The sequence below is a fragment of the Streptomyces sp. Ag82_O1-12 genome (genome assembly GCF_900182715.1).
GTDB lineage: Bacteria > Actinomycetota > Actinomycetes > Streptomycetales > Streptomycetaceae > Streptomyces > Streptomyces massasporeus.
The window spans coordinates 7,035,568-7,092,153 of sequence record NZ_FXUW01000001.1; the positions used below are offsets into that span (position 1 = coordinate 7,035,568).

The 56,586-nt window shown below is 70.1% G+C and carries 48 protein-coding genes and 4 pseudogenes (1 of these 52 only partly in view); 32 read left to right on the forward strand and 20 right to left on the reverse strand.

The features are described from left to right. The 3 genes in view from QOL88_RS32070 to QOL88_RS32080 are tightly spaced (at most 46 nt apart) and all read right to left on the reverse strand, a layout consistent with a single transcriptional unit that may run on beyond the window. Positions 1-87 carry the 5' end (the start) of an NADPH-dependent F420 reductase gene (locus QOL88_RS32070; RefSeq protein WP_097221751.1) on the reverse strand. The gene continues 564 nt to the left of window position 1, outside the view, so only the first 87 of its 651 coding nucleotides appear in the window; it begins with the start codon at positions 85-87; its stop codon lies beyond the left edge, outside the window. A 43-nt stretch (positions 88-130) separates the two neighbouring features. Next, complete coding sequence (locus QOL88_RS32075; RefSeq protein WP_179879017.1) at positions 131-1,135, reverse strand: SMP-30/gluconolactonase/LRE family protein; 1,005 nt, start codon at positions 1,133-1,135, stop codon at positions 131-133. Positions 1,136-1,181: 46 nt separating this feature from the next. After that, positions 1,182-1,961: an MBL fold metallo-hydrolase gene (locus QOL88_RS32080; RefSeq protein ID WP_097221752.1), complete on the reverse strand. Its 780-nt coding sequence runs from the start codon at positions 1,959-1,961 to the stop codon at positions 1,182-1,184. Positions 1,962-2,089: 128 nt separating this feature from the next. Between QOL88_RS32080 and QOL88_RS32085 the strand changes: the two genes are divergently transcribed. From QOL88_RS32085 to QOL88_RS32115, 7 genes are all read left to right on the forward strand, one after another. Next, positions 2,090-2,992 (forward strand): AraC family transcriptional regulator, encoded by a 903-nt coding sequence (locus QOL88_RS32085; protein WP_097221753.1) that lies wholly within the window; start codon positions 2,090-2,092, stop codon positions 2,990-2,992. Between the two features lie 83 nt (positions 2,993-3,075). Then, positions 3,076-3,570: a MarR family winged helix-turn-helix transcriptional regulator gene (locus QOL88_RS32090; protein WP_097223270.1), complete on the forward strand. Its 495-nt coding sequence runs from the start codon at positions 3,076-3,078 to the stop codon at positions 3,568-3,570. 368 nt (positions 3,571-3,938) lie between these two features. Beyond that, entirely contained in the window at positions 3,939-4,550 is a 612-nt protein-coding gene (locus tag QOL88_RS32095) for a DsbA family protein (protein WP_097223271.1), read from the forward strand. Positions 4,551-4,585: 35 nt separating this feature from the next. After that, the gene (locus QOL88_RS32100; protein WP_097221754.1) at positions 4,586-5,392 is read left to right on the forward strand and encodes an MBL fold metallo-hydrolase; all 807 of its coding nucleotides are present in this window, start codon (positions 4,586-4,588) and stop codon (positions 5,390-5,392) included. Between the two features lie 2 nt (positions 5,393-5,394). Beyond that, a complete protein-coding gene (locus QOL88_RS32105; RefSeq protein ID WP_218892923.1) occupies positions 5,395-5,805 on the forward strand; it encodes a nuclear transport factor 2 family protein in 411 nt (136 codons plus the stop codon). Between the two features lie 26 nt (positions 5,806-5,831). Further along, positions 5,832-6,533, forward strand: coding sequence for an alpha/beta fold hydrolase (locus QOL88_RS32110; RefSeq protein WP_097221756.1), 702 nt, complete (start codon positions 5,832-5,834; stop codon positions 6,531-6,533). 229 nt (positions 6,534-6,762) lie between these two features. Beyond that, positions 6,763-8,034 (forward strand): aldehyde dehydrogenase family protein, encoded by a 1,272-nt coding sequence (locus QOL88_RS32115; RefSeq protein WP_097221757.1) that lies wholly within the window; start codon positions 6,763-6,765, stop codon positions 8,032-8,034. A gap of 74 nt (positions 8,035-8,108) precedes the next feature. On the opposite strand, the gene QOL88_RS32120 is transcribed toward QOL88_RS32115, so the two are convergent. Together QOL88_RS32120 and QOL88_RS32125 are read right to left on the reverse strand one after the other, a co-directional pair. Beyond that, on the reverse strand, positions 8,109-9,779 hold the full coding sequence (locus tag QOL88_RS32120) for an FUSC family protein (protein ID WP_097221758.1): 1,671 nt from the start codon (positions 9,777-9,779) through the stop codon (positions 8,109-8,111). Positions 9,780-10,026: 247 nt separating this feature from the next. Next, positions 10,027-11,091 (reverse strand): Glu/Leu/Phe/Val dehydrogenase dimerization domain-containing protein, encoded by a 1,065-nt coding sequence (locus QOL88_RS32125; protein WP_097221759.1) that lies wholly within the window; start codon positions 11,089-11,091, stop codon positions 10,027-10,029. Positions 11,092-11,163: 72 nt separating this feature from the next. On the opposite strand from QOL88_RS32125, the gene QOL88_RS32130 reads away from it, so the two are divergent. Continuing rightward, positions 11,164-11,664 carry a winged helix-turn-helix transcriptional regulator gene (locus QOL88_RS32130; protein ID WP_218892924.1) on the forward strand — a complete coding sequence of 167 codons (501 nt, stop codon included), beginning with the start codon at positions 11,164-11,166 and terminating at the stop codon, positions 11,662-11,664. Between the two features lie 143 nt (positions 11,665-11,807). Here the strand turns inward: QOL88_RS32130 and QOL88_RS39000 are convergent, their stop codons facing one another. Together QOL88_RS39000 and QOL88_RS32135 are read right to left on the reverse strand one after the other, a co-directional pair. Beyond that, the gene (locus tag QOL88_RS39000; RefSeq protein ID WP_373559357.1) at positions 11,808-11,855 is read right to left on the reverse strand and encodes a hypothetical protein; all 48 of its coding nucleotides are present in this window, start codon (positions 11,853-11,855) and stop codon (positions 11,808-11,810) included. Next, entirely contained in the window at positions 11,852-12,166 is a 315-nt protein-coding gene (locus QOL88_RS32135; RefSeq protein ID WP_097221760.1) for a hypothetical protein, read from the reverse strand. Before QOL88_RS32135 ends, QOL88_RS39000 begins: the two co-directional genes overlap by 4 nt. 155 nt (positions 12,167-12,321) lie before the next feature. Between QOL88_RS32135 and QOL88_RS32140 the strand changes: the two genes are divergently transcribed. The 6 genes from QOL88_RS32140 to QOL88_RS32165 all read left to right on the forward strand — a co-directional run bounded on the left by QOL88_RS32140 (position 12,322) and on the right by QOL88_RS32165 (position 17,824). Beyond that, on the forward strand, positions 12,322-12,849 hold the full coding sequence (locus QOL88_RS32140; RefSeq protein ID WP_097221761.1) for a MarR family winged helix-turn-helix transcriptional regulator: 528 nt from the start codon (positions 12,322-12,324) through the stop codon (positions 12,847-12,849). 162 nt (positions 12,850-13,011) lie between these two features. Continuing rightward, positions 13,012-13,440, forward strand: a complete 429-nt coding sequence (locus QOL88_RS32145) for a nuclear transport factor 2 family protein (protein ID WP_097221762.1) — start codon at positions 13,012-13,014, stop codon at positions 13,438-13,440. A gap of 101 nt (positions 13,441-13,541) precedes the next feature. Then, positions 13,542-14,354 carry an alpha/beta fold hydrolase gene (locus tag QOL88_RS32150; RefSeq protein ID WP_097221763.1) on the forward strand — a complete coding sequence of 271 codons (813 nt, stop codon included), beginning with the start codon at positions 13,542-13,544 and terminating at the stop codon, positions 14,352-14,354. A 214-nt stretch (positions 14,355-14,568) separates the two neighbouring features. Then, positions 14,569-15,003, forward strand: coding sequence for a hotdog fold thioesterase (locus tag QOL88_RS32155; RefSeq protein ID WP_097221764.1), 435 nt, complete (start codon positions 14,569-14,571; stop codon positions 15,001-15,003). 1,347 nt (positions 15,004-16,350) lie between these two features. Then, positions 16,351-16,752 carry a tautomerase family protein gene (locus QOL88_RS32160; protein ID WP_097223273.1) on the forward strand — a complete coding sequence of 134 codons (402 nt, stop codon included), beginning with the start codon at positions 16,351-16,353 and terminating at the stop codon, positions 16,750-16,752. Positions 16,753-16,903: 151 nt separating this feature from the next. Next, the gene (locus tag QOL88_RS32165; RefSeq protein ID WP_097221765.1) at positions 16,904-17,824 is read left to right on the forward strand and encodes an alpha/beta hydrolase; all 921 of its coding nucleotides are present in this window, start codon (positions 16,904-16,906) and stop codon (positions 17,822-17,824) included. A 438-nt stretch (positions 17,825-18,262) separates the two neighbouring features. On the opposite strand, the gene QOL88_RS32170 is transcribed toward QOL88_RS32165, so the two are convergent. The 3 genes and pseudogenes from QOL88_RS32170 to QOL88_RS32180 all read right to left on the reverse strand — a co-directional run. After that, positions 18,263-19,387, reverse strand: a complete 1,125-nt coding sequence (locus QOL88_RS32170; protein ID WP_097221767.1) for a DnaB-like helicase N-terminal domain-containing protein — start codon at positions 19,385-19,387, stop codon at positions 18,263-18,265. After that, positions 19,387-20,658 (reverse strand): annotated as a pseudogene (locus QOL88_RS32175) (DNA cytosine methyltransferase). The gene QOL88_RS32170 and the pseudogene QOL88_RS32175 overlap by 1 nt, the downstream one beginning before the upstream one ends. Next, a pseudogene (locus tag QOL88_RS32180) lies at positions 20,655-21,086 on the reverse strand (TraM recognition domain-containing protein); the annotation flags it as partial. The pseudogenes QOL88_RS32175 and QOL88_RS32180, both read right to left, overlap by 4 nt. Before the next feature lie 24 nt (positions 21,087-21,110). Here QOL88_RS32180 and pcaDC point away from each other — a divergent pair. From pcaDC to QOL88_RS32195, 3 genes are read left to right on the forward strand one after another with little or no spacing between them, the layout of a single operon-like run. Then, positions 21,111-22,418: a bifunctional 3-oxoadipate enol-lactonase/4-carboxymuconolactone decarboxylase PcaDC gene (gene pcaDC / locus QOL88_RS32185; RefSeq protein ID WP_097221768.1), complete on the forward strand. Its 1,308-nt coding sequence runs from the start codon at positions 21,111-21,113 to the stop codon at positions 22,416-22,418. A gap of 34 nt (positions 22,419-22,452) precedes the next feature. Beyond that, positions 22,453-23,088: an MBL fold metallo-hydrolase gene (locus tag QOL88_RS32190; protein ID WP_097223274.1), complete on the forward strand. Its 636-nt coding sequence runs from the start codon at positions 22,453-22,455 to the stop codon at positions 23,086-23,088. A gap of 43 nt (positions 23,089-23,131) precedes the next feature. Further along, positions 23,132-23,911 (forward strand): exodeoxyribonuclease III, encoded by a 780-nt coding sequence (locus QOL88_RS32195; protein WP_030855038.1) that lies wholly within the window; start codon positions 23,132-23,134, stop codon positions 23,909-23,911. Here QOL88_RS32195 and QOL88_RS32200 read toward each other — a convergent pair. Then, a complete protein-coding gene (locus QOL88_RS32200) occupies positions 23,908-25,692 on the reverse strand; it encodes an SGNH/GDSL hydrolase family protein (protein WP_097221769.1) in 1,785 nt (594 codons plus the stop codon). The two genes, QOL88_RS32195 and QOL88_RS32200, sit on opposite strands and share 4 nt — an antisense overlap. Before the next feature lie 221 nt (positions 25,693-25,913). Between QOL88_RS32200 and QOL88_RS32205 the strand changes: the two genes are divergently transcribed. Together QOL88_RS32205 and QOL88_RS32210 are read left to right on the forward strand one after the other, a co-directional pair. Continuing rightward, positions 25,914-26,321: a DUF6278 family protein gene (locus tag QOL88_RS32205; RefSeq protein ID WP_097221770.1), complete on the forward strand. Its 408-nt coding sequence runs from the start codon at positions 25,914-25,916 to the stop codon at positions 26,319-26,321. A gap of 140 nt (positions 26,322-26,461) precedes the next feature. Then, positions 26,462-27,205: an amino acid ABC transporter ATP-binding protein gene (locus QOL88_RS32210; protein WP_283445915.1), complete on the forward strand. Its 744-nt coding sequence runs from the start codon at positions 26,462-26,464 to the stop codon at positions 27,203-27,205. Between the two features lie 224 nt (positions 27,206-27,429). On the opposite strand, the gene QOL88_RS32215 is transcribed toward QOL88_RS32210, so the two are convergent. After that, positions 27,430-28,998, reverse strand: coding sequence for a CocE/NonD family hydrolase (locus tag QOL88_RS32215; RefSeq protein ID WP_097221771.1), 1,569 nt, complete (start codon positions 28,996-28,998; stop codon positions 27,430-27,432). Positions 28,999-29,113: 115 nt separating this feature from the next. Continuing rightward, a complete protein-coding gene (locus QOL88_RS32220) occupies positions 29,114-29,878 on the reverse strand; it encodes a hypothetical protein (protein ID WP_179879018.1) in 765 nt (254 codons plus the stop codon). A gap of 103 nt (positions 29,879-29,981) precedes the next feature. On the opposite strand from QOL88_RS32220, the gene ggt reads away from it, so the two are divergent. After that, positions 29,982-31,790, forward strand: coding sequence for a gamma-glutamyltransferase (ggt, locus tag QOL88_RS32225; protein ID WP_097221773.1), 1,809 nt, complete (start codon positions 29,982-29,984; stop codon positions 31,788-31,790). A 106-nt stretch (positions 31,791-31,896) separates the two neighbouring features. Here ggt and QOL88_RS32230 read toward each other — a convergent pair whose 3' ends face one another. Together QOL88_RS32230 and map are read right to left on the reverse strand one after the other, a co-directional pair. After that, positions 31,897-34,431: an ATP-dependent Clp protease ATP-binding subunit gene (locus QOL88_RS32230; protein ID WP_097221774.1), complete on the reverse strand. Its 2,535-nt coding sequence runs from the start codon at positions 34,429-34,431 to the stop codon at positions 31,897-31,899. Positions 34,432-34,610: 179 nt separating this feature from the next. Beyond that, positions 34,611-35,378, reverse strand: a complete 768-nt coding sequence (gene map / locus QOL88_RS32235; RefSeq protein ID WP_097221775.1) for a type I methionyl aminopeptidase — start codon at positions 35,376-35,378, stop codon at positions 34,611-34,613. Positions 35,379-35,410: 32 nt separating this feature from the next. Here map and QOL88_RS32240 point away from each other — a divergent pair, with 32 nt between their 5' ends. From QOL88_RS32240 to QOL88_RS32280, 9 genes are all read left to right on the forward strand, one after another. Further along, the gene (locus QOL88_RS32240; protein ID WP_030855017.1) at positions 35,411-35,662 is read left to right on the forward strand and encodes a helix-turn-helix domain-containing protein; all 252 of its coding nucleotides are present in this window, start codon (positions 35,411-35,413) and stop codon (positions 35,660-35,662) included. A 98-nt stretch (positions 35,663-35,760) separates the two neighbouring features. Further along, entirely contained in the window at positions 35,761-37,947 is a 2,187-nt protein-coding gene (locus QOL88_RS32245) for a hypothetical protein (protein ID WP_097221776.1), read from the forward strand. A 170-nt stretch (positions 37,948-38,117) separates the two neighbouring features. Beyond that, the gene (locus QOL88_RS32250; protein WP_097221777.1) at positions 38,118-38,960 is read left to right on the forward strand and encodes a nitrilase-related carbon-nitrogen hydrolase; all 843 of its coding nucleotides are present in this window, start codon (positions 38,118-38,120) and stop codon (positions 38,958-38,960) included. Then, on the forward strand, positions 38,957-40,243 hold the full coding sequence (locus QOL88_RS32255) for an aspartate aminotransferase family protein (RefSeq protein ID WP_097221778.1): 1,287 nt from the start codon (positions 38,957-38,959) through the stop codon (positions 40,241-40,243). The genes QOL88_RS32250 and QOL88_RS32255 overlap by 4 nt, the downstream gene beginning before the upstream one ends. A 28-nt stretch (positions 40,244-40,271) precedes the next feature. Further along, the gene (locus QOL88_RS32260) at positions 40,272-41,837 is read left to right on the forward strand and encodes a PucR family transcriptional regulator (RefSeq protein ID WP_097221779.1); all 1,566 of its coding nucleotides are present in this window, start codon (positions 40,272-40,274) and stop codon (positions 41,835-41,837) included. A gap of 155 nt (positions 41,838-41,992) precedes the next feature. After that, positions 41,993-42,835, forward strand: coding sequence for a nitrilase-related carbon-nitrogen hydrolase (locus QOL88_RS32265; RefSeq protein WP_031109741.1), 843 nt, complete (start codon positions 41,993-41,995; stop codon positions 42,833-42,835). A gap of 121 nt (positions 42,836-42,956) precedes the next feature. Continuing rightward, on the forward strand, positions 42,957-44,360 hold the full coding sequence (hydA, locus tag QOL88_RS32270) for a dihydropyrimidinase (protein WP_097221780.1): 1,404 nt from the start codon (positions 42,957-42,959) through the stop codon (positions 44,358-44,360). 11 nt (positions 44,361-44,371) lie between these two features. Then, positions 44,372-45,394, forward strand: coding sequence for a TIGR03842 family LLM class F420-dependent oxidoreductase (locus QOL88_RS32275; RefSeq protein WP_097221781.1), 1,023 nt, complete (start codon positions 44,372-44,374; stop codon positions 45,392-45,394). Between the two features lie 147 nt (positions 45,395-45,541). Further along, positions 45,542-47,062: an NCS1 family nucleobase:cation symporter-1 gene (locus QOL88_RS32280; RefSeq protein WP_097221782.1), complete on the forward strand. Its 1,521-nt coding sequence runs from the start codon at positions 45,542-45,544 to the stop codon at positions 47,060-47,062. A gap of 24 nt (positions 47,063-47,086) precedes the next feature. Here the strand turns inward: QOL88_RS32280 and QOL88_RS32285 are convergent, their stop codons facing one another. After that, the gene (locus QOL88_RS32285; RefSeq protein ID WP_097221783.1) at positions 47,087-47,755 is read right to left on the reverse strand and encodes a hypothetical protein; all 669 of its coding nucleotides are present in this window, start codon (positions 47,753-47,755) and stop codon (positions 47,087-47,089) included. A 424-nt stretch (positions 47,756-48,179) separates the two neighbouring features. Continuing rightward, entirely contained in the window at positions 48,180-48,374 is a 195-nt protein-coding gene (locus QOL88_RS32290) for a hypothetical protein (RefSeq protein ID WP_143668907.1), read from the reverse strand. 346 nt (positions 48,375-48,720) lie between these two features. On the opposite strand from QOL88_RS32290, the gene QOL88_RS32295 reads away from it, so the two are divergent. Both QOL88_RS32295 and QOL88_RS32300 read left to right on the forward strand, forming a co-directional pair. Further along, entirely contained in the window at positions 48,721-49,656 is a 936-nt protein-coding gene (locus tag QOL88_RS32295) for an AraC-like ligand-binding domain-containing protein (protein ID WP_257027956.1), read from the forward strand. 256 nt (positions 49,657-49,912) lie between these two features. After that, positions 49,913-50,113, forward strand: a pseudogene (locus QOL88_RS32300) (2-oxoacid:acceptor oxidoreductase subunit alpha); the annotation flags it as partial. 188 nt (positions 50,114-50,301) lie between these two features. On the opposite strand, the gene QOL88_RS32305 reads toward QOL88_RS32300, so the two are convergent. From QOL88_RS32305 to QOL88_RS32315, 3 genes are all read right to left on the reverse strand, one after another. After that, a complete protein-coding gene (locus tag QOL88_RS32305; RefSeq protein WP_097221785.1) occupies positions 50,302-51,924 on the reverse strand; it encodes a glycoside hydrolase family 43 protein in 1,623 nt (540 codons plus the stop codon). Between the two features lie 433 nt (positions 51,925-52,357). Next, a complete protein-coding gene (locus QOL88_RS32310) occupies positions 52,358-53,794 on the reverse strand; it encodes a non-reducing end alpha-L-arabinofuranosidase family hydrolase (RefSeq protein ID WP_218892925.1) in 1,437 nt (478 codons plus the stop codon). Between the two features lie 633 nt (positions 53,795-54,427). Further along, on the reverse strand, positions 54,428-55,861 hold the full coding sequence (locus tag QOL88_RS32315) for a non-reducing end alpha-L-arabinofuranosidase family hydrolase (RefSeq protein WP_097221787.1): 1,434 nt from the start codon (positions 55,859-55,861) through the stop codon (positions 54,428-54,430). Positions 55,862-56,296: 435 nt separating this feature from the next. Between QOL88_RS32315 and QOL88_RS32320 the strand changes: the two are divergent. Next, positions 56,297-56,512 (forward strand): annotated as a pseudogene (locus QOL88_RS32320) (transcriptional regulator); the annotation flags it as partial. Positions 56,513-56,586 lie beyond the last annotated feature (74 nt).

The following is a 56,586-nucleotide window of genomic DNA, read 5'->3' on the forward strand; positions in this document are numbered from 1 at the left end:
GGTGACGGTGACCGTGTGTCCGCCCGCCAGGGCGCGGGTGGCGATGCCGCGGGCCATGTTGCCGGCACCGACGATGGTGATCTGCATGAGAGTGGTGTCCTTTCTTGTCCTGCGCTGTGCCCGGTGTCTGTCAGACGTGGACCCGCACCACGTTGAACGGGAGCTTCGGGTCGGCGATCTGGAACTGGAAGTTGACGATCAGCAGGTCGTGGCCGTCGACGGCGGCCGTGGAGGGGCTGTGCATGCCGTGGCCGTGGATCGTGCGCACGAGCTCGGCCTTGGTGTAGTCGTGGCTCAGCTTCAGGACGCTGATCTGGCCCTCGGGGTGGTCGAGTTCGGTGACGGCGGTCAGGGTGTGCCCTCGCAGCAGCAGACCGTCGCCTGAGACGCCCCTGGCGCCACCGAGGTTGATCGGGACGACCCGGTGGGTGTTGAGGTCGATGCGGTAGAAGGCGTAGTCGTTGTAGTCGGCGAGCAGGACGTAGCGACCGTTGCCGGTGACCACCAGGCCGTTGCCGTTGAAACCGTCGTCGTAGACCATCGGGGAGTTGCTGAGGTCCACGCCCGCCTGCAGCGGCTGCTGGACCTTCTCGTTCTTCAGCTCGGCGGCGGTGATGTGCCACAGCGCGGGGTGGACCGAGTCGGAGATGTAGGCGTCGCCGTTGGGGGCGAGGGCCACGTCGTTGAGGAAGGTGTCGGTGCGGCCGGTGTCGAACACGTGCAGCAGGGCGCGGGTGCGGGTGTCGTAGACGAAGACCTTGCCGGTGGCGCCGCCGGCGACGATGAGCCGCCCCGCCCGGTCGGTCTTCATCCCGGCGACGGAGACGCGCCCGTCCTGGCCGCCGGGCAGGAACACCTGGGTCGCGCTCTGATGGACGTCGCCGCGGTAGATGGTGCCGTCGCTGGTGCTGCCGACGTAGAAGAAAGGCGTGCCGCTCTGGCGGGCGATGCCCTCGGGATAGGTCTTGTCGCCGGGGATCGTGTAGCTGGTGGGCAGGTGACCTCGGTGGTGCGGGAGGGGCGTGTGAGGCAGGTCGCCGCCGGGGGCGGCGAGGGCCTGGGCAGCGCCGCCCAGGACGAGAAGCGAGGCCACCGTGACGGCTGCGGCACGGGTACGGCGAAGACGGACTGACATGGCAAGTCTTCCTGAATGGGCGAGAGTTGAGGAGGGAGTCGGAGGCTCAGTGACCGGCGCCGAACAGGGACCGGTTGGCGATGTCGATGATGAACGGGCCGACATGGGAGGGGTAGCGGTCCACGATCGCCTTCTTGTACGCCTCGCCGTCGTCGCCGAGCAGTTCGCGGGCGTCGGCGAGGTACTGGCGGATCCCGGCGTAGACCTCCGGCCCGGCGGGCAGGCCGTGGCCGGCGAGGATCGTGTCGTAGCCGGTCTCGGCGGCCAGGGTGTCGACGGCCTGCTGCCAGCCGGTGATGTCGTTGTTGCCCAGGTAGAGGTGGACGTCGTTGTAGACGAGGTCCTGGGCGATCAGGACGCCCTGTTCGGGCAGCTTGACGAGGAGTTCGTCGGCGGCCTCTCCGCCGGAGACGGCCTCGAAGACGAACCGGACGCCGTCGATGACCTCGGTGCCCGGGGTGATGTCCACACTGGAGGGCAGGTCGGTGGCCGGGACGGCCAGGCCGCTCGGCAGCTGGGCGGCGGGGCGTGCGGCGATCTGTTCACGCACCTGGGGCAGTACGTGGACGGGGACGCCGAAGCGGTCGGCGCCGTTGTAGTGGTCGGGGTGGGCGTGGGTGATGATCAGGCGGTCCAGCGGCTTGCCGAGCCCCTTGGCGTAGGCGACGGCCTCGTCGGCGTAGGCGGGGTTCAGCTGGGCGTCGATCACGACGATCCGGGCCGGGGTCTCGATCAGCTGCGTGGTGGCGTGGAAGGTGTCCGCCGGGGACATGTAGCTGTGGATGCGGACCGCGCCCTTGTCGAGGACCGTGACCGTGCCGTTCATGGGGAGACTCCTTGCGGTGGAGGCGGCCTTGCGTCGCCTTGACGACCTCCACTCTCGCCGCGAAACCGCAGGCAGACGAGATACGCTGAAGACCCTGCATGGTAAATCGAGGACAACTGGAGACTGTGATGGTTCCCCCGGGCCTGGACGGCGGTGATCCCTCCCGGGGAGGTGCGATCCCCCGGCTCGACTTCAATCCGCCCGAGGAGCGGGTTCCGGGCTTCGAGATCGTCGATCTCGCCACCCTGCACGAACGGCGCCGGCGGCGGGGAAGTCGGCTCGACGCGGTGCATCGGGTGGACTTCCACACCCTCACCCTGATTACCGAGGGCAGCGGGGCACACGCGATCGACTTCGTCACGCATCCCTGCCGCCCAGGGACGCTAATGTGGATCCGGCCCGGGCAGGTGCAGCGTTTCGTCGACCCCGGAACCACCAACGGCACGCACCTCCTCTTCACGCCCGCCTTTCCGCCGCACTTCAGCAGCGCCGAGAAGCTGGTGAACGAGTGGTACGGCCCCGCGTGCTGGCAACTCGGCGCCGACCCCTCGTACGCCGTCCTGTCCGCTTTGCTGGGCCAGCTGCGCGCTGAATACGACCGCACCGGGCAGGCCGTGTCGGCGGAGATCCTCCAACTCCTGCTGGCCACCGTGCTGTTGCAGATCGACCGGCTGCCGCACCCCGACGGCGGCACCGACCCGCACGCCGGCGGCGAGGTGTATGCCCGCTTCCGCGCCGAGCTGGAGCGCTCGTACGCCACCACCCGCCGCGCCGCCGACTACGCCCACCGCCTCGGCTACACCGTCAAGACCCTCACCCGCGCCTGCACGGCCGCGACCGGACAACCCGTCAAGCACGTCATCGACGGCCGGGTCGCTCTGGAGGCCAGGCGGCTGCTGGCGCACACCGACGAGCCGGTGGCGACCATCGCGCGCCGCCTCGGTTTCCCCGAGCCCACCAACTTCGGCAAGTTCTTCACCCGCCACACCGGTGCGACCCCCGGCGCGTTCCGGCTCGCCCAGGGCCGGTAGCCAAGTCGGCAGACCCGCCGCTCAGCCGGTGCGGCATGATCGGTGGGCGGATGGAAGCAGGAATGGGAAGGGGCGTCAGGACCGTGGACGAGCATGCGGAGATTTCGACGTCGAGCGACGCCGCGAACAACGCGCTGATCCTGGCCTTCGGGCGCTTGCAGGGGGCCGCGAACCGGCTGGAGTACATCCTGGGGCGGGCTCTGGAGGTGGACTGCGGTATCAGCCATCTGATGTTCGAGGTGCTGCTCATCCTGGGCAGGGCGGGGGAGCCGGGGCTGTCGATGCGGGCCGTCGCCCAGGAGCAGGTCCTCACGACAGGTGGCGCCACGCGTCTGGTGGACCGTATGGAGGCGGCCGGCCTGGTCGAACGCGTCGAGGATCCCGGTGACCGGCGCGGGAGGCTGGTGCGCCTGACGCCGCTTGGCGAGGAGACCACGGTCTCCGCGTCCCGGATCCATGTCGAGAACATCAGGCGCTACTTCCTGGCGCCCCTCCCGACGGAGGACCGGGACCGGTTCGCCGAAGACCTTCGCATCCTGAGCCACACGGCACGGGACACACTGCCCAGGCTTCCCTGAGGGTTGTGGGCCGTCCCGGAGGCCCCTCCCCGCATGCGTCGCTGCACCGGCGACGACCTCCAAGCCGCGCAGCACCTCATCGACCTGAGCCCCCGCGTCATGGCGCACGCCAGCCTGGCTGCGGGCCTGCTCCCAGCGATCTCCCCCGCGCGGACAGCGCGCCCCAAGGCGAGATGCGTCCGAATGATCGCAAGGTTTGCCACTCCTTGACTCCGCGTCCGTGCTGCATTCATGAGCTGCGCCGACACGTGGATATCAGGATGAATCGCCTGACAGCCGAACACCGGAATATCTGACTAGTCAGATACTGTTGTCCTCGGTGAACCGCTCGCACCCGGCGAGCACCCCACCCGATGCCGAGGTTCTCGATGCAGCTCGTCTACGCCTTCGACGCCTACTGCGGCTGGTCGCACGGGTTCTCCCCCACCCTGCGCGAGGTCGTCTCCCGCCACCCGGATATACCGGTGGAGGTCGTCTCCGGCGGTTTGTTCACCGGCTCGCGCCGGGTCCCGATCCGCGAGTTCGGCTACGTCCAGGGCGCCAACGCCCAGATCGCCGAGCTGACCGGCGCCGAGTTCGGTGAGGGGTACAACCGGCTGATCGCCGACGGCTCGTTCGTGATGGATTCCGAAGACGCGGCGCGGGGCGTAGCCGCCCTGCGCCGGGTGGCCCCCGGCCGGGCGGCCGAGCTGGCCGGTGCCCTGCAGCGGGCCTTCTACGTCGACGGCCTCAGCCTGTCCGAGTCCGCCACGTACCGGAAGGTCGCCGAAGAGGCCGGCCTTGACGCCGACGCTGTCGTTTCCGCCTTTGAGTCCCCCGAGGCGTACGACACGGCGGCGGACGACTTCCGGCGCTGTGCCGAGCTGGGCGTCACCGGCTTCCCCACCCTGCTCGGCGTCGACGGCGACCGCGTCGCCGTCCTGGCTCACGGTCGCGCCACCGCCGACGAGGTCGACAGGCGACTCGCCGCTCTTTCCTGACTGTGCCATCCCCACCCCCGCAAGGAGCACCAAGCATGAGCACCCTCGATTTCAAAATCTTCGATCTGGACTTCCCGGCCGGCAGCAGGAACAAGACGGCCACCCTTGTCACCGGGGAGAGCGAGGCGCTGCTGGTCGACGCCGCCTTCACCCGCGCCGACGGCCACCGCCTGGCCGCGGAGATCCTCGACTCGGGCAAGACTCTGACCACCGTCTTCGTCTCCCACGCCGACCCTGACTTCTACTTCGGCGCCGAGGTGATTGCCGACGCCTTCCCCGACGCGAAGTTCGTCGCGACCCCGATCGTCATCGAGCACATCCAGCACTCCTACCAGGGCAAGCTCAAGGCATGGGAGGCCCTCGGCCCGAACCTGCCCACGCGCCTGGTCGACCTCGAGCCCCTGACCGGCGACCTCACCCTTGAAGGACATCGCTTCGAACTCAAGGGCGGCCCTGCCGGGCTGCCCGACCGCCACTACCTGTGGCAGGCCGAGCACCGCGCCATCCTCGGCGGCGTCCTGCTCTTCCAGCAGGAGCACGTCTGGGTCGCCGACACCCCCACCCCCGACGACCGCGCCGCCTGGATCAAGCTGCTGGACGAGATGGCCTCCCTCCAGCCGGAGCTGGTCGTCCCCGGCCACCGCCTGCCCAACGCCCCGGCCAACGCCTCCGCGATCTCCGCCACCCGCGACTACCTCCTCGCCTTCGAGGAGGAGCTCGGCAAGGCCGCCGACGGCGCCGCGCTGACCGAGGCTCTCATCGCCCGCTACCCGGACAACGGCATGCTCATCGCCGCCCAGATCGGCGCCAAGGTCGCCAAGGGCGAAATGAAGTGGGGCTGACCATGACCGACTTCGCCGCGTCCACCGCCCCCGCCGACGTCGTACGCCGCCAGTACCTGGCCTCCGCGGCCGGTGACCTGGAGACCCTGCGCGCCACCCTCGCCCCCGACGTCGAGTGGACCGAGATGGCCGGCTTCCCCCTGGCCGGCACCTACCGCACCCCCGACGGGGTCACCACCAACGTGATGGAGCAGCTGGGCAAGGAGTGGGACGGCTGGACCGCCCACGACGACACCTACGTCGTCGACGGCGAGAACGTCGTCGTCCTCGCCCGCTACACGGCGGCCAACAAGGCCACCGGCAAGAACATCGACGTCCGGGTCGCCCACCATTTCGTCGTGCGAGGCGGCCTGATCGTCCGTTTCGAACAGTTCGTGGACACCGCGCTGGTCCGCGACGCCATGACCGACTGACCCTCCGCTAATTGAGGACAGCTCAGATGAACCCCACTGTCGTTCTCGTGCACGGAGCGATGCACACCCCGTGGATCTTCGAACCCCTGCGTGAGAGGCTCAGCGCCCGCGGCATCGCCTCCCGAGCCATCCAACTGCCCAGCAGCAGTCCAGACAGCGCGGCCGCCCAGGGGCTGGCCGAGGACGTCGAGGTGGTGCGCGCCGCCGTCGCGGCTGCCGACGGACCTGTGGTGCTCGCCGCGCACTCCTACGGCGGAGTGCCGGCGACCTGGGCCGCCGCAGAGTCGGACCAGGTGACGGAGCTCGTCTACATCGCCGCCTTCGCCCTCGAAGCGGGCACCTCGATGATGGAGTGGATGGGCGGCGACTTCCCGCCCACCTGGAACCACTCGCCCGACGGCCTGGCCGTCAAGGCCGGAGACGCCGAGGAGTCCATCTTCAGCGGAGTCGACCCCGCCCTGACCGCCGAGGCCGTCAAACGCCTCAACTGGCAGGGCATGCGCGCCTTTACCGAGAAGCTGGGCGCCGCGCCCGCCCAGGTGCCCCTGACGTACGTCGTGGCCACCGAGGACCCGGCACTGCCGCCCGCGGTACAGGAACAGTGGGCCGCGCGTGCTGCCCACAGTGTTCGTGTTCCCTCCGGGCACTCTCCGCACCTGTCCCATGCCGACGAGGTAGCCGACGTTCTCGCCAAGGCCGTCGCGCGGGCCTCGTCCAACAGGTCCTAGTCATCCACACGGCTGGCTCCTGGCGTTCACCGCCAGGGCCAGCCTTTCGTCATGAGACCGGCCTTGATCCCTGGGTCAGGGCCGGTGGACTTCTCAGCGTCGACATCGCCACGAGCCGTTTCCCGCGTCCCCCGGCACTGCCGGGGCACAGACGCCGAACTGGATTGTTGAACGATGCTACGATTCCTGCTTCGGGTTGCTGCGGCATTCGAACAGTGAGAGGAAGCCCGTGACAAGCGACGAGGACCACCGAGCCCCCGCCTCCTTGGATGTCGTGCGTGCCTGTGCCATCCGAGCCAAGCAGGGCGGCACCGCTCTCATGGGCGCCTCGGACGCCGAGATCGACTCGGCGCTGCGTGGCATGGCGGAGCGTCTGGACTCGGCGCAGTCGGCTCTCATGGCCGCCAACGAGAAGGACCTCGCTGCTGCCGTCGCCGCGGGCATGTCGCCCGCGCTGCAGGATCGCCTGCGACTGACCTCGACGCGGTTGGAGGCAATGGCGGCCGAGCTGCGCACGCTGGCGGACACCGCGCACGAGCCGAGGGACAGGGTCGCTGAGGTGCGCCCGGACGGCCTCACCCTGCTGGAGCGCAGGCGTCCGGTCGGGGTCATCGGCGCCAACTTCGAGGCTCGTCCCAACGTCACGCTGGACATCGCCTCCCAGCTCCTCAAGTCCCGCAACGCGGGTGTGCTCCGCACCGGATCGGCTGCGCTCGGCTCGTCCCGCGCCCTGGTGGATCAAGTGATCGCACCGGCGCTCGCCGAGGCGCGGCTGGATCCGGACGCCATCCAACTGGTGCCCAGCGAAGACCGCTCGGCGGCTTACGCGCTGGTGGCCCTGCCCGAGCTGATCCCGCTGGTCATCCTGCGCGGGAGCGGCGACAGCACGCGCGACCTCGGCCAGGAAGGCGCACGTCACGGTGTGCGGACCCTCGCCCATGCCGACGGCGGGGGAGTCCTGTACGTGGACTCGGCCGCCGCCGAAGCAACAGCGCACCGGCTGATCACCGACAGCCTCGACCGCCTGGGCGTGTGCAACCGCCTCAATCTGCTGCTCATCGACCGGCCTGTGTACGAGGAGCGGCTGCCCGGCATTCTTCAGCTCCTGCACCGTCTGGGCATCACCGCTTCTCTTCCCCCGCACACCCATCCGCGCGGATTCGAATGGGCACTCGACTCGGAGCGTGCGGCAACCGTGACGATCGACGCCGCCGACGGTCCGTCGGACGCGGCGCGGATCGCGAACGAGGAGACGTCCGGGCTGGCCGCCGCCATCGTGACCGACGACCCGGCCGCCGCTGCCCGGTTCATCGATGCTTATGGCGGCTCCGGGGTCTTCTGGAATTCCCCCACGCGACTTCTCGACGGCTTCAAGCTGCTGCGACTGCCGGAGACCGGTATCAACATCGACCGGGTTCCCGGTCCGCGTGGGCCGGTGAGCTTCCGCGATCTGTACTTGCGGCAGTACGTGGTCGTGCCCAGCGCGGAGAATCTCGGCTAGAACCCCGACTGCCGGAACACCGGCCGCTCGAAGGGCGACAGGCCCCCGAGGGTTCATCGGGTTGGCTTCCCCGGTCATGCCAGCGCGTCCTGCCCAGTGGTGCCCGCGTCCTGGTTCGGGGACGCCGGCCTCTGACGTCGTAGCGCCTCGGCCAGCGTCCGGTGTCCGGACTGCTCGGCGTGCACGACTCTGTCGCCGGGCAGGGCGCGCTGCCACCACTCGCCGGCTGCGGTGTCGGCCGAGGCACGCAGTTCGACCAACGCGGCGCCGAGGCGACGTCGGGAGGCGTTCAGCGCGCTGGGCACGGGATCCGGCTCGGCGACGAGAGCCGCCGTGTGCGCATGGGCGTGCTCGACGGCGGTGAGCGCGTGCTCGAGGCGGTCGCCTGCGCGCCGATTGGTGACCGCGATGGCTGCGACGAAGCCGACGAGCGTGCCGACGAGAGTGTCCGTGATCCGTCCGGTGATCAGTTGGACGGAGTCCTGGGGCCGGGCGAACTCGGTGATGAGCAGGGCCATCGGGGTGACGCAGACGGTGTGGAGCCAGTAGTTGGGGCCGATCAGTGCCGCGGCGGCGAAGCAGAAGGCGAGGAAGCACAGCACGAGGGCCGCCGGATGCAGGTGGGCGAGCGGAACGATCGCGGCGAAGGCGAGGACGCCGATGAGGTTGCCGACGACCCGCTCACCTGCTCGTCGCCGGGTGAGCGCGAGATTGGCCTGGTACAGGGAGGCGGCGGTGACGAGGGCCCAGTACGGGCGCCCGATCCCGAGACCGAGGGAGGCGTATCCGGCGAGCGCGCATCCGATCCCAGTGCGCACCGCGAGGGGGGCGAGCAGATTGTGCCGGCTCCACCACGCCGCCCGGGGCGACGCGGTCGTCTCGGCGTCGAGGCCGAGGAGTTCCTCGCCTTCCGGCAGCGGGTGGCCGACCTGCGGGATCGGGCCCGAGCCGCGCAGGTTGCGCGCCCACGCCTGCAGACGCTCCGGGTCGGCATCCCCAGGGGCGGTGACGGCGACCTCGGCGCGCGCGACGAGCCGTATGAGGGAGCGGCGTGTGAGGTCGCTTCGGGCGTCGGCGGCCGGCAGGCATTGCCAGGCGGCCTGCACAGCCGCGGCAGCGGCGGCGTGGGCCTTGACCCGGAGCTCGGCCGTTCCGCTCACGGCGACGTACGCGGCGACCGTGTCGAGGGCGTGGGCGGTGGCGCGACGCTCGGGTCCGTGGGGGCGCAGCAGGCCGGGTGCCATGCAGACCAGCCAGGCCCAGACACCCCCCAGCAGGGCCAGCCCGATATGGCCGGGGACCTGAGCGGGAGTCTGAGGCAAGAACAGAGCGGTCGAGCTGATGAACGTGAGGACCACACTCGCGGGCGGTCCGATGCGGGTGGCGTCGCAGACGGCCTTCTGCAGGGCGGCCATGAGAGCGCCGACACCGACGAGGACAGCTGCGTTGGTGGTGAGCGCCGCTGCGAGCAGCGCGACGGCGAGGCCACCGACCATGCCGAGCACCACCCAGGCCAGGGCCCGGTACCGGGCGGCGTACGGGCGGTTGTGGCAGTACAGCGCGGACATGGCACCGGCTATCGGGTACATCGCCAGGTCGAGCCTGCCCAGCACGAGCATGGACAGAGCGGGCAGGGCGGTAGCGGCGAGCACGCTCAGCGCGGGCTTGAACCAGATGTCGGAAGGCCGGGCGCATCGCAGCACCCCGGCGTGGGCCACACGGCGCAGGGCCGCACGCGTACTCATCGATTCTCTCCGTGAAATGCGCCGTCGCCCGTAAGAGGGGCGATCGGCGCTTGGGGATGTCGTGCCGCGCGGTGAAATGCGAGCCGCGAGGGGGGCGAACGCAGCCGGCCGTGAGCCTGCGCGCCGGGGCAAGCACCGAGGTCGGAAGAACAGTCCTCAGATGCCGGCGCGCGAGCACGACCCGGCGGGCGAGGGCGCGCGGCAGAGAGGCGTCCCTCGACCGGCGGGCCGGTCGTCGAACAGAGCGTTATCGCCCGGCGGCGGCCAGAGCGCGCTCCGCGATCCGGTTGGCGGTTGCCAGGGTGGTCGTCGCCTCTTCGGTACTCCGCCGCAGGATCTCGGCGGTCGTCGACTGAATCGACCTCAGCCGGTCCCGGGACTGCTCGGGGCTCAGGTGGTGCAGTTCGACGCCGGTCCCGTACATCACTCCGCCGGCGTTGGCCACGAAGTCGGGGGCCCAGGCGATTCCTGCCTTGGCGAGATCGGCGGCCACCTCGTCGGTGGCCAGCTGATTGTTGGCCGAGCCGACCACGGCGCGGCAGCGCAGCGCAGCCGCCAGCTCACTGGTGAACACTCCGCCCAGTGCGCACGGCGCCAGGATCTCCGTCTCCAGCGTGTAGGCGCCGTCGAGTTCCACCCACCGCGCTCCAGCCGTCTCCGCGGCTGCGCGACGGGTGATGTCGATGTCGGTTGCCCTGACCTGGGCCCCTGCGGCCACCAGGCGTCGGGTGAGTTCCTCGCCCACGGCTCCGAAGCCGACGACCACGACGTCCCGGCCGTGCAGATCGGCGGCACCCCACAGATGCTCGGCAGTGGCCAGCATCGCGTGCTCCACGCCTGCGGCCGTGCCGAACGTTGTCGCACCCAGTCCGTTCTCGGTGGTCGAGTAGCCGCCGACGTACGGCGTGCGGCGACGGATGCGGAGCATGTCGGCGGTGCTGCTGCCGACGTCCGGCGCCACGTGGTACGCGCCGTCGAGTTCGTGCACCACTTCGGCCAGGTCCATCAGCAGGCCGTTGCGCAGCCCCTCGTCCAGCTGCTGCGGGCCGCCGGGAAGCAGCGGTACGACAGCTTTGCCGCCGCCCGTGCCGTTGCCGACGGCGGCGGCCTTGTACGTCATGCCGCGGCTCAGTCGAAGGCAGTCGACGAAGGCGTCGGCCGGGGACGCGTAGCGGGTTATGCGGACGCCGCCCACCGCGGGTCCAAGACGGGTCGAGTGGACGGCGATCATCACGGGGAGGCCGGTCCGGCGGCCTGACCGGACCACCACCTGCTCGTGATCGAGAGTTGCTTCCAGGGCTGCAGCTGACATGGGGAACCTCCAGAGGTGGGCGGGATGGCTGACTTAAGGTACCTTAAGTCAGGCTCCTCGTAGAGTGGAGTGGTGACGTCATCCCTGATTGGCCTGCTGGCCGACCGCGACAGCTGGCGGTCCGAGCGCTGTTCCGCCGCTCGTGCCCTGGAGGTGCTCGGCACCCCGGCGAACCTGCTGGTGCTGCGCGAGGCGTTCTACGGCACGACGTACTTCCAGGACTTCGTGCGGGAAACCCCGCTCAGCGAGCCCGCGATGTCCAAGCGGCTCAAAGAACTCGTGGACGTCGGGCTCCTGACCCGGGTGCCTTACCAGGAAGCCGGCCAGCGCACACGGCACCGCTACGAACTCACCCCGCCCGGCGAAGAGCTCATGGTCGCCTTCTTCGCCCTCATGGAGTGGGGCGACCGGCATGCCGCCCCTGACGGAGGTCCGGTCCGTCTGCGGCACCGGGATTGCGGGGCACCTGTCCACCCCCGGCTTTCCTGCGCCGAGGGCCACATCCTGCCGCCGGGCGAGGTCGAAGTGGTCGCGGCACCCACCCTGCTGAGCGCCGTGGCAGCCGACGACTGATCGATGCCCCGAGCACCCCTGCCCGCCTGGCGCACGAGCGTCCCGTCCTGGCGGATCAGTTCGAGCGCGACGACGGAAGCGTTCAGTCCGTCGACTGTCTCGACGTCGCGGCCGGTCGGCTCCTTCCGCCGATCGAGGCGGTATCAGGCGCTGTTCGGATGGATGTGCAGCCGACGGGCGCAGGCGCTCACGGAGTACCGGCATTCCGAGTACGCCCGTACCGTCTCGGCCGGATGCGGGTGCCGCCGTGCCACCCCATCGTCGGTTGGAGGACAGCCTCGAACCGGTGCTTGCCGGCGTTGAGGCTGGACATCAGCCGGTCACGTTCGAATTCGGCGTGGTGCATGCAGGCGACTCGGTCACTTGTCTTGTTCAGGAGCTCCATCAGACGCTTGCTGTCAGCACGCTGTCCAAGCCCGGTGACACAGATGACGCTGAAAGCATCGTCGAGCTGAAAGCCGAGTCCGGTGGCAGTGGTGTCGTTGCGAGGCGCTTTGCCCATCAGTTGGTCGAGCGACTCCCGCTCGAGGGTGAGCAGGACGGCCTGACCTCCTCCGTGCCAGGCAGGCTCCAGCGGAGTCGATCACCTCGCGGTCGGACTACGTGGTTGCGCGCACATGCACCTATCCTGGAAGGCGGCATCCGGGAGGGACCACTATGACCGACAAAGCGTCCGCGACTGCCGCCACCACAGCGAGGGCGGGCGACGGGCAGGCTCGACCGAAGGCGCCGTTCGCCGCGACCCTCGCCGAGATGGACGGTCGGTGCAACTGCACAGCCAGCCGACGGGCGACCCGGTACCTGACTGCCGCCTACGACAAGGCGCTGACCCCGGTCGGGCTACGGACGACGCAGTTCAACATTCTGCACCGACTGGCACTGGGAGGCCGCACAACGATCACGGCACTCTCCCAGCGGATCGCGATGGATCGCACGACCCTCGCGACGAATCTCAAGCCGCTGGAGCGTGATGGCTTGCTCGTCGTCCGGTCTTCGGACACCGACCGACGCGCTCGCGCAGTCGAGATCACGGAGGCAGGTCTGGAACGTCTGGAGGCGGCGGTGCCCCTGTGGAAGGCCGCTCAAGATCAGTTCGAGAGCACGTTCGGCGCATCCGAGGCCGCTGAACTGCGAGCGGCGCTGCGGGCGGTGCTGGAGACGGGCTTCGACCCCTGGGCTGAGTGACGTCTCGGCGCATGCGTGCGGCGCTGTCGCGGCGCCACCCGGGTACATCGACTTCACACGACTGCAGGGGCTGGCGGCGAAGCCGATACGCGCATATGCTCCCTTCCGTTCAAGCGAGCAATGTCCCCTTTCCCTCAATGAAACCGACTGCCGGAGAACGAGATGCAGAACGACAAGATCCTCGCGGCGCTCAAGACTGCCTTCACCGGTTACGAGACGAACAACCGCAGTCCGTTGGTCGCGCTGCTGGCGGACGATTTCCAGTTCGAGATGTCGGACTCGCTGCCGTACGGCGGGGCCTACATCGGCGCGGCCGAGTTCACGGCGTTCTGGAAGGAGGTCGGCAAAGAGTGGCAGTACTTCCGGTACGAGGCCCACGAGATCATCGACGCCGGCGACACGATCGTCGTCCCGGTCCGCACGGATGCCCTGTCGATCCGCGGCATCCGCATGTGCAATGAGCACCTGTTCCTGTTCAAGATCCGGGACGGCAAGGTGATCTTCGGCCGGCTCTACGCGGACACTGCGCGCGGCCGGGACGTGATGGCGGGCCTGGAGCCGCGCCGATACCCGCGGGCGACGCTCGCCTGAGCGGGCGATCTCGCTCCTCCCCAACCTGACGACTCGTCTCCCATCGTCAGCGATACAGAGTCACCGTCGGGAGCCATCACGGTCGTTCAAGGAGAATCGCCATGACCGAACCCTCAGCCGGCATCATGTTCGCGGAAGAGGCACCTTTGATCGCCCGTCGCACAGGCCAGGGCTCTACGGCGTTCGTCGTGCTTCCCGGATTCCTGGACGACGCGACTGTCTGGACCGTGTTCGCCGATCTGATCGCCGGGGCCGGCATAGATGTGGTGCAGTTCGAGCCCGCCGGAGTCGGTGGTCGTGTCAACGCATCCGGCCCGTTCACCCTGCGGCGCATGGCCGAGGACGCCGGCGCGGTCGTCGACTCGCTCGGCAAACCCTGTGTCGTCCTCGGCCAGAGCATGGGAGCCCAGGTTGCCGAGCTGGTGGCCGCGCCGCGCGGTGACGCCGTGCAAGGGCTGATCCTCCTCACGCCTGTGCCTCTCGCCGGCACCCGTCTTCCCGACCCGGACATCGCACCGTTCCGGGCACTCGGTGGGAATCCCGAAGCCCAACGCGCGGTCCGCTCACAGTTGACGATGGCCCCGTCAGCCCAAACGGTCGACCTGCAGGTCTCAGCGGGGGCCCGGATCCCGCCCGCGGTTGTCTCCGCGCTCGCCGACGCGTGGAACGACGGCGACCCCGCCGGAGAGGCGCCGAGTCGCTTCCAAGGGCCGGTGCTCATCGTCCGTGGGGCGGGAGACGGCTTCGTCACCGATGACCTTCTCCAGCGAGTCACCCCGCGATTCAACGAACCGGCGACGGCCGTTATCGATCGCGCCGGGCACTGGCCGCACACCGAGCAGCCGAAGGCCCTCGCCGAGACCGTGCTGCCCTTCGTCATCCAGGCGGCCGCCAGGGCGACGTCGCGCCTTTGACCCCGGCCAAGGTTCCACCGGCGCAGTCACGCCCTACCGCCTTACACCTTGTAGCCACAGTGAAGCCGTCGCGGGAAGGCTGTCGGCTCCCGCCGATACGCGTGGCGTCAGGTCCCTCAAACACCTTGGGTCAAACCACCCACGGCGCATGCCCGACCGCCTCCCCGCAGCACACCGACATCACGAGCAATTCCCACGCCACGATCGGAGCCGTATGGGCAGCGACAGCAACACACAACTCCAGCCCGAATCCGCAGACCTGGGCCCTTTCGCCAGCGCCCTCGTGGACCGCCTGGGCATCAACCTCGTCAAGGCGACCGCGCAGTGCGTTGTCGGCACGATGCCCGTAGAGGGCAACACGCAGCCCTACGGGCTCCTGCACGGCGGTGCCTCCCTCGCCCTCGCAGAGACCCTGGGCTCCGTCGGCGCCATGCTGCACGCCGCCCCCGACCGGATCGCGCTCGGCGTCGACATCAACGCCACCCATCATCGCGCCGTCGGCTCAGGCAGCGTCACCGGCGTGGCCACGCCCGTCCACCTGGGTCGCTCCGTCGCCACGTATGACATCGTCATCAGCGACGAACAAGACCGCCGCGTATGCTCCGCCCGACTCACATGCATGCTGCGCCCGGCGCCCGACACCAATTGATCCGCGACGCTTGAGCCAGCTCGTTTCCAATGTCCCAGCCGGCCGCATCGAGGAGCGTGTTCATAGGGACGACGTCTCGGACATCGGCGACACCGCTTTGTCCGCTGCCGTGTAGTCGTTGATCGCAGAAGGGCTCATTGGAGCAGGACGGCGCCTTGCGCACTGGTGAAGTGCCAGAGATGACCGCATGGTGGACCTGGCAGGGCACGCTGGACGGCAGCCGGATCATCGTCCGCAGCGAGCGCATTCACCCCGGCGGCGCATGTCGTCCCTCTGGACGAGGCCATGCGCCACCAGGTCTTCCTCACAGACACCCCCGAGGGCAAAGGCTCCCTGCTATCTGGAGGGCCGCCACCGGGGCGCACACCCGCGTCGAGGACCGCGTCCGCTGCGCCAAGACCACCGACTTCAGCTTTCCCCTCCCGCCGCTTCCAGATCAACGCCGCCCGGCCGGGGCTGTCCGTGACTGCCGTCGATATGAGGGCCTGGGCATGGGCCCTCTTGCTGAACGGCGAGTTGTCCACTGCCGAACCGAAGAAGCTCTGCCACCGACTGCTACTTGCGGCCGCCGGCATCACGGGCAGCGGCCGTCGTCTCCATCTGTGGATCGCCGTCGCCTGGCCCTGGCGCTATGAGCTGGCCGACGCCTTGGCCCGGCTCGCGGTTCGGCCCCAGGCCGGCCACCTGTACAGCGACGTTGTTCTGCCCGCTCGTGACCCGAGGAACCCCGGAGAATGCGACCCGCACGTCGGGCCCCAGCCACGCCCGCATAACGACGATCCCCGGCGACCACAGCCCGCAGCAGCCAACCCAGTCCAGCCGACCGAACGGAGGGGGGAGGCTGATGGTGGCCGGCTGGGCGGGTGAGAGCCCGGGGTGGCTATCGCGCGGGTACAACGACGCGAAGTCGTCATTCCGCCACAGCCCGCCGAGGCGGTCCCGGACCCACATCGCCTTCGTGTCGCCCGGATTGCTCGCCCGCGCGACCTGCGCGGTCAGGGTGGAATCTGTTCACCCGGACGTGGGCGGAGGGACGCGGACCACCGCGCTGCATGCCTAGGACCTCAGAGTTGTCCCGAGCATGACGGGTGAGCTGGCCACTCCGCCGCAGAACCTCAAGATCCCGGCAGAGTCAAGCTCACGGCGGCCGCTGAGGTTGAGGGGCCAGCGGTCGGACAGTCTTGCAAGAGCTCGTCGCTCGAGACCTTCTTTGCGGGATGCGTCGCCGGTAGGACGGGCAGGCAGTCCTCGCCTCCTGCAACAACCTCTTGCAGATCGACTAACTACGAGCATATGCTCCTATTAGTGGTGGCCGCCGGCCTGCCACAGTCGATCGGAGGTTTACTCATGCCCGTCTTTGAGGCTCACGTCCCAGCCGGACGCTTCTCTGTCGAGAAGAAGCGCGCCTTGGCGGACGCTCTGAATCAGTCCCTTGTTCAGGGCCTGGGGATTCCCGTTGGAGACCGGTTCATAGTGATCACCGAGCACGGTGAAGGGGAACTGCATCTGGACCCGTCCTTCATGGAGATGGAGCGGACAGAGGACGCCATGATCATCTCTGTGCTGTTCGGGGCGCACCGTCCGCTCTCGGACAAGCAGAAGGTTGTGTCAGCGATCAACCGGCTCGTTGTGGACGCGCTGGGCGTGTCGCCCGACGACATCTTCGTGGCGCTTGTCCCTGTACCGAACGAGAACTTCTCCTTCGGCCGGGGAGAGCTGCAGCTGGCGAACGGGGCGCCGCAGTGGTGACCGGACCATCCACTCGCCCCGAGGATGTGCCGGTCACGACGGGGATGAGTGATAGCCGTGTCGTGGAGGCTTCGAGGGCTGCGTTCACCGGGCTCGATCGGAACGACCAGTCCCAGCTGGTCGAACTGCCTTCAGCCACTGGGGCGCAGCCGTGACTCGGCGGCTGGAGGTCGAATTCCCTGGGGAGGACGGCAATAAGCTGGCTGCCTGGCTGTACCTTCCCGCGCGGCCGGGGCCGCACCCGGCGGTAACCATGGCCCACGGGTTCGCCGCGACCCGCGAGCACGGGCTGGACCGCTTCGCCCGCGTATTTGCCGATGCCGGGTTCGTTGTGCTCGTCCATGACCATCGCGGTTTCGGCGGCAGTTGCGGCGTACCACGGCATGACGTGGACCCATGGGCTCAGATCGCCGACTGGCGACGTGCTGTCTCGTTCCTTGAAACACGGCCCGAGGTGGATCCGGAGCGGATCGGAATCTGGGGAACCAGCTATGCGGGCGGGCACGCGGTCATCCTCGGAGCGACCGACAGCCGTCTGCGCTGTGTTGTCGCGCAGGTGCCGACGACGAGCGGTTTTGAGCAGAGCAGACGGCGCGTGCCGGCCTCGGCGGTCGCACAATTGGAGAGTTCCTTCTGCGAGGACGACCGTGACCGCTTCCGCGGGAAGCTGCCCGCGCGGATCGCCGTGGTGGCCACGGCGCCCGGGATGCCCGCGGCGTACGACGACCCCCAGGCAGTCGCCTTCTACACCCAGCCAGCCGCGCAACACGCCTGGACCAATGAGCTAACCCTGCGTTCTTCTCGAACGGCACGGATGTATGAGCCGTCGATGTGGATCGCCCGGGTCTCACCGACGCCGCTACTCATGATCGTCGCCCTGCAGGATGTGATCACCAACACCGACCTGCAGCTCGAGGCTTATGAGCGTGCGCTGGAGCCGAAGAGTCTGGTGACCGTGCCGGGAGGGCACTTCGCGCCGTACGACGCCCAATTCTCGGTCGCTTCTCGGGCGGCCGTGGACTGGTTCCTACGTCACCTCGATGCGCAGGGCCATGACCCCCGAACTGAGTAGGCCCTTATACGTGTCGCCCGCCAGGTGTTGAGGAACGCGCATCAATAGTCCCGCCATTCCTACGGTGGCGTCCGCCACGTGGTGAGTGCTTCTTTCCTTGCAGCGGACAGGACCCTCGAACGTCCCATCGTTGCAGTTCAGTGGAACTCTTGTTTGATCATGACCCGGACAAACCCACTTGCGCAAGCGCGAGGTTAAGCAGCGACAGTCCGGCACGGACTCCGAAGACGTTGGTGGCGGCGGCGCTCCAGCCGGCAGCCTCCAGAGCCATGAGAGCGACGTGGGCCTGGCTGCCGGTTAGGACGGCCTGCACAGCGCTCGGGTGAGTGGGGTGGGTGTCGAGGCGGACGTGGGCGTCGATGGCGGGAGTCACGTGGGGGTCTCGTCTGTTCTGCCGGTGGCCGGGCCTTGAGGCCCGGCCACCGGTGTACGCGGGGGTTATCGGGTTGCTCGTGTGGACCGGGCGGCGTGTGCGGCCGTGGTGGTCGGCGGGCCGGCGCGGGTGGTGGGCGCCGGTCGCCGACGTGGAGGCGGGCAACAGAGGGGTGCGGTGGCGTGCTGCCAGCGGGTGCGGACGGCGGCGGTGTCGGCGAGGGCGCGGCGGGCGCCGACGACGAGCTGGAAGGGGGTGTTCGCCGGGGCGCCGGCGTATGCCTCGATGCGCCGGCCGGTGTGCTCGGCCGTGGCCAGGAGGGAGCGCTGCAGGGCGCGCCCGCCCCAGTGCTCGACGGATCCGGCCGGTTCGGCCAGCAGGCGGAGGACCTCGCCTGGTTCACTGCCGTCGTCCAGCAGGCCGCGCTGCTGGGCTTCCCACAGGACGGTGACGGGGTCGACGGGCTCTTGGCGGCGGGCAAGGCCGGTCAGGCACTGCCACAGGCCGGCGTGCAGCGGCAGGGTGAGGTCGTCGGGGAGCAGCCACCGGACGGCTTCGATGTCGGAGGGGTAGGCCGTTGCGGTGGCGAGCAGCATCTGCTCCTCCTCGACCGCCTCGGTGTGGTCGGGGGCGAGGGCGGGGGGCGGTGCCGAGGTGCGGGGGAGGACGCCGGAGCGCGGGGGGAAGCGGTTCGCGATGTCGTCCACGACCGCGGCGAGCGCATCGGCCTCGGCGAGCACCGTCTGGACGGGGTGCGGGAGGGAGACGTCGTGGACGGTGTGGACGAGGCGTTCGGCGGCCGTCAGCAGGCGGCGGCGGGCGTGCTCCGCCTCGACCATCCGGGCGTAGGCGGGGGCGTGGCTGGGCCAGGGGGAGACCTGGACGAGGGTGTGCAGGTAGGAGGCGGTTAGTCCGCACACCTGCTCCCGGCCTGTGGCGAGCACGCGGTCGAGCCACTTGGTGTTCTTCGCGTGCTCGGCGGGGTCGGGCGGCGGCAGGGTGGTGATCGCGGTGTACAGGGTGGCGTGCGCGGCGGTGGAGAACGAGGCCGCGGCGATGCCGGTCACGTTGCTGAGGCGGTGCGGTTCGAGGAGGAGGGCGCCGAGGAGGGCCTGCTCCACGTGGAACACCGGCTGGGGCGGTGCGATCGCGTCGAGGTCGTCTTCGTCGGGTTCGGGGGCGTGGGGCATCAGGCGGCGAGGGTGAAGTCGTCGGGGTCGAGGGTGACGCCGAGGTGCGAGGCGAGGAGGTGGCCGGCGAGCAGCGGAGGCACGGCGTTGCCGATCTGGGAGAACTGCTGGCCCTTGTTGCCGGCCCAGGGGTAGTCGGCGGGAAAGGTCTGCAGGAGGCCCGCCTCGTGGGCGGTGATCCGGATCGCCTCGGGAACCGCAGGCGCGTCGACATCCATAGCCGGCGGTGAGGCGGGCTCGGCGATCCAAGTGCACTCGTTCGCGCGGTGCCCGAAGAACAGCGTGCCGGCCGGCTCGGACAGTGGACGGACAGTGGCGTTTGCCTGGTTGTTGCTGCGCAGGGACCAGGACCAGCGGTGGGCCTCGGCGGTGAACGTCGGCGCCGGAGTGTCGGCGGCCCGGTTCTCGCGGGTGCCGTGCCGGGCCGCCCATCCGGCGCCTTCACGACGGGACTGCAGGACCACTCCGTCCGGCCGGGGCATCCAGGTGCCGCGCTCACGGGCGTCGGACAGCGTCTTGCGGGAGCCCGACGGGAACGGTTCGGGGCCGCCGCCGGGTCCACCGCCCGCGCAGACGGTGGGGACGGGCCGGTCGGTTGCGCCCCATCCCAGAGCCTCGGCCATGCTGACCCAGCGGGCGCGGCCCGGACCGAACAGCGACTCCGGTTCGGCGAATTGGGAGTGCGTGGGGGTAGGAGGCTGCGCCGTACGGACGCGGGAGGCCAGGAGTATCGCCCGCTTCCTGGTCTGCGGGACGCCGAAGTCGGCCGCGTTGAGGATCCCGTACCAGACGGAGAACCCTCACCCGCGCAGGACGGCCGCGTACTGCTTCCACAAGGGCAGGACGTGCGGCACTTCCTCCATGGCGACCCAGCCGGGTTCGCCGACCGTGTTCAGGGCGTAGAGATAGCGCATCGGCTCGGCTGCGAGCAGGGAGCGCTCGTCACGGCATGCGGCGAGGAGGCGTTCGCGGGAGTCGCGTCCGGCGGCCAGGTCCTCGACCGCCGCGTGCACCAGCGGCTGGTCGAGCAGGCCGAGGCGTTTGCCGGCCATGCTCCACGCCTGGCACGGAGGGGAAGCGATCATTCCGCGGGTGCGGCCGATGAAGGGCCAGGTCGGATACATTGCCACGTCGGTGCGGATCGTCAACTGCCCAGCCGCAGCCCGGGTCTTGCACGCCCACTCGTCCCATTCCAGCCCGATGTCGCGCACGCCGAGGACGTGCAGTGCCCTGCTCCAGCCGCCCGGCCCCGTGAAGAGGTCGAGTATCACGTGGCCAGCCCCAAGTCGGACTGTGTCGGCGCGTGCTTCGCGACGGCGCGGGCGGTGATTGCCTGCGACGCGCGGGCGGACGCCGCGGACAGCTCCTCCGCGCCGGGCTCCCGGTACCACGGCCGAAGGTCGAGCATGGCGGCGCGCATGCCGGTGGCGAAGCAGAGCGCGGTTCCCTTGGGCAGGGCTCGGATCGCGTCGGCGGGCAAGATCCGCTCCTGCCGCATCGACACCGACGTGCTCTTTCCGGACTCTGAGTGCGAGGTGGACGTGGTCTCCACGTCGTGGTCACCGATCAGGCGGCTGAGCTTGTCCGCGAAGTCCGGGTCGTCAATACCGCTGCCGATCACCTTGAGAGTCGAGGCGGACCACATGGCGTCCATGCCCGCGTCTCCCCAGACCTTCTGGCCCTGGCGGTAGGACTGTAGGTGAGACGTGAGAGGGTCTGGGGCGTGAGTGAGACACCGTCGAACACCCTGCAATACCGCTTTGACGGGCCAGAAGACGCCCCGGTCCTGATCCTCGGTCCCTCACTGGGGACCACCTGGCACATGTGGGACCGCCAGATCCCCGAGCTGATCAAGCAGTGGCGCGTCTTCCGGTTCGACCTGCCCGGCCACGGCGGCGCCCCCGCGTACCCGGCGGGGTCGGTGGGCGACCTCACCACGCGGCTGCTGGCCACCCTCGAAGGACTCGGCGTCCACCGATTCGGCTACGCGGGCTGCGCGCTCGGCGGCGCCGTCGGCATCGAGCTGGCCCTGCGCCACCCGGAGCGGCTCGCCTCGCTCGCGCTGATCGCCGCCTCGCCGCGCTTCGGCACGGCCGACGAGTTCCGGCAGCGGGGCGTGATCGTCCGCACCAACGGCCTCGACCCCATCGCCCGTACCGCGCCCGAGCGCTGGTTCACCGGCGGGTTCGCCGCCGCGCAGCCCGCGATCACCGAGTGGGCCGTGCAGATGGTGCGGACCACCGACCCCGGCTGCTACATCGCCTCCTGCGAGGCGCTCGCCTCGTTCGACGTCCGCCCCGAGCTCGGGCGGGTCGGCGTGCCGACCCTGGTCCTGGTCGGCTCGGACGACCAGGTCACCGGCCCCGCCGAGGCCCGCACGCTGGTCGCGGGGATCCCGGACGCGCGCCTCGCGGTCGTCCCCGGCGCCTCCCACCTGGTCCCGGTGGAGCAGCCCGCGGCCGTCACCGACCTGCTGGTGCGGCACTTCTCCACCGCCTGGCAGCCCGCGTTCGAGACCTCCACCGGCCAGAACGTCCTGCCTCCGGTCGCCCTCAAGCCGGTCCTGTCGCCCGCCCCGCCGCAGCCCCCGCAGACCGGGCCCGTCGCCGAGATCGCCCCGGTCGCCGTACCGCCGCAGGCGCAGGGGCGGCCCGACCCGTACGACGCCGGGATCAAGGTCCGCCGCGAGGTGCTGGGCGACGCGCACGTCGACCGGGCGCTGGCGCAGGCCGACGAGTTCTCCGGGGACTTCCAGGAGTTCATCACCCGCTACGCCTGGGGCGAGATCTGGGACCGCCCCGGCCTCGACCGGCGCACCCGCAGCTGCATCACCCTCACCGCCCTGGTCGCCGGGGGGCACCTGGACGAGCTGGCCTTCCACACCAGAGCCGCCCTGCGCAACGGCCTCACCCCGGGCGAGATCAAGGAAGTGCTGCTCCAGGCGGCCGTCTACTGCGGCGTCCCCGCCGCGAACAGCGCGTTCAAGGTGGCCCAGCAGGTCATCCGCGAGGAGACCACGCCGCAGGAGTGAGCCTCTTCACGGGGCCCGAGGCAGGATGGAGACCATGAAGCTCACGAAGAAGTCGCACGCCTGCGTCCGCCTGGAGAAGGACGGCCGGACGCTCGTCCTCGACCCCGGCGGGTTCAGCGAGGAGGACGCAGCGCTCGGCGCGGACGCCATCCTCGTCACCCACGAGCACCCCGACCACTTCGACGAGCTCCGCCTGCGCGCCGCGATGGAGGACAACCCGGCCGCCGAGATCTGGACCCTCAAGGCGGTCGCGGAGAGGATCTCCTCCGCCTTCCCCGGCCGCGTCCACACCGTCGGCCACGGCGACACCTTCTCCGCCGCGGGCTTCGACGTCCAGGTCCACGGTGAGCTCCACGCGGTGATCCACCCGGACATCCCGCGCATCACCAATGTCGGTTACCTCGTCGACGGCGGCACGGTCTTCCACCCCGGCGACGCCCTCACCGTCCCCGACCACCCCGTCGAGACGCTGCTGCTTCCGGTCATGGCCCCCTGGAGCAAGATCTCCGAGGTCATCGACTACGTCCGTGAGCTGAGGCCGCGGCGCGCCTACGACATCCACGACGCCCTGCTCACCGACCTGGCCCGCCCGATCTACGACCGGCAGATCGGACAGCTCGGCGGCTCCGAGCACCTGCGGCTCACCCCGGGAGCGTCGGCGGACCTCTGACGCCGGGACGGCGTTGTCAGACCCGCCGGGTAGGTTGTGGGACATGCGCATCGCGACCTGGAACGTGAACTCGATCACCGCCCGCCTGCCGAGGCTCCTGGCCTGGCTGGAGAGCAGCGGCACGGACGTGCTGTGCCTCCAGGAGGCCAAGGTCGCCGAGGAGCAGTTCCCGTCGGAGCAACTGCGCGAGCTGGGCTACGAGTCGGCGGTCCACGCGACCGGCCGGTGGAACGGCGTGGCGGTGCTCTCCCGCGTCGGCATCGAGGACGTCGTCAAGGGTGTGCCCGGCGACCCCGGGTTCGACGGTTCGGTGGAGCCCCGCGCCATCTCGGCGACCTGCGGCCCGCTCCGCGTCTGGTCGGTCTACGTGCCGAACGGCCGTGAGGTGGACCACCCGCACTACGCCTACAAGCTCCAGTGGTTCGAGGCGCTCAAGGCCGCCGTCGCCGGGGACGCGGCGGGCAGCCGCCCCTTCGCGGTGATGGGCGACTACAACGTGGCGCCGACGGACGACGACGTCTTCGACCCGGCCTTCTTCGAGGGCTCCACCCACGTCACCCCGGCCGAGCGCGCCGCCCTGGCCTCCCTGCGCGAGGCGGGCCTGTCCGACGTGGTCCCGAGGCCCCTCAAGTACGACCACCCGTTCACGTACTGGGACTACCGCCAGCTCTCCTTCCCGAAGAACCGCGGCATGCGCATCGACCTAGTCTACGGCAACGCGCCCTTCGCGAAGGCAGTCAGCGACGCGTACGTGGACCGCGAGGAGCGCAAGGGCAAGGGCGCGTCCGACCACGCGCCCGTGGTCGTGGACCTGGACGTCTAGGGCCTGTCGCCCAGGGGCCGCAGCAGCCGCAGGTCGACCGAGTCCGCCAGGGCCGCCAGCCCCGTGTCGCCCGGATGCAGATGGTCCCCGCTGTCGTAGGCGGGGAGCATCCGGGCGGGCCGCCCGGGATCACGGACCACCGCGTCGAAGTCGAGCACGCCGTCGAAGATCTCGCCGTCGCGTATCCACGCGTTCACGGCGACCCGCTCGGCGTCGACGGCGGCCGTGCACCGTGCCTCGCCCTCGCAGGGCAGGATCGTCGCGGCGAGCATCCGCAGCCCCCGGGCGTGCCCGCGCGCCGCGAGCTCCCGCAGCCCCGCGATCACCTGCTCCGCGGAGGTGCCCCACCGCAGGTCGTTGATGCCCTCGAAGACGACGGCCGTACGGGGCGACGGCTGGGCGAGGACGTCCCGGTCGAAGCGGTTGAGGGCGCTCACCCCGGCCGTGTCCGTGGACACCCCGTCGCCGGGGTACCGGTCGGTGACCACGCGGTTGCCCGAGACGCCCAGGTTCAGCACGCCGTAGCGCGGGACGGTGTCCTGCTTCAGGAGCCGGCCGGCCAGGACGTTCGGCCAGCGCCGGTTGGCGTCCACCGTCGACTTGTCGCCGTCGGTGATCGAGTCCCCGAGCAGCACCACGGACCCGGGCCCGCCGCTCACGTCGACCCCGGCGAGCAGCGGCCAGCGGGTGATCATCGAGGTGTACGCCCCGGCGGCGCCCTCCGCCGTGTGGTCGCCTGGCTCGCTGACGTAGGAACGCTGCTGCGCGAGACCGTGCACGGGCGCCGCGGAAACCGTCCCGGGCAGGTGGAAGCTCACCAGCAGATTGGCGTCCGCAGGGACGGAGAAGCCGAGCGGATCGCTGTACGCCTGCGCCCCGGCGGGGATCGTCACGCCCGTACCACCGCCGAACGACAGCGCCACCGGCGTGCTCCGCGAGGCCGCGCCGTTCGCCTGTACCGCGACCGTGGCGCTCCCGATCCGTACCGGAGCCGCAGCGAAGGTGTTGTCGAACCGCACCCGCACCCGGGGCCCGCCGGCCGAGGTGTGCACGACCAGTCGCAGGGTCCGGTCCGTCCAGGGGCCCACGGCGGCGTGACCGCCCGTGGCCGTCGCCCAGCTGCCCGTCCAGCCCTGCGTGGCGGTCCGCACCGACACCGCGAAGACGTGCAGTCCGGCCGCGCTCGGCAGCCGGACGGATGTCACCGCGCGGCCCGGAACCAGCGGCACCGTCACGACGTACAGGCGGGCCTGCCGGGCGAGTTGGCCGCCCGGCGTGTTGATGTGGGGCAGGCCCACCGCCTTGGTCGCCAGCGGCCCGGTGAGCCAGTCGGGCGCGGTCAGCCGGTACCCGGAGCGGGTGCCGTTCGCGTATGTGACCGTGCCCGGGCCGCCCACCTCGGTGCCGGCGGTGCCCGCCACCAGGAAGGCCAGGGCGTCCCCGCGCCCCGTGACCCGGACGTCCTGCCCGGCGGCGCGGACGTTGTCCCGCTCCCCGGGCTGCCGCTTCGGCCAGGTCAGCCGGGCGCCCCGCACGGTGAGGGCGCGGCCGGGCGTCCAGCCCGCGGCGCTCAGGTCCCGCGCCGACAAGGAGGCGCCGGACCCGTCGAAGTCGGCCTCCTCGGCGGAGCCGTCCTCGCTGACCGCCACGTTGTCGAACAGCCGCTCAAGCGGCACCGGCGCGGCCCGCCCCTCCTCCCCGGCGGCATGCGCCGACACCGCTGGGACCAGCGACCCGCACAGGGCCAGGACGACCAGGATCCCCCGGACACATCGGCGCACGGCCGACTCCTCCCGCTCATCGACACACGACGCGACACCAACAAACGCAGGGACGGAACTGAAAAGGTAACGACGGCCGAGACGCAAGACGCACGGTGAAGTTAGGGAGACGGGAGTGACCCGTCAACGCACGCGGCGTGAACTCGGCCTGAACCCGCCCGGGATCGACGGGTCCGCGCGCCCTGTGGTGCGTACGGCGGTACGAATGACACGCTGGACGTATGAACATCCCTTTCCTGGGCAACCGGCGCCAGAAGGTCGGGGTCCCCGATCCGGCAGGCATCGCGGAACTCCTCGCCGAGTGTGAACTGCTCCGCTCCCAGGCGTCCCGGGCGGGAGTCCGGCTGGACGACACGGCTGCCTCGCTGGAGGCGCTCGACCAGCTCCTGCCGCGCTGGCGGGACGACGAGGACACCCTGACCTGGCTCGGCAACGACGCCGGTCTCTACCTGGGCAGCGTCATCGTGCGCAGCGTCGCGGGCGCCGCCTGGGAGATCCGTCCCGACGGACAGCCCGTCGTACGCCTGGACTCCGGCCGTGAGTTCGACGTCGTCGACGCCGGCCACGAGTGGGCCGCGTACGGGGTGCCCGAGCTGTCGCAGCTGTACGCGGAAGTCGCGGAGTCGTGAGCGCCATGGCCACAACCTTTGGCCCAAAGTCCGACGTAAATACGGCTAATGATCGAAAAGTGCGTGTCGCCCGACAAGTCCGATCTTGCCTGGATACGTTGCGGCAACCACCACACAGCTGAGAGTGAGTAGGGCTGAGTATGGCCGTCGAGCCGCTGATCGAGCTGCGTGACGTCAACAAGCACTTCGGGGAGCTGCATGTCCTGCAGGACATCAACCTCACCGTCGGCCGGGGGGAGGTGGTCGTGGTGATCGGCCCGTCGGGGTCGGGGAAGTCGACCCTCTGCCGGGCGATCAACCGGCTGGAGACCATCGAGTCCGGGGAGATCGTCCTCGACGGGCAGCCGCTGCCGGCGGAGGGCAAGCCCCTGGCCCGGCTGCGCGCCGACGTCGGGATGGTCTTCCAGGCGTTCAACCTCTTCGCTCACAAGACCGTCCTGCAGAACCTCTCCCTGGGGCAGGTCAAGGTCCGCGGGCGCCGGAAGGAGGACGCCGACAAGCGCTCCCGTGAACTCCTCGACCGGGTCGGCGTCGCCGACCAGGCGGACAAGTACCCGGCGCAGCTCTCCGGCGGTCAGCAGCAGCGTGTGGCGATCGCCCGCGCCCTGGCCATGGAGCCGAAGGCGATGCTCTTCGACGAGCCGACCTCGGCCCTGGACCCGGAGATGATCAACGAGGTGCTGGAGGTCATGAAGCAACTGGCCCGCGACGGCATGACCATGATCGTCGTCACCCACGAGATGGGCTTCGCCCGCTCGGCCGCCAACCGGGTCGTCTTCATGGCCGACGGCCGGATCGTCGAGGACCGCACCCCCGACGAGTTCTTCACCAATCCGAGCAGCGACCGCGCCAAGGACTTCCTCTCCAAGATCCTCAAGCACTGAACGGGCAGGCACCGGACGGCTCATCGCATCGGGCCTCGACTACGATGTGCCCTTCATCCCTGTCGGAGAGGGGGACTTCGCCGAAGGCTTCCGAACCCGTCAGGGGGTGAGCAGACCGCCCGCCCGGTCCGCGGGGCCATTCCCACCGGGTGCGGCCCCCACGGCCCGAAGGCCGCGGGGGCGGCGGTTCACATCGGCCAGGCCCGTCCGGCGGCAGCCGGAGATCACTGCTCGCGCAGCGGAACCGACACGTACGACGGGTCGTTCGCCGGCGAGGAGAAGGTCAGCTGCGCGCCGGACGGGTTGTGCTCGATGTAGAGCGGGTCGACCGTGTCGACGACCAGGGCGAGGCGATGCCCGGCCGGGACGTCGTAGGCCGTGGAGTGCAGCTCCAGGTCGACGCCGAACGGCTTTCCGGGGGTGCGCCCGTGGAAGGTGTACGGCGCGTGGGTGACCAGCTTGCCGAGGCCGAGCGGCCCCACGTCGTACAAGTAGGCGACGAGGGTGCCGCTCTCCTTGGTCGGGGTGAGGGTCGTGTGCAACGTCGTCGTTCCGCGTACCTGTTGGGCCGTGGCCGACTTCTGTGACTGCCACACGGCGGCCCAGCGGCGGGGGAGCAGCGGGATCGAGGCCATCGGCGGCAGCTGGGCCACCTGGTCGAGGATGCTGGACAGGAAGACGACACCGCCGTCCGCCCCCGAGTTCACGTTCGCGCGGATCGTGGTCGTGCCCCCCAGGGCGATCTTCCGGTCGGTCGCGGCGACCGATTTCCAATCCGGGTAGCCCTCGTAGCCGCCGGAGGAACGGGACTTGAGCTGGACGGGCTGCTCGCGGTCGATGCCGTTGTCCTCGCCCCTGAGGTAGTGGTCGAACCAGCGACCGGTGTCCTTCCAGACGTCGTTGGGCAGCCCGAACAAGCCGGTCAGCTCGGCGGTGGCGTGGTCTCCGGGCCGCATCTCCAGCCGCTTCGGGCCGGTCAGCTTTTCGTAGAAGTCGGCGTACTGGTTGGGCGGGAAGACGCTGTCACCCCAGGCGTTGGCGAGCATGATCGCCGCACCGTTCTCGTTGATCCGGTCGACGTAGGTCGCAGCGGAACGTTTCTTCCCCCAGGTGACGAGTTCCGGCTCCTTCGCCAGGTTGGAGCCGTAGAAGTCGTCGAAGGTCTGCCGGAGTTCCGCGCTCTGGCGGCCCGTCACCACGCTCGCGCCGTCCAGCAGGGCGGCGGCCTGGAGGTGCTGGGTGCGCCCGGCGTAGATCGAGCCGATCAGGTCGGCCCAGCCGCTGAGCGAGGCGACCGCCTTGATCCGCTTGTCGTGCGCGGCGGTGAGCAGGCTGATGCCCGCGCCGTAGGAGACGCCCGCCATGCCGATGTGCCCGGCGTCGGCGGGGGTGTGGGCGAGCGCCCAGTCGATGACCTTCGACGCGTCGGCGACGTCGGGTGGGCCCGCCACTTCTATCTCGCCGCCCGACTGCCAGAAGCCGCGCACGTTGTAGGTGACCACGACGTACCCGGAATCGGCGAGCTTCTGCGCCTGGGCCAGGTATTCGACCTGGGGGAGACCCCAGCTCGTGGGCATGACGAGCAGCGGGTAGCGGTCGGCGTCGCCGGCCCCGGCGGGGGTGACGACGTTGGCCTTGAGGACGGTACCGCCGTCGCCGGCGATGTCGACGAAGCGGATGGGGTTCGGGGCCGCCTGGGCGGTGGGGGTGAATCCGAGGGCGGTGCAGGCGACCAGAGTCGCCGAGACGGCGCCTACGGCGGTGGTGCGCAGGGCCTTGCGGTGGGGTCCCACGGTCACTCCTCACTCGTGTCAGTGCAAAGTGACCGAACGGTAACCTCGACCCTTTACCAGGGGTAACCCGTCGGTAAGTTACGTGCCAGTAACGATTGTTGAGCGGTGGAGGACCTCAGGAGGCGCGGTGTGTATTGCGTGGAGTCGCCGCCGTGGCGGCGGGCAGCGCGGTCTGCGCCGCGCGCGTCACGTCCTCCACCAGTTCGACGACGTCCGGACCGTACGCCTGCGAGTTGATCACCTTGAGCAGCAGCACGAACGAGCTGTTGCCGTACTTGCGGGTCAGGCGCTCGTGGTTGCGGGCCAGGTACCGCGTGGTCGCCTGGTTGGTGATCGAGGTCTGGCCGCAGAACAGGAACACGGGACGGGTGTTCTGGCTGCGCTCCGCCGTGACCCGGGCGAGCAGCGCGTACTCCTCCCTGCCGTTCTCCACGCGGTAGCGCTCGGAGCCCACCTGGAACGCGCCACGGTCCGGGCCCGGTTCGGAGTCGACGTTCACCCGCACCCCCGGCAGCAGGGAGGACAGATGGGCCGCCATCCGGCGGTTGGACGCCGGACCGCCCACGCAGAACTCGGTGCGCTCCCCGAAGCCCTGGCGTGCCGTGTCGTGCGGGAGTATCTGGGCGTGGGCGTTGCAGTCCTTGATCAGCGCGGCGAGTTCGAGCAGGGCGAACACGTCGTAGCGCATCACCGCGAGTTCGGGTCCCGTCGCGCCCCGGTTCACCACCAGCAGGGACTCGGAGTTGTCCGGCAGCCCGAAGAACACCTGCTTCCGGCGGAGCTTGCGCCGCCACAGGTAGGTGCGGGCCACCCAGCCGAGCGCGGCACTGATACCCGCCGCGACCACACCCAGAACGATGTTGCGCACGTCGTCATTCATGGGCGCGCATGGTAGCGGGCCCGACGCACCGGTGTTCGACGCCTGCCTGACGCGGCCATGGCGATGAATTAAGCTGCGCGGACGGCTTTGACTGGAGGTGCGGATGCGTCGCCCTGTGGCACGGAATCTGACGGTCCTGGCGGTTTCGGCCGCCGTGGTGGTGTCGGTCGGAGCGGCGGCGCCGCCACCCGCCGCGCAGAGCCCCGGCGGTGAGAAATCCCCGCTGGCCGTCGGCTACGGGGGCGCCGTCTCGAGCGTCGATCCCGACGCCTCCGCCGCCGGCATCGAGGTCCTGAGGAAGGGCGGCAACGCCGTCGACGCCGCCGTCGCCACGGCCGCCGCGCTCGGCGTCACCGAGCCCTACTCCGCCGGCATCGGCGGAGGTGGCTACTTCGTCTACTACGACGCAAAGTCCCGCACGGTCCGCACCATCGACGGCCGCGAGACCGCCCCGTTGAGCGCCGACAAGAACCTGTTCGTCGAGAACGGCAAGCCCCTCGCCTTCGCCGACGCCGTCAGCAGCGGCCTGAGCGTCGGCACGCCGGGCACGCCCGCCACCTGGCAGACGGCACTCGACCAGTGGGGCAGCAAGCGGCTCGCGAGTGTCCTGAAGCCGGCCGAGCGGCTGGCGCGCGACGGGTTCACCGTCGACGAGACCTTCCGCTCGCAGACGGCGTCCAACGAGGCCCGCTTCCGCTACTTCCCGGACACGGCCGACCTGTTTCTGCCGGGTGGACAGCTCCCCGTCGTCGGCTCCACCTTCAAGAACCCCGGTCTCGCCCGCACGTACGCGGAGTTGGGACACAAGGGCGTCGACGCGATCTACCGCGGCCGGCTCGGCCGGGACATCGTCGACACCGTCAACAAGCCGCCGGTCGATCCCGCCTCGGGCTGGAACGCCCGGCCCGGCGACCTGACCGCGAAGGACCTGGCCGCCTATCGCACCAAGCTCCAGGCGCCCACCAAGACCTCGTACCGCGGCCTCGGTGTCTACTCCATGGCGCCGTCCTCCTCCGGCGGCACGACCGTCGGTGAGGCGCTCAACATCCTGGAGCGGACCGACCTGTCCAAGGCGAGCAAGGCGAAGTACCTGCACCGGTTCATCGAGGCGAGCCGGATCGCGTTCGCGGACCGCGGCCGCTGGGTCGGTGACCCGGCCTTCGAGGACGTACCGACGAAGGAACTGCTGTCGCAGCGGTTCGCCGACTCGCGCGAGTGCCTCATCAAGGACGACGCGGTGCTCACGAGTCCCGTGGCGCCGGGGGACCCGCGCAACCCCGCGCGCTGCGGCTCGGGGGACAAGGCGGCCCCGACGACGTACGAGGGCGACAGCACCACGCACCTGACGGTGGCCGACAAGTGGGGCAACGTCGTCGCCTACACCCTCACCATCGAGCAGACCGGCGGCAGCGGGATCACCGTCCCCGGGCGGGGGTTCATCCTCAACAACGAGCTGACGGACTTCTCCTTCGCCCCGGCCAACCCTGCCGTGCACGACCCGAACCTGCCCGGGCCGGGCAAGCGGCCGCGGTCGTCGATCTCACCGACGATCGTGCTGGACCGGCACCACCAGCCCGTGGTGGCGCTGGGGTCGCCGGGTGGCGCGACCATCATCACGACCGTTCTGCAGACGCTCACCGGGTTCGTCGACCGGGGGCTGCCGCTGGTCGACGCGATCGCGGCGCCCCGGGCGAGTCAGCGGAACGCCGCGCAGACCGAGCTGGAGCCCGGGCTGTACGACAACGCCGCGTTGAGGAAGCAGCTCGAGGCGATCGGGCATTCCTTCAAGGCGAACCCGGAGATCGGTGCGGCCACGGGGGTGCAGCGGCTGCCGGGTGGGAAGTGGCTGGCAGCCGCGGAGACCGCCCGGCGGGGTGGGGGGTCGGCGATGGTGGTGCGGCCTGTGCGGTGACGCCGTGCGCGGGTGCGTGGGGGGCCGGTCGCGCCCCGCGGCGGAGCCGCGGACCGACACGGCCCCGCGCCCCTGACGGGGCGCTGGACCGACTGGCCCCGCGCCCCTAACGGGGCGCTGCGGGACTCTGTGTCCGGAACGTGAGTTTCCCGTCCTCCACGTCGACCGTCACCTCGCCGCCTTCGTCCACCCTGCCGTCCAGCAGCAGCCGGGACAGTTCGTTGTCCACCTCGCGCTGGATCGTGCGGCGCAGTGGACGGGCGCCGTACTCCGGCTGGTAGCCGCGGTCGGCCAGCCATTCCACCGCCCGGTCGGTGAAGGTCACCGTGATGCCCTTGCCCTGCACCAGGGACCGGGTGCGGTCCAGCAGGAGGTTGGTGATCCGGCGCAGCTGCTCCGTGGTGAGCTGGCGGAAGACGACGATCTCGTCGATGCGGTTGAGGAATTCCGGGCGGAAGTGCTCCCGCAGCGGGCGCAGGATCTGCTCGCGGCGGGCCTCCTCGTCCGCGTCGGCGCCGCCCGCGGCGAAGCCCGTCTGGGCGCCCCGGCGGGTGATCGCCTCGGAGCCGAGGTTGCTCGTCATGACGATGACGGTGTTGCTGAAGTCCACCGTGCGGCCCTGGGAGTCGGTCAGCCGGCCGTCGTCGAGGACCTGGAGCAGGATGTTGAAGACGTCCGGGTGGGCCTTCTCCACCTCGTCCAGCAGGAGCAGCGAGTAGGGGTGGCGGCGTACGACCTCGGTGAGCTGGCCCGCCTCCTCGTGGCCGACGTAGCCGGGCGGTGCGCCGATCAGCCGGCTGACCGTGTGGCGCTCCTGGTACTCGCTCATGTCGAGCCGGACCATGCGGTCCTCGCTGCCGAACAGGGCCTCGGCGAGCGCCCGGGCCAGTTCGGTCTTGCCGACGCCCGTGGGGCCGAGGAACAGGAAGCTGCCGATCGGCCTGTCGGGGGCCGCGAGCCCGGCGCGGGACCGCAGCACCGCGTCCGAGACGACCCGCACGGCCTCGTCCTGGCCGACCACCCGCTGGTGCAGATGCTCCTCCAGCCCCAGCAGTCGGTCCTTCTCCTCCTGGGTGAGGCTGGCGACCGGGATGCCGGTCTGCCGGGACACCACCTCGGCGATCGACTCGGCCCCGACCACCAGGTCCTGGCCCTCCTCGCCCTCGCTGTCCCCGCCGGCCTCGGTGATCCGCTGCTTCAGCTCCACGATCCGGTCGCGCAACTGGGTGGCCTCTTCGTACCTCTCGTCCGCGACGGCCTGGTCCTTGTCGCGGGTCAGCTGCTCCAGTTCCCGCTCCATGGCCCGTACGTCCGTGCCCTTGGTCCGGGCCCGCAACCGCACCCGGGCACCGGCCTGGTCGATCAGGTCGATCGCCTTGTCGGGCAGGCGGCGGTCGGTGAGATAGCGGTCCGACAGCTCGACGGCCGCGACCAGGGCCTCGTCGGTGTACCGAACCTGGTGGTGGGCCTCGTAGCGGTCCTGTAGGCCGCGCAGGATCTCGATCGCGTCCGCGGGGGTCGGCTCCGGCACCATGATCGGCTGGAAGCGGCGGGCCAGCGCCGCGTCCTTCTCGATGCGGCGGTACTCCTCCAGCGTGGTGGCGCCCACGATGTGCAGCTCGCCCCGGGCGAGGGCCGGCTTGAGGATGTTCCCGGCGTCCATCGAGCTGCCGTCGCCGCCACCGGATCCGGCGCCAACGACCGTGTGCAGCTCGTCGATAAAGACGATCAACTGGTCGGAGTGGGCGCGGATCTCGCCCATGATGTTGTTCATCCGCTCCTCGAAGTCACCCCGGTAGCGGGTGCCCGCGACCACGCCGGTGAGGTCCAGGGCGACCACGCGGCGCCCGATCAGCACATCGGGCACGTCCGCCTCGGAGATGCGCTGCGCCAGCCCCTCCACGATGGCCGTCTTGCCGACTCCCGCGTCACCGATCAGCACCGGGTTGTTCTTGCCGCGCCGGGACAGGACCTCGACGGTCTGCTCGATCTCCTGGTCCCGGCCGATCACCGGGTCGATCCGGCCCTGCCGGGCCAGCTCGGTGAGGTCACGGCCGTACTTGTCGAGGGTCGGCGTGTTCGTCGGGCGCGGACGCTCGGACTGGGGGACCTCCGGCGCCTCGGGCGGCTCGGACGGGGCGAAGCGGGCCGCGTTGAGGATGTGCCCGGCGGCGGAGTCGGGGTTCGACGCCAGGGCGCTCAGCACGTGCTCCGGACCGATGTAGCCGTAGCCGCGGGCCCGGGCCATGTCGTGCGCGTCCAGCAGGGCCCGCTTGGCGGCCGGGGTGAGGGAGAGCGCGGTCGGCGGCGGGGCGTCGTCCGGGGTGTGCTGGGCCGGCCCCGACCGGTCGTCGATCTGCGACGCCAGCGAGTCGGGGTTCGCGCCGGCCTTGGTGAGCAGGGTGCGGGTGGGTTCGGTGGCGAGCGCCGCCCGCAGCAGATGCTGGGTGTCGAGGTCCCGGCTGCCGTGCTCGGCGGCGTACTGGGCGGCGCCGCGGACGAGTTCCCGGGCCGGCTGACTCAGCAGCCGCCCGAGATCGATCTGCCGGGGACCGGGACGCGGTCCGCCGAAGAACCGTGCGAGGAATTCTCCGAAGGGATCCGAGCCGTAGCCCTCCGGGCTGGTGAAGCCGCTGCTCATGGGCCTTCCGTTCCCGGCGTCCCCGGCGCGCGGGCGGGGGACGCCCTCGCTGGTCGACGTGCCGGGGTCGGGTAACCCGGGTGGCAGCCGGTTACACCTGGGGCGCGCTCGTAGAACACCTTCGCACGATCGTCGGCCAGGGGCACCTTTGGGATGTATCCGGGTAATTCCGGCGCGGGTCAGCGTGCGGTCAGGATCCTCGGCCCCGAGTCCGTGATCGCCACGGTGTGCTCCGCGTGAGCCGCGCGGGAGCCGTCGTTCGTCTTCAGGGTCCAGCCGTCGGGGGCCGCGTGGTAGTCGTCCGTGCCGCCCGCGACGACCATGGGTTCGATCGCCAGCACCATGCCGTGCCGGAGCCGCATGCCCCGCCCCGGGCGGCCCTCGTTGGGCACCCCGGGGTCCTCGTGCATACGGCGGCCGATGCCGTGGCCGCCGAAGCCGTCCGGGATGCCGTAGCCGGCGCCGCGGCAGATCGTGCCGATCGCGTGGGCGATGTCGCCGATCCGGTTGCCCACGACGGCGGCCTCGATGCCGGCCGCGAGGGCCCGCTCGGCGGTGTCGATCAGGCGGAGGTCCGCCGCGCGCGGGGTCCCCACGACGAAGCTGAGCGCCGAGTCGCCGACCCAGCCGCCCAGTTCGGCGCCGAAGTCGATGGAGACCAGGTCGCCGTCGCGCAGGCGGTAGGGGCCCGGGACGCCGTGCACGATCGCGTCGTTGACCGAGACGCACAGGACGGCGGGGAAGGGAGTCGGCGCGAAGGACGGCCGGTATCCCAGGAAGGGCGAGGTCGCGCCCGCCTCGCGGAGCACGCCGTGCGCCACCTCGTCCAGCTCCAGCAGGGAGACGCCCACGGCGGCGGCCTTCTGTGCGGCCGTCAGGGCCCGGGCGACGACCTGGCCCGCCTCGTACATCGCGTCGATAGAAGTGTCTGTCTTCAGTTCCACCATTCCAATTACTATACCGGTATTAGAATGGGGGCATGGTGCGCACCCCTCTCACCCCCGAAGAGCGCGAACGCGGCGAGCGGCTCGGCCGGCTGCTGCGCGAGGCGCGTGGTGGCCGGAGCATGACGGAGATCGCGGCGAGCGCGGGCATCTCCGCGGAGACCCTCCGGAAGATCGAGACCGGCCGGGCCCCGACTCCGGCCTTCTTCACGGTGGCCGCGCTGGCCGGAGTCCTCGGGCTGTCCATGGACGATCTGGCCGGGCAATGCGTGTTGGTGCCCCTTTGAGGCACCCGCGCCGCGTGTGAAAACTCCCCGTAGCACGTCCGTAACACGACTGGTGTTGCCTACGGGGCGGAATGCTCCGGCCTCACGGGAGTTGAGCGATGGCGGCGGATCAACTCCCGGCTGAAGTCGGGGAGTTCGCGACCTACCTGGACGGTCTGCTGGCACGCCTCGACCCGTCCGGCGGTTGGTGCGCGGTGTTCTGGCAGCGCGACCCTGAGGGCATGCGGGCCTGTCTCGACGGGCGTGACATGCCGCCCTGGGACGTGGTCGAGGCGCTGCTGCGGGACCTCGCCGGGCAGTACGGCCCGGGCGGAGCCGGCCCGGAGACGGAGCGCGCTCGCGCCCTGCACGCCGCCGCGCTCGCCGTGTACGACACCCGGCCCGGGGGCCGCGACGCCCTCGGCGACCGCCTCGACGTCATGCTCCGCGAACAGAAGTACGCCGCCGAACGCCAGGCCTCCCTCGCCCGCCAGCTGACCTCGGCCGCGACCCCCGAACAGGCCGACGCCCTGCGCCTGGACCTGGCCTGGGCACGCGACGACCACGAACGCGCCTCCGCCCGCTGCGCGGAGCTCCGCGCACGGCTGGCGCACGCCGACCGGCACGAGCGGGGGGTGGCCCTGGCGGAGTGGGGAGAGCGGGGTGTGCGCCCGGCGGAGTGGGGAGAGCGGAGTGTGCCCCCGGCGGAGTGGGACGACGATTCCGGACTGCGCGGTGCCGGGACGGGATCGCCGGTTGCCGCTCCGCGGCGCGGCGGCACGGGCTCGACGGCGTCGGGCGGGTACGGCGCCGCCGACCCGGAGGCCGGGGGGCCCGGCGGGCACAGCCCGGCCGCCCGAGGCGTTTCCGAAGAGGCGGCCACGGGTGTCGCACCCGACCGGGCCCCGGGCCCCTCGGGCCGCCCCGGCACCGTCGCCCGGGGGACCGGATGGCCCGCCCGGCAGCACTCGCAGAGCCGTAGCGCTTTCGGAGAACCCACCGCCGGGGCCTCACCCGAGGGGTTCACCCACCCGGCCGGTTCCGGCTCGGGGTGGCAGGCACAACAGTGCTCGGCAGACCGGTCCGGCTCCGGTGAGGCCGTGGTCAGGGCGACATCCGACGGGTTCGCCGGCCGGGACGGGGCTGAGGCGGTGTGGCCCGGTGGGCGGCACCCGGCGGGCCGGTCCGGCTCGGGTGAGGCCGTGGTCAGGACGTCATCCGAGGGGTTCGCCGGCCGGGACGGGGCTGAGGCGGTGTGGCCCGGTGGGCGGCACCCGGCGGGCCGGTCCGGCTCGGGTGACGTGGTCGCGGGGGCCGTCCCCGACCTATTCACCGCCCCGGACGGTGCCGAGGCGGCGTGGCCCGGCGGGCAGCACCCGGGAAGCCGGTCCGGCTCCGGTGACGTCGTCGCGGGGGCCGTCCCCGACCCATTCACCGCCCCGGACGGGGCCGAGGCCGGGCGGCGGGTCCAGGAGCGCGCCGTCAGCCGGAGTGAGCCCGGGGGAGTCCTCGCGGACGGCATGTCCGACGGGCTGAGTGCCCCAGCCCCTGAACCCCCCGCCCCCAAATCCCGCAAACGCCGGCGTGGCGGTGCTCGTTTCGCCGGGATGGTCGATGAGGAGGCCGCGCCCGTCGTCGTGCCGCCCGCTGCCTTACCGACCCTGCCCGCTCCCGCACCCGTGGCCCCCGGCCGTACTCCCAGAGGTGCGCGCTTCGCCTGGGCCGGCGAGGAGGAGGTGATGGAGCCGCCGGTGCGGGAGGGTGGTGCGGTCGGGGCCGTGGACCTGGCCGAGGTCGGGCGGACCGTCGACGTGCTGGCCCGGCTGCGGAGCGAGGGGCGCAGCGGGGAGGCCCACGCGTTGCTGGCCGAGGTCGCCTCGTGGGAGCCCGGCCGGCTTCCGCTGCTCGCGGAGCGGCTGCACCTCGCCGGGCTGGACGCCGACTGGCAGACGCTGCTGTGGGAGGCCGCCTCGCTGCCCGCCGGGCGGCTGGTCGCCGCCGCCGACGCGCTCGTCGAGGCCGGGAGGGCGGGGGATGGGCAGCAGATGCTGCGGCAGGGGGTCGCGCGGCCCCCGGGCGAGGTCGGAGAGGCCGTCCTCGGCCTGGCCGCCGAAAGGCGCCACCGTGAGGTGCGCGTCCTGCTGGACACGTACGTCAGGGCCCGTACCCCCGAGGAGGTCGCCCGCAGCGCCGAACCCGATCCGCGGCGCCTCGTGCCGCTCCTGCTGGAGGCCGCCCGGGGCGTGTCGGACGAGCGGCGGTGGGATCTCCTGCACGCCCTGCGGGTCGCTGGATTCGCCGCCTGACCGGCGAGCCGGCGCCCCGGGCGACTCACCCACAGGAGTGTGAATCGCGCAATGCCCCGCGGGTTGGCGACGATGGTCTTGGCAACCCCGTGCCAGAGGCTTACGTTCGTGGCTCTACGGCCCGCTTCTACGGGCGTAGAGGCGCAGACGTCGCGTCGAAGGAGCAGCTCATGGCCAACGTCGTACGTGCCGCCCTGGTCCAGGCCACCTGGACCGGCGACACCGAGTCCATGGTGGCGAAACACGAGGAGCACGCCCGCGAGGCGGCCCGCCGGGGCGCGAAGATCATCGGTTTCCAGGAAGTCTTCAACAGCCCCTACTTCTGTCAGGTCGAGGAGCCGGAGCACTACCGCTGGGCCGAGCCCGTGCCCGAGGGGCCGACCGTACAACGCATGCGGGCGCTCGCGCGCGAGACCGGCATGGTGATCGTCGCGCCGGTGTTCGAGGCGGAACAGCCCGGCTTCTACTACAACACCGCGGCCGTGATCGACGCCGACGGCACCTACCTCGGCAAGTACCGCAAGCACCACATCCCGCAGCTCAAGGGCTTCCGCGAGAAGTTCTACTTCAAGCCCGGGAACCTCGGCTGGCCCGTCTTCGACACGGTGGTCGGCAAGGTCGGCGTGTACATCTGCTACGACCGCCACTTCCCGGAGGGCTGGCGGCAGCTCGGCCTGGCCGGGGCCCAGCTGGTCTACAACCCCTCGGCGACCCACCGGAGCCTGTCCTCCCACCTGTGGCGGCTGGAGCAGCCCGCCGCCGCCGTCGCCAACGGGTACTACATCGCCGCGATCAACCGCGTCGGGCAGGAGGAGTACGGCGACAACGACTTCTACGGCACGAGCTACTTCGTCGACCCGCGCGGGCAGTTCGTGGGGGACCTCGCCAGCGACAGGGAGGAGGAGCTCGTGATCCGGGACATCGACCTCGACCTCATCGAAGAGGTACGGCAGACGTGGGCCTTCTACCGCGACCGCCGCCCCGACGCCTACGAAGGGCTGGTGCAGCCGTGACCAACGACCTCCTGGGCCGCCACCGGGCCGTGCTCCCCGACTGGCTCGCCCTCTACTACGAGGAGCCCCTCGAACTCACCCACGGCGAGGGCCGCCACGTCTGGGACGCCCAGGGCAACCGGTACCTCGACTTCTTCGGCGGCATCCTCACCACCATGACGGCGCACGCGCTGCCCGAGGTGACCAAGGCGGTGAGCGAGCAGGCCGGGCGGATCATCCACTCCTCGACCCTCTACCTCAACCGCCCGATGGTCGAACTCGCCGAGCGTATCGCCCAGTTGAGCGGCATCCCGGACGCCCGCGTCTTCTTCACCACGTCCGGCACCGAGGCCAACGACACCGCCCTGCTGCTGGCCACGGCGTACCGGCGCAGCAACACGATCCTCGCGATGCGCAACAGCTACCACGGCCGCTCCTTCAGCGCCGTCGGCATCACCGGCAACAGCGGCTGGTCGCCGACCTCGCTGTCCCCGCTCCAGACGCTCTACGTCCACGGCGGCGTGCGCACCCGCGGCCCGTTCGCCTCCCTCAGCGACGAGGCCTACATCGCCGCCTGCGTCGAGGACCTGAAGGACCTGCTCGGCCACACCCGCGCGCCGGCCGCGCTGATCGCCGAACCCGTCCAGGGCGTCGGCGGGTTCACCGCGCCGCCGGACGGGCTGTACGCCGCCTTCCGCGAGGTGCTGCACGAGCGCGGCATCCTGTGGATCGCCGACGAGGTGCAGACCGGCTGGGGCCGCACCGGCGAGCACTTCTGGGGCTGGCAGGCGCACGGGCAGAGCGGACCGCCCGACATCATGACCTTCGCCAAGGGCATCGGCAACGGCATGTCCATCGGCGGGGTCGTCGCCCGCTCCGAGATCATGAACTGCCTTGACTCCAACAGCATCTCCACCTTCGGCGGCACCCAGATCACCATGGCGGCGGGCCTCGCCAACCTCAACTACCTGCTGGAACACGACCTCCAGGGCAACGCCCGGCGCGTCGGCGGCCTGCTCATCGAGCGGCTGCGGGGCGTCGCCGCGCAGGTCCCGGCCGTACGCGAGGTACGCGGACGCGGGCTGATGATCGGCATCGAGATCACGAAGCCGGGGACCGACGAGGCCGATCCGCGCACCGCGGCGGCCGTGCTGGAGGCGGCCCGCGAGGGCGGCCTGCTGATCGGCAAGGGCGGCGGGCACAACACCAGTTCGCTGCGCGTCGCACCGCCGCTGTCCCTCAACGTCGCGGAGGCCGAGGAGGGCGCCGCGATCCTCGAGAACGCTCTGAGGAGCATCCAGTAGCAGTGCACTGAGCAAGGGATACGGCGCCATGACCATCACCCTGGATTCCCTGGAGCCCGCGCTGTCCGTGCGGCGGGTCCTCACCCTGGAGCGGGTGCTCGCCGGGGAGCCCGAGGTGGTGGCGGGCGCGAGCCATCTCGACCGGCTGGTGCGCTGGGTGCACGTCGCCGAGGCCGCCGATGTCGGGGTGATGCTCACCGGCGGCGAGATGGTCCTCACCACCGGTGTGCTGCTCGCCGGCGACGAGGACAAGCAGGCCGAGTACGTCCGGTCGCTGCACCGCGCGGAGGCCGCCGCCGTCGTCCTCGGACTCGGCCGCGCCTTCCCCGCGGCGCCGGACGTGATGCGCCGGGCGGCCGAGCGGTGCGGACTGCCGATGGTCGTCCTGCACCGGCCGTTCCCCTTCGCCGAACTGACCGAGGAGGTCCAGTCGCGGCTGGTGCGCCGCAAGTTCGCCGCCGTCAGCCTCTCCGAGGCCGTCCGCACCGAACTCACCGCCCTCATCACCGCCGGCGCCCCGCTGCAACGCCTGCTCGACGAGATCGCCCGGCACAGTGCCTGCCCGGTCGTCGTCACCAACCTCGCCCACCGCGTCCTCGGCACGGCGGGGGAGCGGCCCGCGGTGGACGACGTGTTGCGCGACTGGGAGCGCATCGCCCGGCAGGCCGGCGGCACCGAGGGCGACGGCTGGATCCGGGCCGAACTGGGTGGGCGCGGGGAGCGCTGGGGCCGGATCGTGCTGTGCGGCTACCGGGGCGACACCGCCACCGGACGGCTGCTGGCCGACCGCGCCGCCGAGGCCCTCGTCCTGCACCGCATGCTCGGCGGCGGCGCCGCGTGCTCCTGGGAGGAGCAGTCCGCGCAGAGCCTGCTGACCGACCTGGTCAGCGGCGTCGTACCGGCACGGCAACTGCTGCCCCGGGCCCGGGCGGCCGGGCTGCCGGTCAACCGGCGCACCTTCGTGCCGCTGGTCGTCCGCGACGGCGACCCGGCCCGCCTCGAACGGCTCCTGCGGCTGCTGGGCCTGCCCGGGCTGGTCGCCGAACTCGCCGACGGGGCCACCGCCGTGCTGCTCAGCCTGCCCCGGGACCAGGACGCGGGCGCCCTGGCCGTGCACTTCGCGACCCGGCTGCGCACCGAGACCGGCCCGGACCACACGGTCGTGGCGGCGGCCGAACCCCGCGCCGCCTGGGACGACGTACCCACCGGACTGCGCGAGGCCCAGCACGTCGCGGACGCCGTCGCCGACTCCTCCGCCGTCCTCGACCTCCCGCCGGTCGTACGCCTGAAGGACGTCCATCTGCGGGGCCTGGTCCGGCTGCTGCGCGACGACCCGCACGTGCAGTCGTTCGCGGAGCGGGAGCTGGACGGGCTGCTGCGCGAGACCGACGAGGACCTGCTGCCGGTCCTGCGCACCTACCTCGCCACCGGCCGCAACAAGTCCCGCACCGCCCAGCTCCACCACGTCTCCCGGCCGGCCCTCTACCGCCGCCTGGAGTCCATACAGGTCCGCCTCGGGGTGGACCTCGACGACTTCGAGCAGGCCGCCTCGGTGCACATCGCACTCCTCGCGCACGACGCGCAACAGCAGTGAAACACGCGACCACCTGGGAAAACGGCGGTGAAACATGGGCCCACGAAAGAGTGACACGGTGGCACGCCGCACGCCCTCGGACGTGACACGCTGCAACTCAAAGACGCCCTTCGCCCTCCCTAGGCTCACGGCACACCGAGCGACCGGAGGTCCCGATGAGCCGAGTGATCCGAGCCGCCGTCTTCCAGACCGCCTGGACGGGCGACAAGGAATCGATGATCCAGGTCCACGAACAGGCGGCCCGCGACGCCGCCGCGCAGGGCGCTCAAGTCCTGTGCTTCCAGGAGCTGTTCTACGGACCGTACTTCTGCCAGGTCCAGGACCCGGCCTTCTACGAGTACGCCGAGCAGATCCCCGAGGGCCCCATCGTCCGCCGCTTCCAGGCCCTCGCGAAGGAACTGGGCATCGTCCTGGTGCTGCCGATGTACGAGGAGGAGCAGCCCGGCGTCCTCTACAACACCGCCGCCGTGATCGACGCGGACGGCTCCTACCTCGGCAAGTACCGCAAGACCCACATCCCCCAGGTCAGGGGCTTCTGGGAGAAGTTCTACTTCCGCCCCGGCAACAGCGGCTGGCCCGTCTTCGACACGAAGGTCGGCCGTGTCGGCGTCTACATCTGCTACGACCGCCACTTCCCGGAGGGCTGGCGCGCACTCGGCCTCGCGGGCGCCGAGATCGTCTTCAACCCGTCCGCCACCTCCCGCGGCCTGTCCGGCTACCTCTGGCAGCTGGAACAGCCGGCGGCGGCCGTCGCCAACGAGTACTTCGTCGGCGCGATCAACCGGGTCGGTGTCGAGGAGTACGGCGACAACGACTTCTACGGCACCTCGTACTTCGTGGACCCCGAGGCCCAGTTCGTCGGCGAGGTGGCGAGCGACAAGGAGCCCGAACTGGTCGTCCGCGACCTGGACATGGCCAAACTCCGCGAGGTCCGCGACCGCTGGCAGTTCTACCGGGACCGGGCACCGGGCGCGTACGGACCACTGACGGCACCTTGATACGTCCGCGAGGGGAGCGACTTCAGGGGCGCGGGGCTGTATTCGACATGCGGCTACCGCCGCGCGAGCGCGACCAGCCACACACAACCGGCACCTACCGACCGCGAGGAGCGACCACGACATGAGCAGCCGTACAGTCATCCGCGGCGGCCTCGTCATCACCGCATCCGACGAGATCCACGCCGACGTCCTGATCGAGGACGGCCGAATCGCCGCCCTCGCCGCCTCCGGCACACCCGCCGCCGAATCCTTCACCGCCGACCGCGTCATCGACGCCACCGGAAAGTACGTCATCCCCGGCGGCGTAGACGCCCACACCCACATGGAGCTCCCCTTCGGCGGCACCTTCGCCTCCGACACCTTCGAGACCGGCACCCGCGCCGCCGCCTGGGGCGGCACGACGACGATCATCGACTTCGCCGTGCAGAGCGTCGGGCACAGCCTGCGCGAGGGCCTCGACACCTGGCACGCCAAGGCCGACGGCACCTGCGCGATCGACTACGGCTTCCACATGATCGTCTCCGACGTCAACGAGCACACGCTCAAGGAGATGGACCACCTGGTCGAGGAGGGCATCACCTCCTTCAAGCAGTTCATGGCCTACCCGGGCGTCTTCTACAGCGACGACGGCCAGATCCTGCGCGCCATGCAGCGCTCCGCCGACAACGGCGGCCTGATCATGATGCACGCCGAGAACGGCATCGCGATCGACGTCCTGGTCGAGCAGGCACTCGCCCGGGGCGAGAGCGACCCGCGCTACCACGGTGAGGTCCGCAAGGCCCTGCTGGAGGCCGAGGCCACCCACCGCGCCATCAAGCTCGCGCAGGTGGCCGGCGCGCCCCTGTACGTCGTGCACGTCTCGGCGACGGAGGCGGTCGCCGAGCTGGCCCGGGCCCGCGACGAGGGGCTGAACGTCTTCGGCGAGACCTGCCCGCAGTACCTGTTCCTGTCCACCGACAACCTCGCCGAGCCGGACTTCGAGGGCGCGAAGTACGTGTGCAGCACCCCGCTCAGGCCGAAGGAGCACCAGGCCGCACTGTGGCGGGGGCTGCGGACGAACGACCTCCAGGTCGTCTCCACCGACCACTGCCCCTTCTGCTTCACCGGCCAGAAGGACCTGGGCCGCGGCGACTTCTCCAAGATCCCCAACGGCCTGCCGGGCGTGGAGAACCGTATGGACCTCCTCCACCAGGCGGTCGTCGACGGGCACATCACGCGCCGCCGCTGGATCGAGATCGCCTGCGCGACCCCGGCCCGGATGTTCGGCCTCTACCCGAAGAAGGGCACCATCGCGCCGGGCGCCGACGCCGACGTCGTCATCTACGACCCGCACGCCGAGCAGGTCATGTCCGCCGAGACGCACCACATGAACGTCGACTACTCGGCGTACGAGGGCAAGCGCACCACCGGCCGGGTCGAGACGGTCCTCTCGCGCGGCGAACCCGTCATCACCGAGCGGGAGTACACCGGGCACGCCGGGCACGGCGTGTTCACCCCGCGATCCACCTGTCAGTACCTTAACTAGGAGTGGCGCAGATGGACTTCGGACTCGTGCTGCAGGCCGACCCGCCGGCCTCGCGGGTGATCAGCCTGATGAAGCGGGCGGAACGCAACGGCTTCACCTACGGCTGGACCTTCGACTCCGCCGTGCTGTGGCAGGAACCGTTCGTGATCTACAGCCAGATCCTCGCCAACACCACGACCCTGAAGGTCGGGCCGATGGTGACCAACCCGGGCACCCGCACCTGGGAGGTCACCGCCTCCACCTTCGCCACCCTCAACGACATGTTCGGCAACCGCACGGTCTGCGGCATCGGCCGCGGTGACTCCGCGATGCGCGTGGCCGGCCGCAAGCCCAACACCCTGGCCCGGATCAGCGAGGCCATGAAGGTCATCCGGGACCTCGGCAGCGGACGGGAGGCCGACCTCGGCGGTGGCACCGTCGTCCGCTTCCCGTGGATCGGTGAGGGCGCCGAACTGCCCGTGTGGATGGCCGCGTACGGCCCCAAGGCCCTGAAGATGGCCGGTGAGGAGGCGGACGGGTTCATCCTCCAGCTGGCCGACCTCTACCTCACCGAGTACATGGTCAAGGCCGTGAAGGACGCGGCCGTCGCCGCCGGCCGGGACCCCGCCGAGGTGACCATCTGCGTGGCCGCACCGGCGTACGTCACCGAGGACGACTCGCCCGAGGCGCTCGCCCACGCGCGCGAGCAGTGCCGCTGGTTCGGCGGCATGGTCGGCAACCACGTCGCCGACCTCGTCTCCAAGTACGGCGAGCACTCCGCCCAGGTCCCCGACGACCTCACCGAGTACATCAAGGCCCGCGAGGGCTACGACTACTCCCACCACGGGCGCAGCGGGAACCCCGACGCCCAGTTCGTGCCCGACGAGATCGTCGAGCGGTTCTGCCTGATCGGCCCGGTCGAGAAGCACATCGAGAAGCTGGACGCGCTGCGCGCGCTCGGCGTGGACCAGTTCGCCGTCTACGACATGCACGACGCGCAGGAGGCCGTGATCGAGGCCTACGGATCCCGGGTGATCCCGGCCGTCAACGGCTGACCTCCGCCGCCCCACCCCCTGTGAACTCCCCCTTCCCAGCGGCTCGGGAAGGGGGCCCAGGACGCTCCCCGCCGCACCCGGAGCGCACCCCCCATCGGCGTCACCGCACGGCCTTTCCCGTCCCACCTCCCCTGATTGGCCCGGCCCATGACCGATACCGCTCCCACGGCCCCACCGCCGCCCACTCAAGTCACCCGCGACGACGGCCGGGTGGAGATCGCCCCGGGCGCCCCCGCACCGACCGGCCCCTACGCCAACGAGGACCTGCTGCCGGTCCCGGTCGAGAAGCGCACCTGGACCACGTACAACTTCTCCGCGCTGTGGGTCGGCATGGCCCACAACACGGCCTCCTGGACCCTGGCCTCCGGGCTCATCGCCGTCGGCATGGACTGGAAGCAGGCGGTGCTCACCATCGCCCTGGCCAACGTCATCGTGCTGATACCGATGCTGCTCACCGGGCACGCCGGACCCAAGTACGGCATACCCTTCCCGGTCTTCGCCCGGGCCTCCTTCGGTATCCGTGGCGCCAACCTGCCCGCCGTGGTGCGGGCGTTGGTGGCGTGCGGCTGGTTCGGCATCCAGACCTGGATCGGCGGCGAGGCCATCTACTTCCTGGCCGGCAAGCTCATCGGCACCGGCTGGACGGACGCGGCGAAGGTCGGCGGCTACGCCTGGACCATGTGGCTGTCGTTCGCGATCTTCTGGGCGCTGCAGGTCGTCATCATCTACCGGGGCATGGAGACCATCCGCCGCTTCGAGAACTGGGCGGCGCCCTTCGTGCTCGTCGGCGCGTTCGTGATGCTGTGGTGGATGAGTGACAAGGCGGGTGGCTTCGGCCCGCTGTTCGACCAGCCCTCCAAGCTCGGCTGGGGCGCGGACTTCTGGAAGCTGTTCGCCCCCGCCCTGATGGGCATGATCGGCTTCTGGTCCACCCTGTCGCTGAACATCCCCGACTTCACCCGCTACGGCAAGAGCCAGAAGGCGCAGACCCGGGGCCAGGCGCTCGGCCTGCCGACCACCATGACCCTCTTCGCGTTCCTGTCGGTGATGGTCACCTCGGGCTCCCAGGCCGTCTACGGCGAGGCCATCTGGGACCCGGTGCAGCTCGCGGCGAAGACCGACAGCACCGTGGGTCTGCTCTTCGCGCTGGTCACCGTCCTGGTGGCGACGCTCTCCGTCAACGTCGCGGCCAACCTGGTCTCACCGGCGTTCGACTTCTCCAACATCGCGCCCCGCAGGATCAGTTTCAGGGCCGGCGCCCTCGCCACCTGCGTCCTCGGTGTGCTGATCTTCCCGTGGAAGCTGTACTCCGACCCGCAGGGCTACATCTTCACCTGGCTCGGGCTGGTCGGCGGCCTGCTCGGCACCGTCGCGGGCATCCTCATCGCCGACTACTGGATCCTGCGCCGCGCCCGGCTCGACCTGGCCGACCTGTACCGCCCGGGCGGCCGCTACTGGTACGAGGGCGGCTGGAACTGGCGGGCCGTCGTCGCCTTCGCGGTCGGCGGGGTTCTCGCCGTCGGCGGCGCGAGCTTCAAGCCGCTGATCGACGGCCGTCCCGTCCCGGCGCTGGCCGATCTGGCCGACTACGGCTGGGCGGTGGGCCTGGGCACGTCGATGGTCCTGTACCTGGTGCTGATGGCCCTGCGGGGGCGGAGCACCGTCTGAGGAAGGCGGCGCGCTGGAGGGCGCTCAGCCCTTGTCGCTCTCCAGCGCGGCCACCGCTTCCTTCGCGGCCTTGATGGCGCCCTTGTTGATCGTGTCCGTGCTGGGCGCCTTCTTCGACTCGAAGTCACTGCCGTTGTAGGTGATCATCACCAGCGCGTTGGAGGCGCGGGCGATCACGACGCCCTCGCGGGTCTGCTGCTTGTCCTCGGTGGTGAGGTTGACTACGGAGTACGCGCTGTCGCCCAGACCGGGGACGGCCCCGCCGCCGCTCCTCTTGTCGAGGTGCGCCTCGTACGACTTCCGCGCGGCGTCGTCCGACTCCATGACCTCGTAGGACACGTCGAGCCAGCGGTAGTCGTACCCCTTGAGCGCGTTCCAGGAGCAGGTGCGGCGCAGCTCCGAGTCCGTGGACGGGATCTCCTTGCCGGCCGTCTTGGCACCCGGCACCAGCGACTCGATCGTCTTCTTGGCGACGCTCTCGCACGGGGCGGGCGCGGCCGAGTACGCCTTCGACACCGTCGACGTCGACGGGGTGGACGCGGACCGGTTCTCGGTCTTCTCCTCGGCCGGCTTGTGCTCGGCGGCCTGCGGCGCGGCGAACGGGCCGGACGACAGGGCCCAGCCCGCCGCGGCGAGCACCACCACCGGGGACAGACGGGCGGTCAGGGCGAGGGGCAGAGGTAGGGAACGCACGGCGCCCTTCTCGTGGGGGACGGAAGGTGCGGAGCGGGTCCGCACGGCGGACGGAACGACAGTGTCACACGAGTGTCTGTGGTGCGGAAGTGCGAACTCGCTCCGTGGCCGCGTGGTGACCATTCCTCATCGCCGGGCCTTGCGATATCGGCTGCTTGGGCGGCGAGTGGGGTGGTTTGCGCCGGACTGCGGCGGCCCCGCCTCGGGGGTATTGGGAACGTCTCGCGTCCGTGCCCTCTCTCCCCGGGCTTCTGACGACCTTTCGCCGCCCCCATTACCAAAAAATGTTCAAGTGGAAGGCGAGCGCCTGAAAAGCGGAAGGACTGCCGCCCTCAGGGCGGCAGTGGGAAAAGGAAGTCGGATGAAGCCGTTCGGGGAACAGTCGCGGTGACTGTTCCCCGAACGGTAAAGCGCTGAAGCTTACTCACCCCACCTGCGTCCGGTCCCCGATGATCGAGTCGCCGAGGTTGCACCACGCGACGCTCTCCGCGGTCGCCCACACCCAGGGACCGTAATGGACGTACTGGTAGCCCCCGAGAGTCTCACAGGTGATCACCTCGCGGTATCGCCCCGAGTCGCACCAGGTCTTGTTCCCCGCGTGGCCGCCGCTGCCGGTCACCCGTTGTCCCCAACACGCCTGCAAAGTGGAGTCCCCCGACGCCGGGACAGCGGCCGGCGAGGAGCCGCTGTCCGCTGCCGCGCCCGGCGCGAAAGCCGTCGCCGCCCCGAGAACGAGCGCCGTGGAGGCGACTGCCTTTGCGATACGGCTTTTGAGCATGCAAATCCCCCTGCTGTACGAGATGTGTACGCGCCGCCGGCTCATGCCGTGGGCGCTCAGGTCGTGCATCGGTCGTTGACGACTGTAGGGATGTTCCGTGACTCAAAAGCACCAATACGTGCACTGCGACTCTCCAGTTCGTGCACAACGAGGCACTAAACTGCCCGCGCAAACAGGGGAGCTGGGGGTGATCGGCTTGACAGTCCGCAAAGCTTCACGATTAACAGGAACTGAGTCGTTCGAGGCGGTTGCCTCAGCCTTGTTCGCCCCGCTGCGGGTGACCGATCCCGGCCCACAGGGGTTCGAAGCCGTGGTCGACCACACAGCCATCGGACCCGTGGTCGTCGCCCGTATCCAGGCAGCCGCCGCAACGGTGACCCGGGACAACCGCAGCATCACCTCCGGCGACATGGAGTGGATCCATTTCAATCTGCACCACCGCGGGCCGGTCACGGCGATCCAGGACGACCGGAGCGCGACCGTGAAACCCGGTGAGCTGTTCGCCTGTGACAACACCCGGCCATACCGGCTCATCGGTGCCGATTCCCTCGAGATGACCGTGCTCTGCGTTCCCCGGGCGAGTCTCGGCAGGCACGCGACCGCCCTCAGTCGGCGCACGGCGCTCCCCATGTCGACTCAGGGCGGGATCGGCAGACTCCTCGGCCACGCACTGTCCGCGGTCCATGAGGACCCTGCCTGTCAGGGCCCGTCACGTAGGTATGTGGCCGACGCGCTCACCGCCCTCCTCCTCGCCACGTTCGCGGACACCACTCCCGAGCGGGCTTCCGTCGCCAGCGGCCTTGCCGACCGCATCCGCGTCTACGCACTGGCCCACCTCGGCGACCCCCACCTCAGTGCGGAGCGAGTCGCGCACCGGCACCGCATCTCAGTCCGGTACCTCCACGCACTCTTCAAAGGCGGTGACCTGACCTTCGCCGCCTGGATCCGGCATGAACGCCTGCTGCGGATCCGCCGCGACCTTCTCGACCCCGCCTGCGCGGACACCTCCACAGCCACGGTCGCAGCACGGTGGGGAGTGCACGACACCAGACACCTCGGCCGGGCCCTGAAACGCGAGTTCGGCGAAACCGTCAGCGACCTGCGCCGCGGGCGAAGAGGCTGATCCGCGCATCCGTCCCGAGTGCCCACGGTCCGGGCCGGTCCACGTAAACGGCGAGGTGAGAGGCCGTATGTTCACGACCCGCCCGACCCTTCAGGGCACCTTCGGCATAAGAGGTCCCGGGGCTGGGTCGCTGACCCCGCTACGAGAAGACCGCGACCATCTACCTGGCCGGACTCCACGTCGCCGGCATCTTCCTCTGGTCCATCGGGTGATCTGCTGCTCAAGTGATGCTGTTTCTCCGGAAAGGACGAACGCCATGCGTCAGAGCGAGATTCGCCGGCTGGACCGGTGGTCATTCGTTTCGCGGGGGCGGGACCCGGGCGACGGTATGCAGCTCACCGGTGACCGTCACACCTCGGAGACGGCGTCGTTCGGCAATGACGTGTCGGCGTTGCCGAACTTCCCCGCCGAGATCCGCGCGCCCGTCGGCACCCTGCCGGGTGTGTCGTCGTTCCGATGATGACGAAGAACGACCCGGCCGCCACCGTCCGCGAGAGCGCCGCCACCCGGCGGGCTCTGGAGGAGCGCGCCGCGCGGCTGCCGCTGGAAGAGCTGTGCGAGGCGCAGTTCCGGCACGACGCGATGGCCGTGCAGCGCATCGTGCGCACCGCGCTGCACGGCCGAGGGCCGGACTGCGTCGGATGGTCAGGGCGTGCTCACCTCGAAGCGTTCCACCCGCACTGTGCCGCCGAGGGCCTTGGTGGCGTGGTTGAAGACGGCGAAGCGGTAGCCCAAGAAGAACTCCCACGCGTGGTTCATGGTGAAGGCCGGGCCGAGCGGGGTGAAGGTGGTGCCGTCGGTGCTGTAGGAGAACGTCGCCCGGCGGCCCGGCCCCGGGCTGATGTCGGCGGTGGCGCGCAGCCAGACGCGGCTGCCGGACGTGGGGAGGTCGGCGCGGGCCTGCTCGGTGCCGGTGCCGGTGGTGTTCCAGCGGGCGTCCATGGTCAGGCCGTCGAACATCACCAGCCTGCTGACGCCGTTCTGCCGCGTGACGCCGATCCAGGCGGAGGAGTCGCGCAGCATCGCCAGCCCGGCCCGGTCGTCGTCCGCCATCCCGGAGTGGTCGAGCACGACGGTCGCGGTGGAGGCGGGGCCCTGGATGCGGCGGGTGAGGGTGTTACGGGCGTTGTAGAGGTCGTCGGTGACGGTGGCGGTCCTGAGGGTGAGCCCGTTGTCGACGGTGAACGCGGAGGTGTCGGGGTTGTGGTTCCACTCCCAGTACGGTGCCAGCGACGTCCCCTCGAAGGTGTCAGCGCCGGTCATCGGCGGGAGCGGGTGCGGGGTGACCGGGTAGGGGTATGTCTCGCCCCATTCGCCGTCGACGGTCTGGAGCTCGGGCCAGCCCTCGGCGTTCCAGGTGACCGGGGCCAGGGCGGGGACGCGGCCACCGGGATAGGCGTCGATGAAGCCCATGTAGTACCAGTCGCCGTCCGGGGTGTCGACCAGCGCGCCCTGGTGCGGCACGCCGCCGCCGGGGATCGGGCGGGACAGGTCCCACAGCACCTCCCGCATCTCGTACGGGCCGAAGGGGCCTGAGGTGGACTTCCAGATGTACTGCCCGGCGGTGCCGTCGGCCGGGCGGGTGACGAAGATGTAGTAGTTCCCGTTGATCTTGTAGAAGCGGGAGCCCTCCATCAGGCCGAACTCGGCGGGCTTGGTGAGCACGTGCTCCGACCTGACCTCGGAGCGCAGGTCCGGGGCGAGCTGCGCGACGCGGATCTCGTTGGCGCCGTACGCCACGTACGGGGTGCCGTCGTCGTCGAAGAGCAGCCCCGCGTCGTAGTAGATGCTGCCGATCTCGGCGTGCCGGGTCCAGGGGCCCGCCGCGTCGGTGGCGCTGTATACGTACGACCGCTGCCAGCCGATCTGGCCCAGCCAGTAGAAGGTCTTGTCGCTGGGGCGGTAACGCATCGAGGACGCCCAGATGCCCCCGACGTAGGCCCGTCCGCCGTTGAGGTCGTACGCGTCGCCGAAGTCGAGGACCGGCACCGAGTGGCCGATGAACTCCCAGTCGACCAGGTCGTAGGAGCGCAGGACGGGCGCGCCCGGCGAGTAGTGCATGGTCGAGCCGGTGTAGTAGTACGTGTCGCCGACGCGGATGACCTCGAGGTCGGCGAAGTCCTGCCAGATCACCGGGTTGGTGAACCGCTCCTGCTGGGCCGTCGTGGCCGCCGCCGCGCGCATCGCCGGCAGCGTGGCGCCCGCGACCAGACCGGCGGTGACCGCCATGACTCTCCGGCGGCTGTGGGGGTGTTGGAGCCAGGACATACGAGATCAGCTTCCTCACGGGTAAGGGGATCGAGAGCGAACTTCGAGGTATCAGACGTAATTCTGAGTGTCGAACGGGAACACAGGAGGGGGCAGGAGGGGAGTCAACGCCGGGCGATCAGCGGGTGGTTAGCGGCTCGCCCCCAGCAGTCGTCGTTCGGTGATCCTCGGACGCCGACGACCCCGGCTCACTCGACAAACCCTGAAACCGACCGACTCACCAGGCTTGAGACGTTCCGCGTCTCGTGGTCGACCAGGACGAAACCTCCATCATCCGGGTTCTCCAGGTGCACGGGCGGGCTCGGCCTTGCACCGAGCCCGCCGCTCCAACTCCACCCGTTCTTCCTGATCCCGCGCTGTGACGCTCACCCGGTTCGGCGTACGTCGTTGCCCGCGAACGTCAGGAACGCCAGGAGCTGCGTCACGCCACCGGCTAGCGCTGCAGTGTCAGTACCCCCGGCCGGTACGGCAGGAGGCCGTAGTCCATGCCGTCGGTGCTGGGGTCGCGCCCCTGGTAGAGGAACTGCAGATTGCAAGGGTCAATGGTCTTGGTCTGGTCGGGGTTGGTGCGAACCACATCGCCGTGGCTGACGTCCTTGGTCCAGGACGTCGCGCCGCTGTTGGCACTGCCGGCGAAGGGGTTGGTCACGGTGTCGGCCTGCGGTGTCCACGTGCCGTCGAGGCTGGTGGCCGTGAACGAGCGGAAGAAGCGACCATACCCTGTGTAATTCTGGGCCTCGACGATCATGAGGTACTGGTTCCGACCCTGGACCTTGTAGACCTCCGGCGCCTCGAACAGGTTGAGCTCCGTGTCGCTCATGATCTTCGTGGCCGAACCGAAGGTGCCCGGGAAGTTGCCGATGGGCATGCTGGACCGGTAGATGTCGCCCTTGTCGTTGGCGAAGAACATGTACATGTTCGTGTCGTCGCCGATGAGGGTCACGTCGAGGGGGCCGCCCTTCGGGAGGGTGCCCGTCCACAGCTCCTGCTGCGCGGACCAGCCGTTGGGGTTGGTGGGGTCGCTCGAGGTGCGGTAGGAGAAGCTGTATGGCCAACCCCCGTTGTAGGCGAGCACCCAGAGGTTCTTCGGGGCGAAGTAGAACAGCGTCGGCGCGATGCCGTCGAAGGGAATCGTGTTCTGGGTGGCGGTGGCCATGTCGGACCAGTTCGTGAAGGGGCTGAAGGTCGTCAGTCCCCAGCGCCCGTCCTCACCGGCGAGAGTGTTGTGCGTCGTGGCATAGACGACGTGCTTGCCGTTGTGGACGACGCTGGTGAAGTCCTTGAGCGAGGCCCAGCCCGCCTTCGGCTGCGCCAGCGGGCCGGTCGATGTCCACCGGTAGGTCGACGGAAGTGCACACGCGTTACTCGCCCCGGACAGGCCGGTGAACTTCTGGTTGGCGCCGCCGGTACACGACCACATCTGCACTCCCGTGCCGTTGTCTTTGCCCCAGCCCGAGACCTCCAGGCACAGCCCGGACCGCACGCCGACGATCGTGCCGTCGGGGTTGACCCGCCACTGCTGGTTGTCACTGCCGTTGCACGTCCAGATCTGCACCGGGGTCCCGGCCGTGGTGGCGCCGCCCCGGACATCCAGGCACTTGTTGCCGTACACGGTCAGCTGGCTGCTGTCCGTCAACGTCCACTGCTGGTTGATTCCACCGTGGCAGTCCCAGATGTGCACGTTCGCGCCCTCGGTCTGGCTGACGCCCGCCACATCGAGACACCGGCCGGAATCAACACCGCGCACGTCGCTGGTGGTGGCCGCCTGAGCCGGGCCGGCGACGAGCAGCGACGCCAACGCGGCCAGGGCCGCGACCGCGGCGGCGAGCACCGCGTACGGGCGCCTGAGACTGAACCTACGTCTGCGCATAAGGACCTCGTCATCCTTGAGCGAGTGACTCCGGTTTGCCCCGTTGGGGCTGTCCGGGCTGCCTGGCACGGTGCGGCTTGTTCGTTATTTCGAACAGAAGTCGAAGTATCGATCGATGGAATGCTAGACATCACATGAATGACGTCAATACTTCTCGCGCAATTCGTGGGCAGAAACGTTCGCACGCTGAAACCCAGGCGGCCACAAGTCCCGTGGTTGTAGCGACCTTTGACTGAGGGTCAGGTAGCGCTGTCGGCACGGGCTTGGTGATCATTACGCCAGTAAGCCCCCACCCCGCGGTTTCCTCGCGGGGCGGGGGCTTTTTGGTGGGGACGACGCCATCGACTTGATCCATTAGGCCGACCAGCCGGGCATCAGCGGCGTTCGACCAGACTTCCTCGAATGCGGGATCGTCTTCGAATCCTGCCGGACTGCGCACGGATGTCAGGTACGGATCAGTGCACGCGTGCCCGTTACGCCGCCATGCGCCCGCGGGGGAAAACCACGAAAGGGAGGAACCCCAGCCGACCCGCGGCTGGGGTTCCCTAAGGCGGTGAGTATCGGTCAGCAGGTGGACAGCTCGTCTACACGTCGGCGGACCGCACCCCATCGCGATCACCGTGGATCAGGCGGTCAGCGCTGCAGGGTGAGCAGGCCCGGCCGGTACGGCAGTTTCAGGTAGTCGGTGCCCTCCGGTGTGCTGGTGGGCAGGCCCTGGTAGAGGAACTGCAGGTTGCAGGGATCGATGGTCATGGTCTGGTCGGGGTTGTTGCGGACCAGGTCACCGTGGCTGACGCCCTTGGCCCAGGTGGAACCGCTGTTGGCAGTGCCCGCGAAGGGGCTGCTCTCGCTGCCGGCCTGGACGGTCCACGGACCGTTCAGGCTGGGGGCGGTGAACGAGCGGAAGTAGCGGTCCTTGCCCATCGCCTCGACGATCATGAGGTACTGGTTCTGGCCCTGGACCTTGTAGACCTCCGGCGCCTCGAACAGCAGGTCCCTCGTGTCGCTCATGACCGTCTCGTACGAGGAGCCGAAGCTGCCCGGGAAGTCCCCGATCGGCATGCTCGCCCGGTAGATCTTGCCGTTGTCGGCGGCGAAGAACAGGTACATGTTCTGGTCGTCGGCGATCATGGTCGGGTCGATCGGGGCGTTCTTCTGGCCCGGCTCGGGGCCGTCGGGGAGGCTGCCGGTGAACAGCGGCTGCGCGGCGGACCAGCCGTTGGGGTTGGTGGGATCGCTGGACGTGCGGTAGTAGAGCGGCCACTGACTCCACTGGGTGACCATCACCCAGATGTTCTTGGGCGCGAAGTAGAACAGTTCGGGCGCCACCGCGGGCTCGTTCATCGCGGTCTGGGTGGCGGCCCCCATGTCCGACCAGTTCGTGAAGGGACTGAACCTCGTCGCGCCCCACTTCGTTCCGTCGGAGGTGGTCGAGTAGACCAGGTGCTTGCCGTTGTACGTGGTGGTGGTGAAGTCCTTCAGCGCGAGCTGCCCGTTCGCCGGCTGCGCCAGCGGGCCGGTCGAGGTCCACCGGTAGGTCGACGGAAGAGCGCACGAGTTGCCCGTCCCGGACGGGCCGGTCCACTTCTGGTTGGTGCCGCCGTGGCACGACCAGAGCTGCACCCCCGTGCCGTTGGCCTTACCCCAGCCCGAGACCTCCAGGCACAGCCCGGACCGCACGCCGACGATCGTGCCGTCGGGGTTCACCCGCCACTGCTGGTTGTCACTGCCGTTGCACGTCCAGATCTGCACCGGGGTCCCGGCCGTGGTGGCGCCGCCCCGGACATCCAGGCACTTGTTGCCGTACACGGTCAGCTGGCTGCTGTCCGTCAACGTCCACCGCTGGTTGATTCCACCGTGGCAGTCCCAGATGTGCACGTTCGCGCCCTCGGTCTGGCTGACGCCCGCCACATCGAGACACCGGCCGGAATCAACACCGCGCACGTCGCTGGTGGTGGCCGCCTGAGCCGGGCCGGCGACGAGCAGCGACGCCAACGCGGCCAGGGCCGCGACCGCGGCGGCGAGCACCGCGTACGGGCGCCTGAGACTGAACCTACGTCTGCGCATAAGGACCTCGTCATCCTTGAGCGAGTGACTCCGGTTTGCCCCGTTGGGGCTGTCCGGCTGCCGGTATGGTGCAACTTGTTGTTCGTTATTTCGAACGGGGGTCGAAGTATCGATCAGGGGAATGCTAGACATCACATGAATGACGTCAATACTTCTCGCGCAATTCGTGGGCAGAAACGTTCGCACGCTGAAACCAGGCGGCTACAAGTTCCGTGGTTGTAGCGACCTTTGACTGAGGGTCAGGTAGCACTGTCGGCACGGGCTTGGTGATCATCACGGACCCCGACCAGACCGCTCACCTGAGCCTCTGGTTCGGCTCGGTGCCCGACCCATGCTCGCGGCGGGGCCGGTGGCACTCACTGACGCCGGCCCGGTCGATGTGTGCCTGCGGCGGTCGTCTGCGGTGCGGGGAGCGTCGAGAACTCGCCGAGCGGGATGCGAGTGGCCGGGCGGGCAGTCCTGCTCATCCCGCACGCAGCGACGCGGCGTGTGAGGCCCCTCACCGACGTAGTGCACGTGGACAGCCGTCCCTGGCTCCAGGCACGAGATTCCGACACGACTCCGGCTGCACTGATCGGCCCAGTGCGGCGCGGTCGCCGGCTACGGATCGAGTACGACAGTCCCCACGAGTCGTGCTCACGCATCCTGGTCGTGGACCCCTACGGGCTGCTCGCCAAGGCCGGCACCTGGTACCTCGTCGCCGACCATCACCCTCGACCACTACG

What these genes read in the sequence shown, in the direction of transcription:
- QOL88_RS32155 (WP_097221764.1), top strand. Translation starts at nt 14,569, where the DNA reads ATGGGCAGCGACAGCAACACACAACTCCAGCCCGAATCCGCAGACCTG.
- QOL88_RS32145 (WP_097221762.1), top strand. Translation starts at nt 13,012, where the DNA reads ATGCAGAACGACAAGATCCTCGCGGCGCTCAAGACTGCCTTCACCGGT.
- QOL88_RS32220 (WP_179879018.1), bottom strand. Translation starts at nt 29,878, where the DNA reads ATGAATGACGACGTGCGCAACATCGTTCTGGGTGTGGTCGCGGCGGGT.
- QOL88_RS32265 (WP_031109741.1), top strand. Translation starts at nt 41,993, where the DNA reads ATGAGCCGAGTGATCCGAGCCGCCGTCTTCCAGACCGCCTGGACGGGC.
- QOL88_RS32140 (WP_097221761.1), top strand. Translation starts at nt 12,322, where the DNA reads ATGACCGACAAAGCGTCCGCGACTGCCGCCACCACAGCGAGGGCGGGC.
- QOL88_RS32260 (WP_097221779.1), top strand. Translation starts at nt 40,272, where the DNA reads ATGACCATCACCCTGGATTCCCTGGAGCCCGCGCTGTCCGTGCGGCGG.
- map (WP_097221775.1), bottom strand. Translation starts at nt 35,378, where the DNA reads ATGGTGGAACTGAAGACAGACACTTCTATCGACGCGATGTACGAGGCG.
- QOL88_RS32080 (WP_097221752.1), bottom strand. Translation starts at nt 1,961, where the DNA reads ATGAACGGCACGGTCACGGTCCTCGACAAGGGCGCGGTCCGCATCCAC.
- QOL88_RS32240 (WP_030855017.1), top strand. Translation starts at nt 35,411, where the DNA reads ATGGTGCGCACCCCTCTCACCCCCGAAGAGCGCGAACGCGGCGAGCGG.
- QOL88_RS32135 (WP_097221760.1), bottom strand. Translation starts at nt 12,166, where the DNA reads ATGGGCAAAGCGCCTCGCAACGACACCACTGCCACCGGACTCGGCTTT.
- QOL88_RS32085 (WP_097221753.1), top strand. Translation starts at nt 2,090, where the DNA reads ATGGTTCCCCCGGGCCTGGACGGCGGTGATCCCTCCCGGGGAGGTGCG.
- QOL88_RS32160 (WP_097223273.1), top strand. Translation starts at nt 16,351, where the DNA reads ATGCCCGTCTTTGAGGCTCACGTCCCAGCCGGACGCTTCTCTGTCGAG.
- QOL88_RS32210 (WP_283445915.1), top strand. Translation starts at nt 26,462, where the DNA reads ATGGCCGTCGAGCCGCTGATCGAGCTGCGTGACGTCAACAAGCACTTC.
- QOL88_RS32195 (WP_030855038.1), top strand. Translation starts at nt 23,132, where the DNA reads ATGCGCATCGCGACCTGGAACGTGAACTCGATCACCGCCCGCCTGCCG.
- QOL88_RS32100 (WP_097221754.1), top strand. Translation starts at nt 4,586, where the DNA reads ATGAGCACCCTCGATTTCAAAATCTTCGATCTGGACTTCCCGGCCGGC.
- QOL88_RS32245 (WP_097221776.1), top strand. Translation starts at nt 35,761, where the DNA reads ATGGCGGCGGATCAACTCCCGGCTGAAGTCGGGGAGTTCGCGACCTAC.
- QOL88_RS32190 (WP_097223274.1), top strand. Translation starts at nt 22,453, where the DNA reads ATGAAGCTCACGAAGAAGTCGCACGCCTGCGTCCGCCTGGAGAAGGAC.
- QOL88_RS32275 (WP_097221781.1), top strand. Translation starts at nt 44,372, where the DNA reads ATGGACTTCGGACTCGTGCTGCAGGCCGACCCGCCGGCCTCGCGGGTG.
- QOL88_RS32110 (WP_097221756.1), top strand. Translation starts at nt 5,832, where the DNA reads ATGAACCCCACTGTCGTTCTCGTGCACGGAGCGATGCACACCCCGTGG.
- hydA (WP_097221780.1), top strand. Translation starts at nt 42,957, where the DNA reads ATGAGCAGCCGTACAGTCATCCGCGGCGGCCTCGTCATCACCGCATCC.
- ggt (WP_097221773.1), top strand. Translation starts at nt 29,982, where the DNA reads ATGCGTCGCCCTGTGGCACGGAATCTGACGGTCCTGGCGGTTTCGGCC.
- QOL88_RS32150 (WP_097221763.1), top strand. Translation starts at nt 13,542, where the DNA reads ATGACCGAACCCTCAGCCGGCATCATGTTCGCGGAAGAGGCACCTTTG.
- QOL88_RS32105 (WP_218892923.1), top strand. Translation starts at nt 5,395, where the DNA reads ATGACCGACTTCGCCGCGTCCACCGCCCCCGCCGACGTCGTACGCCGC.
- QOL88_RS32305 (WP_097221785.1), bottom strand. Translation starts at nt 51,924, where the DNA reads ATGTCCTGGCTCCAACACCCCCACAGCCGCCGGAGAGTCATGGCGGTC.
- QOL88_RS32250 (WP_097221777.1), top strand. Translation starts at nt 38,118, where the DNA reads ATGGCCAACGTCGTACGTGCCGCCCTGGTCCAGGCCACCTGGACCGGC.
- QOL88_RS32095 (WP_097223271.1), top strand. Translation starts at nt 3,939, where the DNA reads ATGCAGCTCGTCTACGCCTTCGACGCCTACTGCGGCTGGTCGCACGGG.
- QOL88_RS32310 (WP_218892925.1), bottom strand. Translation starts at nt 53,794, where the DNA reads ATGCGCAGACGTAGGTTCAGTCTCAGGCGCCCGTACGCGGTGCTCGCC.
- QOL88_RS32120 (WP_097221758.1), bottom strand. Translation starts at nt 9,779, where the DNA reads ATGAGTACGCGTGCGGCCCTGCGCCGTGTGGCCCACGCCGGGGTGCTG.
- QOL88_RS32075 (WP_179879017.1), bottom strand. Translation starts at nt 1,135, where the DNA reads ATGTCAGTCCGTCTTCGCCGTACCCGTGCCGCAGCCGTCACGGTGGCC.
- QOL88_RS32125 (WP_097221759.1), bottom strand. Translation starts at nt 11,091, where the DNA reads ATGTCAGCTGCAGCCCTGGAAGCAACTCTCGATCACGAGCAGGTGGTG.
- QOL88_RS32315 (WP_097221787.1), bottom strand. Translation starts at nt 55,861, where the DNA reads ATGCGCAGACGTAGGTTCAGTCTCAGGCGCCCGTACGCGGTGCTCGCC.
- QOL88_RS32170 (WP_097221767.1), bottom strand. Translation starts at nt 19,387, where the DNA reads ATGCCCCACGCCCCCGAACCCGACGAAGACGACCTCGACGCGATCGCA.
- QOL88_RS32205 (WP_097221770.1), top strand. Translation starts at nt 25,914, where the DNA reads ATGAACATCCCTTTCCTGGGCAACCGGCGCCAGAAGGTCGGGGTCCCC.
- QOL88_RS32280 (WP_097221782.1), top strand. Translation starts at nt 45,542, where the DNA reads ATGACCGATACCGCTCCCACGGCCCCACCGCCGCCCACTCAAGTCACC.
- QOL88_RS32230 (WP_097221774.1), bottom strand. Translation starts at nt 34,431, where the DNA reads ATGAGCAGCGGCTTCACCAGCCCGGAGGGCTACGGCTCGGATCCCTTC.